We start from the raw sequence: 56,012 nt of genomic DNA on the forward strand, positions 1-56,012 counted from the left end.
TGGCTATCTCTTCTCTTCTTGCTTACTTCTTATTACCGGTGCTTGTGTCACCGTTGTCTTCGGAAGCTCTCAGCTGGCTCAGCGCAGCCCATCTCGGGTCAATCGTCTCATCCAGCGCGGGATCCAGTGGTTTAGCCAAACGTTCACCAGTCTCAGGATCGAGACCAGCACAATCTGGACGGCATACCGGCTGGAACGGAAGTGCGAGCACTACCGCTTCCCTGACTAGAGGTTCAAGATCCACGTGGTCGTCGTGAACCTCATAATCAAATGCTTCGTCTACAGAATACGCGAAAAGTTCTTGAAATTCGACTTCGAGGTCTTGCTCGATGGGGTCAAGGCATCTTCCGCACTCCCCGACAGCTGTAGTTTCGACCTCTGCAGTGACCAAAATGCCATCTCCGAGGGACTCTAAACGCAGGTCGAGGTGAATGTTTTCGCCCGCAGGAACAGCAATGATTCCTTCGCCCAACTTTTCTGGCGCAGCAATATCAAGCTCACGCTCCCGGTGTTCACCGGGGCGGTGCATGAGGTCGAAGACCTCAATAGTGAAAGGAGTTTTGACGAATTTACTCACGGGATAAGTCTAGGGCTCAAGCCGGGAAGCAACTTTTCCTGTCAGACTTCGCCCAATGCGCTGCACTGGTTTTTCTACCAAAGTTCTCGCAATGAGGGTGAAGAGTATTGACACGATCGTGATGGCCACAGATTCGGTCAAGAAAAACACCACCCATTTGCCGGGAGGATACGGCCCACTTGGTGTTCCCAGCACAATGTTTGTCCACTGAATCAGTGGCTGGTGGAACACATACACACCAAATGAATAAGCACCCATAAAGGCCATGACTTTGGCTTTGCGTGTGCCAGGTGTGACTTCAAACTTGGTCAATTGCAAAATCAGGAACGCAAAGATGGGGGCAGCAAAGTAGGTGATGTTGTAGCGATACGAATCCCAGTGCCACGCATCTTCGATAAAGAACATCGAGACCACGAGCGCAATGGAGAGTGCAAAGAGCCACCAGTTACGAAAACGAGCAAGCTGGGGCAGATACTTTCTCAGCAGCAAGCCAATACCAAATCCAAGGAATGCGCGACCAACTGCTTCAAACCCTCGAATAGGTCCGCTGTATTCGATGAAGGAAGCATCTGAGGTCAAGCCATACCAGAGCATGAAGTAACCGGCAGCGATCGCTGCCAGGATTCCAAGTCCCCACTTAATCGCCGTCAGCGGTGCATACACAACGTTGGCAATCCACTCAGCAGACAGCGACCACAGCGGAACGTTGATAGCAATGGCGGCCGCGAGAAGCACCTGAAGCAGCAAGAACGCGATCAGCAAAATATGTGTGCGCTCATCGGCAGGCAGACCCACCAAGCTGCCATAGGGAGGGTTGAACTGGTCGCGACTGACCAATACGTCTCGTTCCCAATTCAAGGCAATCAATGCGGTAATCAGTGAAGTTACGGCAAGCGGCCAGAAACGGAATACACGCTTGAGAATAAATACTCCTGATGCGCGGCCTAACTGTTTTCCTCTGTGGGGCATGCTGGGCCAGAGCACAAAGCCGCTAAGCACGAAGAAAAAATCGACAAACAGGTAGAACGAAGCCAGCTGCTGGAAATCTTGTGTAGCACTTACGGTGACGTGAAATGCCAGCACACCCAAGGCGGCAACACCGCGCATCCCATCAAGGACAAGGAAGCGAGGCTGGGCTGTTGTGGTCACGAAAGTGAATCCTCTCAGGAGGGAGTGAGCGGAGAGAACCAGAATGACACATAAACTAGACAGGTAACACACGCGGGAGTGGTGAAATTGGTATACACGCCAGATTTAGGTTCTGGTGCCGAGAGGCGTGAGGGTTCAAGTCCCTTCTCCCGTACAAATACTTCGTAAGTCAATGAAGTTCGTAAGTCAATGAAGAAAGAGCACACATGCTTCACGCTTCCGCTTTAGACGGACAGATGGCTGACCTGTTCTCTCAAGTTGGTGTGGTTGTTTTTTACCTCGTGGTGTGGGGACTTGTTTTCGCGGGGACCGGTCTGTTCGTCGGTGCATTTATCCCCTTCATTACCGGTGACTCTCTCTTGTTTGCCTCTGGCTTGGTCACGGCAGCTACTCCCGAACTGAGTATCTGGATCTTGGGCCTTGGTGTGGGTATCGCTGCATTCGTTGGCGATCAAGTCGGCTTTGTGCTGGGTAGACACTTGGGCAGACCCTATTTGGATCGCAAGAGTGGACCGCGCATGAAGCGCATCATTGCGCGCGTGGATAAGTTTTATCAGTCCTACGGCTGGTGGTCAGTCGTCATTGCCCGATTCATTCCGTGGGCTCGTGTTTTCGTTCCCTGGGTTGCCGGCATCGGCAAGATGAACTACTTCAAGTTCCTCACCAGCAACTTCGTAGGTGCTGTTGCTTGGGGTATTGGTCTGACCTTGGTTGGCTACTACGCAGCGAGTATTCCCGGGGTAAAGGCAGCCGCCTATGTCATTGCTGGTTTCTTCATTACCGCGTCCATCATCTTCAGCATTCGGACCTGGGTTATTGAACGTCGCGATCGCGCGCAAAACACTGAGAACTAGCTGAAAGCACCCTCCATGCCCTGCCGGTAGGCTGGACGCATTATGCATACCGCGTTGATTCCTTGGCTTGACCCTGCAAACCTGATCGACGGGTTTGGTCCCTACGCCCTTCTCGGCGTTGCTTTCATCGTCTTCGCAGAGACTGGCCTCCTGGTTGGTTTCTTACTTCCAGGCGACACCCTGCTCATCTCTGCGGGTGTGCTCACCGTCACCGACACGTTCGGTGCCAACATCTTTGTAGTCTGTGCCGCCATTACTGCTGGTGCATTTTTCGGTGGTGAAGTCGGGTATCTCATTGGCCATAAATTTGGCCCGAGTGTGTTTGAGAAAAATGAGAGTGGCTTCTTCAGTAAGAAAAACGTAGAACGCACCAACGGCTTCTTCATTCGATACGGCGGTCTGGCCGTCATCATTGCGCGTTTCGTTCCTGTTGTGCGCACCTTCGCTCCTGTTGCCGCCGGTGTTGGCCACATGAACTACAAGAAATACACCCTCTATAACTTGATTGGCGCCATCATCTGGGGCTCCGGGTTGACCGCAATTGGTTATGGCGTGGGACACATTCCCGTCGTTGCTGACTTCGTTCAGAAATACATCGACATTGTGCTCTTGGGCGTTGTCGTGATCGTGCTGATCCCCAGCATCTATCACTACATCCAGGCCGTCATGAAGGCTCGTCGCGCCAAGAAGGAAGCTGCTTTCAAGCACACTCCCGAAGGTCATGTGGTTACGCATGAGGAAGCAGAGAAGCTTGTTCTCAAGCAAGATGACTTCCTACAAAAGCCTCACGGCAAGCACGACGCTGCCTCGAACTAGTCATGTCTGACACACACGTTCTTCGCCTCACGGCCTTTAGTGACGACCCTGAGGGAGGAAATCCGGCAGGGGTTGTTCTTAATGCTTCAGGCTTGAGCGATGCAGAGATGCTCTCCATCGCGCACGAAGTGGGCTATAGCGAAACGGCATTCCTCACTCCTCACACCGATGTTGAGAACAGCTACCAGATTCGTTACTTCACCCCCGAAGCTGAAGTAGCTTTCTGCGGTCATGCCACCATCGCTTCCGGTGTGGTTTTGGGCCGTGAATACGGTGACGGCGTCTATGAACTGAGCACCAATGCAGGTCCCGTGGAAGTGGATGTCACCGTTGCTGGCCAGGATGTGGTGGCAACGCTCACCTCTCCCCCAGCATCTGTTCAACCACTCGAGCATGATCTTCTCTATGACCTGCTCGATGCTCTGGATTGGGACGAGTCTGTTCTCGACACCCGTTTCACTCCCGCCGTGGGATTTGTGGGCAATGCCCACCCCATCGTGGTCCTGGACAGCCGAGAGACTCTCGCCTCGATGGACTATGACTTTGATGTCTTAGGCGATCTGATGAAAGAGCATGGCTGGACCACAATCCAGTTGGTGTATCCAGATGAGGGAGACCCCCACGGTCGCAGATGGCACTCACGCAACCCAGCACCTTCGGTCGGAATATATGAAGACCCTGCCACTGGTTCTGCCGCGGCAGCCTTAGGTGCCTATTTTCGTGACACCGGCATCTATGGCACGGGAGATCACGTCACCATTTTTCAAGGTGATGACATGGGGCGTCCCAGCTCAATCCTGCTCACTATTGGTGGTTCCAGAATGAAGATTTCTGGCACCGCAACAGATCTGAACTAGCTAAACGCTTCTACAGGAACATCCTTGTCATCGTTCACGATGGCAGCAACGATGCGCGCAGCAACAGCATCAGGATCCAGCCCCTGAGGCATTGCTGGTGCAACGCCAGCGATAGCGCGGGTGGCTAAACCTGTCTCAGTGTGAGGAGGTCTAGTGTCCACGACTCGAATGCCTTCACGGCGCAGTTCACGTTGCGCGGCAAACACAAACGCCTTGAGTCCCGCCTTGGAAGCACCGTAGGCAGCCATGCCTGCTGTGGGCATATCCGAAATCACTCCGGAGATGGTCAGCACGAATGGTTCACTGCCGGCGGCCTTCGCTGCGCCCAGTGCAGGAATGGCTTCTGTGATGAGCTCAATGGGGCTGGTTTGGTTGATTGCCTGCAGTTGCTGAAGAGTCTGGGCTTCAAGTTCAGAAACAGGACCAAAAGCAACAACGCCATGTGCTGCCACGATGCCATCTAATTGCCCCGCGGAAGTCACGGTGTGAATCAGTGACGTGGCAGCACCTGGCAAAGACAGATCAAGTGTGAACAACTCTGCAGGAATACCTAGTGCTTGGAGTGCATCAGCATTTCTCCCCGTGAGAACCAGGGAAGAACCTGCGTTGTGAAGTTGACGGGCAATGCGAGACCCCAGTGCACCGGTAGCACCGGTGACCAGGATTCTTTTACCAGCAACATCTGTCATGAACTCAACCTTTCTGCCAGGGCACGAAGCGCTCGAGCACGATGGCTCAGTGCATTCTTTTCTGCCGGGTCCAAGATAGCCGCAGTGACCTCATAACCTTCAGGAATGAAAATGGGGTCATAACCAAAGCCGTTGACGCCATGAACTTCCTTCGCCAGAGTTCCTGGCCAGTTGCCCACCACAACAAACTCTTCACTTGTCTCAGGGTTCACCACGGCAATATGGCAGGTGAAGTGTGCCCCACGATCCCCGTCTCGAACATCACTGAGTTGGTCCAGTAAGAGTTGGACATTTGCAGCATTGTCCTTCTTCGCTCCTGCCCAGCGGGCAGAGAAAATGCCAGGAGCACCGCCAAGAACTTCAACACACAAACCAGAATCATCCGAGAGCGAAGGTAGTCCCGTGTGAGCGGCAGCTGCCCGCGCTTTGATCAGCGCGTTCTCTGCAAAGCTCACACCGTCTTCAACAGGTTCTGGCCCGTCGTAACCAATGACGGTAATTCCTGGTATGAGCTCGCCCAAGATTGCATTGAATTCCTCAATCTTGTGCTGATTGTGGGTGGCGAGCACGAAGGTGTTCATAATTTAGGCAAGAGCCTGAAGTTGGAAGTTGGTGAGGTCTTCAGCACCGGCAACGGCCAAGTCCAGAAGCGAGTTCAACTCATTGCGGTCGAAAGGTGCGCCTTCAGCAGTTCCCTGAACTTCAACAAAGAGTCCGCGACCGGTGACCACGACATTCATGTCGGTCTCCGCGCGGACATCTTCGACATAGGCGAGGTCAAGCATGGGTGTGCCATCAATAATGCCCACCGATACGGCAGCAACACTGTCGATGAGGGGTTCTGCATTCTTGGCGATGTGTCCGTTTTCCTTGCCCCACGCGATTGCTTCGGCGAGCGCGACATAGGCGCCAGTGATTGCTGCGGTTCGAGTGCCACCATCTGCCTGCAATACATCGCAGTCAATCACGATGGTGTTTTCACCGAGTGCCTTGGTGTTGACCACAGCACGCAGTGAGCGGCCAATCAGTCGCGAAATTTCGTGGGTGCGGCCACCAATCTTTCCCTTAACCGCTTCACGATCCATGCGAGAGTTGGTGGAGCGAGGAATCATGGCGTATTCGGCGGTGACCCAGCCTTTACCCTTGCCCGTCATCCATCGGGGAACACCTGGGGTGAAGGATGCAGTGCACAACACTTTGGTCTTGCCGAAAGAGATCAGCGCAGAACCTTCTGCTTGTTCACTCCAGCCGCGCTCAATAGTGATTTCACGAAGCTGGTTGACGTCGCGCCCGTCTGCACGGGTGATGTTCTCAGACATAGGTTCCTTTAGTTGTGGGGAAGATTAATAGCGCCGGTGGGGGTGTAATCCACGGTGAAGACATGAGGTCCTAGAAAAAGCGAGGATAAACGCAGGAACTCTGCTGTGTTATCTCCGGTTGCTTCATAACGATAGGTGGGAGGAGTGGGGTCTATTCGGTCCAGCTCACGGTTTACCAGCTCGCGATATACATCTTTCGCCGTCTCGTTATCACTGGAAACCAGTCGCACGTGATCGCCCATGACATAGGAGATAGCTCCACGAAGGAAGGGGTAGTGCGTGCAGCCGAGCACCAAGGTGTCTACTTCAGCCTTGATGAGCGGCTGGAGGTATTCGCGAGCAACGTGGAGCACGTCTGCTCCACTGGTTTGACCAGCTTCAACGAATTCCACGAAGCGTGGGGCTGCCTGGGTGAAGAGTTCTAGCTGCGGAGCTGCAGCAAAGGCATCGTTATAGGCGCGGGAGTTGATAGTTGCGGTAGTCCCAATCACACCGATGCGGTTGTTGCGTGTGGCAGCTAGCGCTCCGCGCACTGCCGGCTGAATGACTTCCACCACGGGAACGTCATAGCGTTCGCGAGCATCGCGCAGCATGGCAGCACTGGCGGTGTTGCACGCAATAACGAGCATCTTGACGCCTTGATCCACCAGTTGGTCCATGACGTTGAGGGAGTAGGTGCGCACATCAGCGATGCTCTTAGTTCCATAAGGCGAGTGTGCGGTGTCACCGATGTAGGTGATGGATTCGTGTGGAAGTGAATCTCGAATAGCGCGGGCGACAGTCAGGCCTCCCACCCCGGAGTCGAAGACTCCGATTGGGGCGTTGCGGTTGAACTGGCCGCTAGTCATTCGCCATCTTTTCGTAGATCTCTTTACAGGTCTGGCAAATGGGGAACTTCTCCGGGTCGCGTCCGGGCGTCCACTTCTTGCCACACAGTGCCTTCACTGGCTTGCCAGAAAGTGCCGACTTGAGGATGTCATCCTTTTTCACGTAGTGAGAGAAACGATCGTGGTCGCCGTCTTCTAATTGCTCATTACGTAGCAGTTCTTCGAGCTCACGGTCGAGCGTTGCCGTGCCGCCACCGGTCTCCAGTGGAGTGCCATCAGGGAATGTCGGGCTCATATGCCAATTCTATGAGGCGGAAGCCGCCTGAGAGAACCCTGTGTAAACAGTCACGAAAGGGCAACAAACACCGCAAATGTCTAGATTTTTCAGGTAAACGCGGAGTAAACTGAACATGACATAACGGGGTGTCGTTTCTATCGACATTTTCTGATGCCCGTTTTGCTTCTTCCCTGGTGCATCGAAGACACCACTCAAGGAGATTTACTATGACTACGCAGGTTGTCATTCTTGCTGCCGGCATGGGTAGCCGTCTGGGCCGCTCGCTACCTAAGCCACTGACTGAACTCAGCGACGGCCGCACCATTATGCAGCAGCAGATGGAGAACATTCGCTTTGCTTTCGGTGCAGACGTGCACATCACCGTTGTTGTCGGCTACAAGCTCGAGCACATCATCGAAGCATTCCCCGATGTGAACTTTGTCTACAACGAACAGTACGACACCACCAACACCTCCAAGTCGTTGATGCGTGCACTGCGTGCGTCCAGCACCGGTGGGGTTCTGTGGATGAACGGTGACGTGGTCTTTGACCCAGCAGCACTCGTGCGTGCTTCTGAATGGATCGTTCGCGACCAGTCCTTCGTCTCGGTCAACACTTCTTCTGTCTCTGACGAAGAGGTCAAGTACACCACCACTGCCGAGGGATACATCAAGGAACTCTCCAAGACCGTCAAGGGTGGTCTGGGTGAGGCTGTAGGTATCAACTACATCTCCGCCAAGGACAAGGCAGTGCTGTTGCGTCAGCTCACCAAGGTGAACGATCAGGACTACTTCGAGCGTGGTCTTGAGCTGGCCATCGAACAGGACGGTGTCCTGGTTGAGCCCGTCGACATCTCAGACCTCTACGCAGTCGAAATTGACTTCGCCGAGGACCTTGAGCGCGCCAACCTCTTCGTCTAAGCCCAATACAGCTTTCTAGTCGTAGGCTCTATTTCGTGAGCGCAGTTATTGAACAGTCGCCGTATCAACGGTCTTCTTTTGCGCGCTATCGTCACGCCCTGTGGCTACTCACCAGACGTGACCTCAAGGTTCGCTACTCCACCAGCGCACTGGGCTATCTGTGGTCCATTCTCGATCCACTCATTATGAGCGGGATTTATTGGTTTATTTTCACGCAGGTGTTCCACCGCGCAGCGGGCACAGAACCCTATATCGTCTTCCTGCTTGCTGGTTTGCTGCCGTGGATGTGGTTCAACAGCGCGGTCTCTGATTCCACTCGCGCATTCCTCAAGTCAGCAAAGCTGGTTCGCTCCACCGCAATTCCTCGCAGTATCTGGGTGGCAAGCATCACCCTAGGCAAGGGCATTGAGTTTTTACTTTCCCTGCCCGTACTAGCTATCTTTGCCATCCTTGCTGGTGCCCAGCTCAGCTGGGAAGTGATCTACTTCCCACTCGCTATTGCCCTCCAGGCCATTCTCACCTTTGGCATCGGCTTGATTGTTGCCCCACTTGTGGTGTTCTTCCGTGATCTTGAACGCGTGATCAAGCTATTCCTGCGTTTCTTGTTCTATGCCTCGCCTATCATTTATGCCTTCAGTGATCTGCCTGCTGCCATCCAGCCGTGGGCAGCCTTCAACCCACTGGCTGGCATCTTTGATCTCTATCGCGCTGCCTTCTTCCCTGAGGAACTGAACTGGGCTGTGGTGGGCGTTTCCGCCGCCATGTCAGTAGTGATTTTGATTGCAGGACTCTGGGTATTTACACGTGCTGAACGATCTGTATTGAAGGAGATCTAATGACTTCTTCAGCTGTTATTTCTGTCAGCGATGCGGGCATCCGTTTCCGCCGCAACCACAAGGGACGCCGTTCCTTCAAAGACTTGTTCTCCAGTAAGTCCCGCCGTTCAAAGCCCAACGAATTCTGGGCCTTGCAGCATGTGAGCTTCGAGGTTCACCCCGGTGAAGCTATTGGCGTGGTGGGACGCAACGGTCAGGGTAAATCAACCCTGCTCAAGCTCGTTGCGAACGTACTCATCCCCGATGAGGGTCGCGTCAGCGTCAACGCAGGTGTTGCTCCCCTGATTGAAATCACCGGTGGCTTTGTTGACGACCTCACCGTTCGTGACAATGTGTATCTCACGGCAGGTCTGCACGGCATGACCCGGGAACAAGTTGCTGCCAAATTCGACGACATCATTGAATTCGCCGAAATCGAAGACTTCCTCGACACCCCCTACAAGCACCTCTCCAGTGGCATGAAGGTTCGTCTTGCCTTCTCGGTGGTGACCAGCCTGGAAGAACCAGTCTTGCTGGTGGATGAAGTGCTGGCCGTGGGAGATAAGTCTTTCCGCAACAAGTGCTACCGCCGCATTGAAGAAATGCTAGGCGAAGGCCGCACGCTCTTCTTCGTTTCTCACAGCGAAGGCGACCTCAAGCGTTTTTGCACGAGAGGTCTCTATCTCGACAAGGGCTCCCTCAAGCTCGATGGACCCATCGAAGCCGTGTTGGATGCCTATAACGAAGATTACCCAGGCCTCTAGGCCTGGGTAATTCCTCTGGTTACTTCTGTTCTTGCGTTAGCTAAACGCGTTGAGCCCGGTTAGAGCCCGGCCCACCACCAGCTGGTGAATCTCGTCAGTGCCCTCATAGGTGCGCACTGATTCCAGGTTGGCCATGTGACGCATCACAGGGAACTCTCCGGTTATACCGTCACCGCCCAAGATGGTGCGTGCTTCACGAGCAATCTTGAGTGCTTCACGAACACTGTTGAGCTTGCCCACACTAATTTGGGCCAGGTTGAGTGTTCCCGCATCCTTTTGACGCCCGATGTGAAGGGCGAGCAAAACACCCTTCTCGTATTCGAGCGTCATGTCCGCAAGCTTGGCTTGAGTGAGCTGGAAAGCACCGATGGGCTGCCCGAATACTTCACGCTGCTTGGAGCGAGTAATCGCTGCGTCCAAGCAGGCACGAGCTGCTCCCATGGCGCCCCAGATGATGCCATAGCGTGCCTCGTTGAGGCAGCCGAATGGACCAGAGAGCCCCTTGGCGTTGGGCAAGATGGCATCTGCTGGCAGGCGAACATCCTGGAGGTCAATCTCACACTGGATGGAGGCACGCATGGAGAGTTTGCCATCGATTGCGGTTGCAGTGAATCCAGGTGTGTCGGTGGGAACGATGAAGCCGCGCACGCCTTCATCGGTCATCGCCCAGATGATAGCGATGTCTGCCAGTGTGGCAAGGCCGATCCAACGCTTGGCACCGTTGATTACCCACTGGTCACCGTCTCGAACTGCCGTGGTCTTCATGTTTGCAGGGTCTGAACCACCGTGTGGTTCGGTCAGACCGAAGCAGCCAAGTTTTTCACCCTTGGCCATCTGAGGCAGCCAGTGGTTCTTCTGTTCTTCGGTTCCGTATTTATAAATCGCTGACATGGCAAGTGAGCCCATGACCGAGACGAAGGTGCGCCAACCGCTGTCGACGGCTTCCATTTCAAGGCAGACCAGGCCGTAGCTCACAGCAGATGCGCCCGCGCAACCGTAGCCCTTGAGGTGCATGCCTAGGAAACCCTGCTCAGCAATGAGGGGAATGAGCTCCTTGCGGAAGTACTTCTTATCGAAGTCATCCTCAATCACTGGGCGAATGTGGGTCTGGGCAAAGGTGCGTGCCTTCATCGCCCACTCGACTTCTTCCGGCTTCAACAGGGCGTGGAAGTCAAAGACTTCGTCCATGACAGAAACATCAGGGAATGCGTTCGTGCTCATTGTTTTCCTTACCTTCAGTCACTGACCCGAAGCAACTTGATTGTCACTTCTCGAGCCAGCTGACGTCTTCACTATGCTCCCCCAATGAGGGTGGAGCAAGCCTGTAACTGGCACCACGGCCAGGAATATGGATGGGATTGACCACTTGCTTGAAGGCATGGTCACCTTCTGCGGTGGGAATCTCCACCACCGCATCCATCTCAAGTGAGTCTGCAAAATCAAAAGCTTCTGGCACGGTGTTCACCAGACCACTGGGCACACCCTCCGCACTCAACACTGCAACCCAGTGGGCAGCAGGCCGTGTTGTGAGAACTGCTTCCAGCTCAACCCCAAGCTGCTCTCGATGTGTTGCACGGCTGGGGTTATCACAAAAGCGCGGGTCTGTAGCAAGGTGTTCGATACCTAGTAGTCGCACGAGTGTGTGGAACTGTTTGTCATTACCCACGGCAATGAGCAGAGGTCGATCAGACGCTTCATAGAGTTCATAGGGAGAAATACTGGGGTGAGCATTACCGAGTCTCACCGGGGTCACTCCGGCATTCAGTGCTGCCGAGGCCTGGTTCGTCATGGCGGCAAGAAGGGTTGTCATCAGGTCAACGTGAATCAGTTGACCTTTCCACTGACCGGGCTGCGTCGAGGCAAGAGCATCCTCACGCGCCTTGAGAGCGAGCAAGATTCCTTGCACTGCATTCATGCCCGTCATGATGTCAATGAGAGCAACGCCCACCTTGGTGGGACCACCATCTTGTGGACCGGTCACACTCATCAGACCGCCCAGTGCCTGCACGAGCAGGTCATAACCGGCCAATGAAGCACCCTTGCCGGAGCCAAACCCGGTAATCGAGCAGTAGATGATGCCGGGATTGATTTTCTGCGCTTCCTCAAAGTTGAAACCCAGTTTGGTCATGACACCTGGACGGAAGTTCTCAATCACCACATCAGCGGTCGCAAGAAGTTCTCGCGCCTTCTGGTTACCTTCCTCAGTGCGCAGGTCAAGAATGACCGAGCGCTTGTTTCTGTTCACGCTGGAGTAGTAGGTGGAGACGCCCTGGGCATCTACCGGTGGACGCCATCCTCGGGTGTCATCACCATCTGCGCTTTCGATCTTGATCACATCAGCGCCAAAGTCAGCCAAGGTCATCGTGGCATAGGGGCCGGCAAGGACTCGGGAGAAATCGAGTACGCGTATACCTGAGAGGATGCCACCATCGGCGTGAGCAGCTACTGCCATATCGCCATCCTACGCTGGCTAACAGAGTCGTTCGGGCAAGAAAGACCTCAGTGGAAAACACTCATGCTCCCCAGAGAGGGCTACTACTGGAGCACACCTTCAAACAGTGCCAGCACGTCCTGCGCACAACCCCAGGAGAGGGTGTAACCAGCACCGCCATGGCCGTAGTTGTGAATGACCACACCGCCATTCATCTGCTCAGTTTCAAGGCGCACTTCATCACGCGCAGGCCGCAGTCCCACCTTCACATCCAGCACGTTCACGTCAGTAAAAGCAGGAGATAACGCAGCAACCTTGCGCAAGATTTCTGCGGTGTCTTCCTCATCAACCTCAGTGTTCCAATTATTGGCTTGGGTTGTTCCGCCCAACACAACATCATCAATACGGGGAGCGATGAGAGAAAGACCAGATGCAGTTTCTGACACCACGATGTCTGAGAAGGAGTTCAGCGCTGCCCTGACAACCTGCCCCCTCACGGGATACACCCGCGCATCTCCACACAGCTGGCGAGAGCCAAGTCCGGTGCAATTAATCACCACGGGGTTAGCCACGCAAGCTTCTGAGAATTCACTGACTTCTCTGATGGTGATCACACCGCCGAGTTCAGTGAAGACATCCACCAACCAGCGCATATAGACCTCACTGTCCATCAGCACCACGTCTGTTTGGTATCCATCCACATAGCCTGGCGGCAGCTCATCAGGTAGCGCATGACGATATGCATCAACCGCATCTGCCCACCAGGGTTCTCCCACCGGTTCTTCAAAAAGTTCGATGAAGCTGCGCATCATGCAGCCACTTCGTGGATCAGATAGTGCGAATTCTTTGAGATAGTCGTGCGTGTTTTTGCTCCAGGTAATCGCCTTGTCCCGTGGATTACACAGATAGGGATACCACAGCGCAGCCGCCACATCACTGGTGGTGTGAGGAGGGACATCCTTCGCCCAGATCTCCACCGAGTAGCCCTGCTTGAGCAACACAATGCCAACCGAGAGCCCCGAAACCCCTGCGCCCAAGATGAGTGCATCGAACGATGTCTTCATCTGGCCTCCACAGGTTTTATTCGGTAATTCATTATGGCCATGTGTGGAAGAAGTTACTCTCTGCGCGAAAGCAGGGTTTGTGAATATCTTCTGCTCAGTTTTTTGTCATAGTGTTGGACTCGTTCGGATTACGAAAGGTCTTCACATGGAAATTCGCATTGGCATGATCAACACTTCACGCGAGATTGGCCTGGAGACTTCACAATCCGCTGAGCAGGTTGAAGCGCTTGTCACCCAGGCACTCACCGGAAGCTCCCCTGTGCTCAAGCTCACCGACGACAAGGGCAAGGTTTACCTGGTTGCAACCGGAAACATTGCCTTCGTTGAGGTTGGTTCTGACCAGAACCGCCGCATCGGCTTTGTTGGCTAAGCCAACACCACTACTTTTCTAGGCAGTAAGGCCTAGTTCATCCATGCGGCGCGAGTGCGCAGCAATGAGATCGGTGAATACCGGCTCAATACGCAGTTCGTCATCTGCCTTGTTATCGGACATGAGCAAGGCTGAGCGGGCAACGAGCTGAGTGTCACCCACCAGACGACGTCCCCACACAGCTAGACGTGACGACAGGGTTGGGTCTTGGTCAATACCTTGCTTGAGCAGTGCCACAATCACTTCAGCTGAGCGGTCAGTCTCCAGCAAGATTTCAACGCGTCCCGCTAGTGCCTTGGGCAGACCTGGAACCAAACGGACGAAGAAGTCATCGAGGAAACCTGCGGTGAGATAAACACCCAGCAGCATTTCATACCAGTCACGACCACTGGTGAGCTGTTCAAACTTGTCAATGGCAGGGGCGAAAGGCTCCATCGCCTCGGCAGGATCAACCTTCTTCTTACGAAGTTCGGCAACTAAGCCGTGGTGCTTGGCCAGAACTTCTCCGGCAGCAGCACTGAGACCTTCCTTGGCTTCAAGCGAAGGAGCAGCGGTCACCGCGCGAGTCAACGACTCGAAGACAGCGAGTTCGAAGTAGGCAACCTGGCCTAGGTAGGGCACAACATCAGGGGTCATATCCCCCAGGTCAACCTTGTCTTCGCGTTCAACCTTCTCTTGGCGAGGCTTGAGGGTAGGCGCAACGACGTTGCGCTTACGCATGCCAAACCAAGAAAAGACCACGGAACAAGCTTATGCCTTCTCGGGCATATGAGTAAGGCGAGATAGGCTTGTGATGTCGCTACCGGCAACGGATCGGTAGCCCTACGCCTGACGTGACGGATAAAAAGGCGTAGAACCTTTTATACGACAGGCATTTTGTGACTTTTGCAGATTTAAACATCGACGCTGACATTGTTGAGGCGTTGGCTTCCAAGGGAATTACTGAACCATTCCCTATTCAAGAACAGACCATCCCTCTCGCCCTTGGCGGCCAGGACATCATTGGTCAGGCCAAGACTGGTACTGGTAAAACCTTTGGTTTTGGTTTGCCTATCATCCAGCGCCTAGGAACCAACCCTGACCCCGGTGTGAAGGTGCTGGTTGTTGTTCCCACACGTGAACTGTGTGTTCAGGTTGCCGAAGATATGGAATTGGCCACCTCCAACCGTGAAACCAAGGTTGTGTCCATTTACGGCGGCAAGTCCTATGAGGGTCAGGTTGAACAGCTTAAGGCTGGTGCCCAGATTGTGGTGGGAACCCCGGGTCGTTTGCTCGACCTCGCAAACCAGCGTTTGCTGTCGCTGTCCGAAATCGAAGAAATCGTTCTCGATGAGGCAGACAAGATGCTCGATTTGGGCTTCTTGGCTGATATCGAGAAGATCTTCTCGCAGACACCACCCAAGCGTCACACCATGCTGTTCTCAGCAACCATGCCTGGTCCTATCGTGGCACTGGCCAGACGCTTCATGAACAACCCCATTCACATTCGTGCCACCGATCCTGATGAGGGTCTCACTCAAGCCAACATCAAGCACGTGATTTACCGCGCCCACAACATGGACAAGGACGAGGTCATTGCTCGTATTTTGCAGGCAGAGGGTCGCGGAAAGACTGTCATCTTTACCCGTACCAAGCGTGCCGCTTCACGCCTTGTTGAAGAGCTCACCGACCGCGGCTTCCCTGCCGTTGCCGTCCACGGTGATCTCAACCAGGAACAGCGCGAACGCGGCATGGCCCAGTTCAAGTCGGGCAAGAAAGAAATCCTCATTGCAACCGACGTTGCTGCCAGAGGCATTGACGTTGATGACGTGACCCACGTCATCAACCACACCATTCCTGATGAGGACCAGACCTACTTGCACCGTGCAGGTCGTACGGGTCGTGCCGGCAAGACCGGTACCGCGGTCACCTTCGTGGACTGGGAAGACCTGCACAAATGGGCCTTGATCAACAAGGCACTTGAATTCGGTCAGCCCGAACCTGTAGAAACCTACTCTTCGTCCCCACACCTCTACACCGACCTCAACATCCCTGCAGATGCCAAGGGTCGACTGAAGTCCACTCCTCCCACCAAGACCGAGAATGGCCACACGGGTCGCCAGCGTGAAGGTCAGAAGAGCGCAAGTTCAGGCGATCGTAATCGTCGCCGAGTGAACAATCCATCTAAGCACGTCAGCCCCGAAGGCACCCACGGTGTTGCCGGTGGCGCTCACGATGGTCGCGGAGAAGAACACCACGACGGGAACAACCCGTCACGCACCCGCACACGTAACCGTCGCCGCGGCCCAGGTCTTAGCGGAGCACAAGTAAAGTAACTCCATGAACATTGGTGCGGCTGAGATAGAGGTGTTGGTGCGGGTCATTCCTCTTGCCATCGGTGCTTCTTTCACTCCGTCACTTCTGGGGTTACAGCTGCTCTCCACTAGTTCGCCCAAGTGGATCCGTCGCAGTATTGCCGTTGCCAGCGGTTCAGGAATAGCTTTTCTGCTGGCCTGTATTCTGCTGACCGCAGGTTTTGCATCCCTTCCCCACCCCGCACCACACTCTCCCGACATCATCGGCGGCTTCATCTGGAGCCTGGCAGCTGTTGTCTTGGCAGGTGTCACCGTGTGGTTATTTCTGCCTCACCCAGATCTAGCTAAGAAGGCAGAGCAGGGGCTCACTAAGCGCATTACCCGCGCAAATACGGTCACCTTCTTTGCTTTCGCCTTTGCGCTGAGTATCAAAGACATCACCAGCTTTGCCATGTTGGTTCCTGCAATCCATGACGTCACTGCTGCACAGATTCCGTGGTGGCTACAACTGCCCACCATCGTGTTGATTTATGTCATTGCAATGGTGCCTGTGTTGTTGCCACCACTGTGGCGTGCAATTCGCGGAGAAAAAGGTAACGTTCAGCTCACTCGCTTGTTCCGATACACAATGGATCACCAATTCAAGATCCTGGGTGTGATCTCAGCACTGTTCGCAATCTATTGCTTCATCATTGCCATCGGCCCCAAAGAGTTCGCCCTGGTGAACTGGTAGTAGTTACGACAAACAGAACAACCCTTAGTTCTTCCCCGAGCAATTACACTCACATACATGGACCCCGCAGGTTTTTTCACACTCGCTGTAGAAATCTTTGATGTACTCGGCGTCGTCGTTATTTGCGTTGGCACGCTGATTGCTGCCGTGTTTGCACTGCGCAAGCTGTTCTCAGGCGAATCTCATGCAGCTCTACAGGTCTTCCGAGACATGATGGGCGGAGCGATTTTGCTCGGCCTTGAAGTATTCGTTGCTGGTGACCTCATTAAGACCATCACGCAAACCCCCACAATTGATTCGGTGATCGTCCTCGGCCTCATCGTTCTCGTTCGAACCATCTTGAGCTTCACCATTCAAATCGAAATCGAGGGAACCCTGCCCTGGCGGCGCGCACTGCTCACCAGTGGTGCCTCCGTTGCTGCACGTGCTGCCCGTGAGTCCACAGGAAAGTAGAAAAATGTTTGCTGCACAGTTCATTTTCAAGCCCGGCACCTACGACGATGAGTTCTATCAGCTAGATGACGCCATCGAAGAATTCGTACAGGCCATGCCAGGATTTTTGGGCGTGGAAAAGTGGGTCAGTGCCGATGGCACGACAAAGAACTCCATCTATTACTTCGCCGATAAACAAACCCTCACTGAGTTCTCTCGCTTCCCCCAGCATCTCACCGCCAAAGCAGGTGTTCAGCGCTGGTATGACGCATATGAAGTCGTCATTTCAGAAGTAGTTGCCAGCTATGGCGATGGAAAGATTCCCAGCATTGCCTCCAGCGTCAAAGGCAAGGGAACGTTTTATTCCACGAACTAGGCAGGGTAGGTCGGTGCTGAGCCGGTGCCCTGCTCAATAATCTTGGCGAGCATCTCTGGCTCTGTCGTGTTTTCACCGGGCTGATTCGGCTTGCCCGTTCCGTGATAGTCACTTGAACCGGTCATGATCAATCCGCGCTCAATACACAGCTCGCGCAGAATAGTTTTGCCCGGTTCCATGTTTTCGCGGTGTTCAATTTCATAACCGCCCAAGCCTGCATCAATGAGTCGATCGATGTATTCCATCGGGGCGACTCGTCCCCTCGTAGTGGGGTGGGCCATCACAGGAACTCCCCCAGCAGCGCGGATCAACTTCACCGCAGAGACGGGATCCAATGCGTATTGGGAGACGTAGTAGGGGCCATTCTTGGAAAGAATTCCATCAAATGCTTCCCCGCGTTCACTAATAATCCCCTGAGCAACAAGGGCGTCAGCTAGATGCGGACGGCCCAGAGATTTCCCTGAAGCGGCAACCTGTTCCATCACGTGGTCCCAGGTGATGTCGTAATCTGCGCTGACGTTTTCTGTCATTTGGCGCAGGCGGTTCTCTCGATCATTTTGTAATTTGTCGAGTTCTTCGGCCAGTGGAGCAAAGTCTGGATCAACGAGATAGGCCAGGATATGGATGCTGCCGTGTTCAATACGAGAACTAAACTCCATGCCGGGAATAAATGTCATTCCTAATCGCTGGCATTCCTCACGGGCTTCATCCCAGCCATCGGCGGTGTCGTGATCGGTCAACGCCATCGTGCGAATACCCGCAGCGTGTGCTTCACGCACCACCTCAGCAGGTGAACCAGTGCCATCAGAGACGTTGCTGTGGAGATGAAGGTCAATGGGACCTTGGGCTCGTAAGAATGCTTCCACCCTTTCACTCTATGCCTGTCTGGGGATTACGCAGACCTTTCCCCAGCTGAAGGTGCGAGACTAGAAACATGAACTCCGAAGCTGCAAAGAACGAGACAATCCAGGGCACAGCTAATCGCTCCACCACCCCCGGCTCTGACACGTTCAAGCACTACATCTCAAGCCAGTGGGCTGATCGCCCCGAGGAGATTCCTGCACCGTGCGAGCAGGCAGCATATGCTGCAGCTCGCCGCGCCAAGCTCAGTGAGATGTATCCGGGTAAGCGAATTGTGATTCCTGCTGGCAGCATGAAGCGCCGCAGTAATGACACCTTCTATGCCTTCCGTGCTGACTCTGCATTTAGTTGGCTAACCGGGTGGGGTTCTGACTCAGAACCAGACTCTGTTCTGGTGATGGAACCCACCGCAACTGGCCATGACGCCACCCTGTTTTTCCGCGAGCGCGCAGGGCGCGACTCTGATGAGTTTTATGCCAACAGCGACATTGGTGAGTTCTGGATTGGTCCACGGCCTTCCCTGGCACAAGTTGCCGGTGACCTTGGCATTGCCACCAAGCACCTGGATGAACTTCCTGCCAAGGATAAAGAAGTCACTGAACTTCCTGAAGAACTAGCTCGTGATCTCTCTGAAATGCGCCTGGTCAAAGACGAGTATGAAATCTCCGAAATGCGTGAAGCGGTTGCTTCCAGTATTCGAGGCTTTGCCGACATCGCCCGCGTGCTTCCAGCCATTGCTGGCAACAAGCGTGGTGAGCGCATGGTGGAGGGTGCTTTTGCTTCGCGTGCTCGCCTCGAAGGCAATGGTGTGGGTTATGGCACTATCGCTGCCAGCGGAGCCCACGCATGCATCCTGCACTGGGTGACCAACGATGGTGTGGTCAACAACGGGGACCTGATTCTCATCGACGCCGGTGTTGAGCGCGACAGCTACTACACCGCCGATGTCACCCGAACCCTGCCGGTTGATGGCACGTTCACCCCGATTCAGCGCAAGGTCTATGAAGCTGTGCGCGAGGCAGCAGACGCTGCGTTCGCGATTGTGAAGCCCGGCATCACCTTCCGCGATGTTCACAACACTGCAATGGGTGTCATTGCCAAGAAGACTGCCGAGTGGGGACTCATTCCTGTCACCGCCGAAGAGGCCCTCCTTCCCGAGAATGGTCACCACCGTCGATATATGGTTCATGGCACCAGCCACCACTTAGGTATTGACGTGCATGACTGTTCTGAAGCTCGTCGTGAAATGTATATGGACGGGATTGTCAAAGAAGGCATGATCTTCACCATCGAACCTGGTCTCTATTTCCAGCCAGATGACCTGACCGTGCCTGAGGAATACCGAGGTATTGGCGTGCGCATTGAGGATGACATCCTGGTCACCGCTACCGGTGCCGAGAACCTCACTATTGCTCTTCCGCGCACCGCGGATGATGTTGAAGCATGGCTTGCACCTCACGTTGCTGCCGCCAAGGCACACAAAGCAGCACTGGTGAAAGCGGAAGCTCTCGCGAAGAAGAAGCGCAAATAAACCTTTAGTCAGGGTTCACTAACGCTGCCGTGCGTGAGAGTACGTCCCTGCACACCACGATGGCGGGACTTTTCGCACTCGCCCGACGTGCAGCGGTAAATACTGTTCGGCGAGGATTGCCCGGTAGTTCAATGAGTTCAACCGTCACAGGTCTTCCCACCCACGCCAAGCCGGTCAGTAACGCCACGGCATTGCCAGACTCGACTAAACGAATGTGAGCTTGGATATCCGCAGTTTCAAATTGAACATCAGGTTCAAACCCTGCTTGGCGGCATGCTTGCTCTGCCCAGTGTCGTGAAGCCGTTCCCCTGGGCTCCATCACCCAGGGCAAACCGGCAGTATCAGCAAGGTTCTTGATGTTGTTCTCACGAACGAGCTTGGCCGAGACACCCAACCGAATGGGGTCGGTGGTCAGATCTACGCGGTCAAGTTCAGGATGCCGCGGTGCGGCATGGCCAGGATATTGCTCAGCAATAACCAGGTCGAAATCTCTCGTCCAGGTGGCATGCAGTGCTGCTTCAGGTTCTTGTTGCGTGACCTCGAGGCGCATCTCGGGATATTCCGAGCGAACAAGTGTCAAAGCATCTGGCAATAGCGCGAGCGCTGCCGACTGGAATACCGCTAAGCGCACCAAACCGGCAGGACGTTCGAGCGAGGTGGTGACCTCAGCTTCTGCTTGTTCAAGAACTTCCAGCACCGTGGAGGTGTGTGTAACCAGAATCTCTGCCTGAGGTGTCAATGTGACACGACGACCGCTCTTTCGAAGTAGGGGGACTCCTACTTCTTTTTCCAACAGCGCAAGCTGCTGGGAAACTGCAGAAGGGCTGTAGTTCAGGGCTTCTGCAACCTCGGCCAGGGTGCCACGAAGCTTCACTTCACGCAGAAGTCTTAGGCGACGCAGATCAAGCATGAGGGTCCTTGAGGTCAGGAGTAATTAGTTAAGTAATTCTAATGAGTATTAGTAACTTTTGTGCGCTTTATCTTAAGTCTTAGGGACGCCAGACTAGAGCCATGACCGCAGATGCTCTCTCCCCCCAACTTGCTACTGACTCCATCGCCCTCGTGCGCAAATGGTTGACCGAAGCACAAGACTTCCCTGTTGATTCCAGCGCAGTGATGCTGGCGGGAGTGTTGAAGGATCCCAATGGTCTTGCCTTCACCGTGGGGTTCGTTGATGGCGTTGTGCGCCCCGAAGACTTGCGCGTTGCCGCCCGCAACCTCAAAGAGCTTGCCCCCAAGGTTCCCGCGTTCTTGCCTTGGTATATGCGCGCTGCCGTTCGACTCGGTGGAGCATTCGCACCTGTTCTTCCTGGAGTCGTTATTCCCATTGCGCGCAAGGTGTTGCGCAACATGGTGGGACACCTCATCGTCGATGCCACCGATGCCAAGCTGGGTGGCGCTATTGCCAAGCTTCGTAAGCCAGGGGTTCGCCTCAACGTGAACCTGCTCGGTGAAGCAGTACTCGGCGAGCGCGAAGCAGCTCGCCGCCTGGAAGGCACTCGTGCACTGCTGGCCCGTGACGATGTGGACTACGTCTCGATCAAGGTCTCTTCCACCGTTGCACCTCACTCTGCGTGGGCATTCGAGCAGGATGTTGAGCACGTGGTTGAGCGTCTGCTCCCCCTGTTCCACCTCGCTGCCGAGAGCCCCACTCCCAAGTTCATCAACTTGGACATGGAAGAGTTCAAGGATCTCGACATCACCATTGCGGTGTTTACCCGCATCTTGGACCGTCCAGAACTGTTGAACCTTGAAGCCGGCATCGTGCTCCAGGCCTACCTCCCTGATGCTCTTGCTGCCATGATGCAGCTGCAGGAATGGTCTGCAGCTCGTCGTGCTCGCGGCGGCGCAGGCATCAAGGTTCGCGTGGTCAAGGGGGCGAACCTACCCATGGAGCGCGTGGAAGCTGCACTGCACGACTGGCCTCTGGCGACCTGGCACACCAAGCAGGACAGTGACACAAACTACAAGCGCGTCATCAACTACGCCCTGCACCCTGACCGCATTGGCAACGTCCGTATTGGTGTTGCCGGTCACAACCTCTTTGACGTTGCCTATGCCTGGCTTCTTGCAGGCATGCGCGGCGTTCAGTCCGGTATTGAATTCGAGATGCTGCTAGGTATGGCTCAAGGTCAAGCAGAAGCAGTCAAGAAGGACGTTGGCGGACTCCTGCTCTACACACCTGTAGTTCACCCAGCTGAGTTCGATGTGGCTATTGCCTACCTGATCCGCCGCCTCGAAGAAGGTGCTTCGCAAGACAACTTCATGTCTGCCGTATTTGAGTTGGCAGCCAACGAAGCCCTGTTCGAACGCGAACAGACCCGTTTCTTGAACTCTCTGGCCGAGCTTGATGACAGTGTTCCTGCTTCACACCGCGTGCAAGACCGCACCAAGTCCGCCACACCCATGCCAACTGACCACTTTAAAAACGCGGCAGATACTGACCCTGCCATTGCCGCTAACCGCGCCTGGGGTGATGCGATCATCTCTCGCATTGCCACCTCACAGCTGGGTAATGACATCGTTGCGGCCAACACCGTCAACACCGAAGCAGAACTCGAGGCAGTCTTCGCTACCGCAACGGGCTCAGGTGCAAGCTGGCGTCAGAAGTCCGCTGTAGAGCGTGCCGAGATACTCCACCGCGCAGGTGAAGTTCTCGAAGCACGTCGTGCTGAACTGATGGAGGTTGCCGCGAGCGAAACCGGCAAGACACTCGACCAGTCAGACCCTGAAGTTACCGAAGCAATCGACTTCGCTCACTACTACGCAGAACAGGCAAAGAAGCTCGAGCGTATCTCTGGTGCTGAGTTTGTTCCTGCAGGCCTGACTGTGGTTACTCCACCCTGGAACTTCCCTGTGGCAATTCCTGCAGGGTCCACCCTTGCTGCTCTGGCAGCTGGTTCTCCCGTAATTATCAAGCCCGCTGCCCAAGCACGTCGCTGTGGTGCAGTGATGGTTGAAGCTCTCTGGGAGGCAGGTGTTCCCCGCGATGCTCTCCAGTTGGTCAACATGGGTGACCACGCACTGGGAAGCAAGCTCATCTCTGACCCCCGCGTTGACCGCGTGATCCTCACCGGTGGGTATGAAACTGCAGAACTCTTCCGTTCCCTGCGACACGATCTGCCACTACTTGCAGAAACCAGCGGTAAGAACGCCATCATCGTGACCCCCAGTGCAGACCTCGACCTCGCTGCAAAGGACGTGATCTACTCAGCCTTTGGTCACGCCGGCCAGAAGTGTTCCGCTGCTTCACTGGTGATTCTGGTGGGTTCTGTGGCAACCTCTCAGCGTTTCCGCAACCAGCTCATTGACGGTGTTTCCAGCCTCAAAGTTGGCTACCCTCAGGATGCCACCACCCAGATGGGTCCCATCATTGAGCCTGCCAAGGGCAAGCTGCTCTCTGCACTAACCTCTGTGGGCAAGGGCGAGAAGTGGTTGGTTGAGCCCAAGCAGCTCGATGACTCCGGCAAGCTGTGGTCACCTGGTGTGCGCGACGGAGTCAAGGCAGGCAGTGAATACCACCTGACCGAATACTTCGGTCCAGTCCTCGGCATCATGACCGCGCGCACCCTCGACGAAGCCATCACCATGGTCAATGCCATCGACTACGGCCTCACTTCGGGCATCCACTCCCTGGATGCTGACGAAGTGGGCCAGTGGCTCGAGACCATCCAGGCCGGAAACCTGTATGTCAACCGTGGCACCACCGGTGCCATCGTTCAGCGCCAGCCCTTCGGCGGATGGAAGAAATCTGCTGTGGGCGCAGGAACCAAGGCAGGTGGCCCCAACTACCTCTTTGGTCTCGGCTCATGGAACATTGCTGCTACGGCAGATATTGGCCAGGCACCCGTCTCTACTCACGTCAACACCTTGATTGACGCTATTGAGCGTTCAGAAACACTCAATGGTGGCGAACTGGCCTGGATTCGCCAGGCAGCCAGCCTGGACCAGTTCTCCTGGTCCACCGAGTTTGGTCAGGCACTGGATGTTTCCCAGCTGGGTGTGGAGCGTAATGTCTTCCGTTACCGCCCCGTCCCCACTCGCATTCGCTTGATGGAGAACGGCAACCCGGTTGAACTCTTCCGTGTTGTCCTTGCCGCGATGCGTGCTGAATCAGACTTCACCATCTCGGTTCCAGCCAACTTCGGTGAGCGTTACCTCTGGGCACTACAGGCAACCGGTATTCGCGTAGATCAGCGCTCTGATGGCGCTTGGCTGACCAGCCTGAACGAGCAAGACCTCACCAATGCACGCATTCGCCTCATTGGCGGCACGGCTGCACAGGTCACCGCTGCGACCAACGGTCGCCCCGATGTTGCTGTCTATGCAGGTCCTGTTCTTCTGGCAGGACGCGTGGAAATGCTTCCCTTCCTGCGCGAGCAGGCAGTGAGCATCACTGCACACCGTTTTGGAACACCCAATCACCTCAGTGATGCACTGATCTAAGACAGATATTCACACATTGTTTGCGCTCCCTCGAGGGGGCGCAAACAATGCTTAACGGGTAGGTTAGAGACGTGACAGGAACACGAGTATTTGTTGCGCGCCTAACAGGCAGCGGAGTATTTGATCCAGCCGGTGACCGCCTGGGTCGTATTCGTGATGTCCTCGTGGTCTATCGCAAGGACAATGCTCCTCGTGTTGTGGGACTTCTGGCCGAACTTCCCGGCAAGCGTCGTGTGTTTATTTCCATCGGACGCGTCTCCAGCATTGGTAGCGGCCAGGTCATCACCACGGGCCCGATTTCGGACCGTAAGTTCGAACAGCGCGGTGGCGAAGTTCGCCTCCTTGCAGAATTTTTAGGCCGTAAGGTCACCTTCAACGACGGTTCCGGCGAAGCCGAAATCGAAGACGCGTCGATTGAAGAGACCGGTCCCGGCGAGTGGGCAATCAGCCAGCTGTTTGTGCGCCGTCCACGTCAAAGCGGAGCACCCTTCGCTAAGGGACCCACTGCTCTTGTTCCCTGGTCCTTGATCACGGAAAAGACCGAAGCCGGCGAACCTCAGTCCGCTGAAGCCCTCATTGCTTCCTACTCAGAACTGCGCCCTGCAGACTTGGCAACCACCTTGCTGGATCTACCCCAAGAGCGCATGCTCGAGGTTGCCGAAGAGCTGCCCGATGACCGTCTGGCTGACGTTCTCGAGGAGATGGACGAGAGCGACCAGATTGAGATCATGGCGCAGCTCGACGACGAGCGTGCTGCAGACGTTCTGGACGAGATGGAGCCCGATGACGCGGCCGACCTCATCGCCCAGCTACCTGAAGAACGTGGTGAACACCTTCTTGACTTGATGGAGCCCGAAGAGGCAGACGACGTTCGTCTGCTGCTGAGCTTCGGAGCAGACACCGCTGGTGGTCTGATGACCCCCGAGCCCATCATTTTGTCGGCAGAATCAACCGTGGCCGAAGGCTTGGCCATGATTCGTCGCAATGAGACCGCACCTGCCTTAGCAGCGGCGGTCTGCATCACACTGCCTCCCTACGAATCTCCCACCGGGCGCTTCTTAGGCATGGTTCACTTCCAGCGCATGCTGCGCTATCCACCACACGAGCGCTTGGGTGCCCTGATTGATCCAGGTCTCGAGCCCATCTCGGTGGACACTCCAGCAGCTGAAGTGTCACGTATTTTGGCCAGCTACAACCTGGTTTCTGTCCCCGTCATCGACGATGCACACCGACTCGTCGGTGTGGTCACCGTGGATGACGTGCTCGACTATCTCCTCCCCGATGACTGGCGCAGCCATGACGATGAGGACACCCCTGCTTCGGCAGCGATGAGTAAACGCGCGCCCAAGAAGCGCACCGCAACAAAAACTTCTGCAGTAAAGCCCGCAAGCCGAGGAAGGAGGGGCTGACATGGCACGTTCGAACCGTCACGATGAAAGCTTCGACTCCCCCAAAGGCTTCAGCGCACTGAACCCTCGTCCCTCGCGTTCGCGGGACCGTTTTGGCCGTTTCACCGAAACCATCGCACGTGCAATGGGTACTCCTTGGTTCCTGCTGGGCCTGACTATCTTTGCTGCCGTGTGGATGTTGTTCAACACCTTTGCTCCCGAGCAGTGGCGTTTTGACTCCTATGCCATCGGCTTCACGGCGCTGACCTTGATCCTGTCATTGCAGGCATCTTATGCAGCACCGATGATTCTGCTTGCACAAAACCGTCAAGATGACCGTGACCGCGTTCAGTTTGAGCAGGATCGCCAGCGTGCTGAGCGCAACCTTGCTGACACCGAATACCTTGCACGTGAGGTTGTTGCACTGCGTTTGGCCATGAAAGACATGGCCACTAAGGACTTCATTAAGGCAGAACTTCGTGCCCTGCTTGAAGAACTTGAAAAAGACGAAGCACCAGCTAAGCCCGTGGTCAAGAATCCTGCGGCAAAGGCACCAGCAAAGAAGCCTGCAACGCGTCCAGCCACTCGTTCCGCCAAGTAACACGTGAGCACTCTGACAGAACACGTGCGCGCAGCTGCGGGGTCAGTCATTGACCCCGAGCTTCGCCGCAGCTTGGCAGATCTCGGCATGATTGGTGCTGTTTCTGTCGAGGGTAGTTCTGCAACTGTTGAAGTTCGACTCACCATTGCTGGCTGCCCCGCTGCCCAGAAGATCGAAAGCGATGTTCGGGCAGCAGCAGCCGGCGTGAGTGGCATCGAAGACGTAACAGTGGATGTTCAGGTGATGACACCTGAACAACGTGCAGAATTGCTTTCCACGCTCCGCCCTGGCGGTCCCAAGCAAAACCCTTTCGGGCCAGGCACACTCACGCGCGTCATCGCTGTCACCAGCGGCAAGGGCGGCGTGGGCAAATCAACTATGACGGCAAACCTTGCTGCGGCCCTGGCCACACAAGGATTCCATGTGGGCATCTTGGATGCCGATGTGTATGGCTTCTCCATCCCGGCGCTGATGGGACTGGCCCCAGGAGGGGTGGCAGTCAAGCCCACCCGTCTTGATGACATGATTGTGCCTCCAGTAGGTCACGATGTGAAAGTCATCAGCATTGGCATGTTCGTTGAGAATGCTAATGCTGCCGTTGCCTGGCGCGGCCCCATGCTTCAGCGCACCATTACCCAGTTCCTCACCGATGTCTACTTTGGTGACCTAGATTTCTTGTTATTAGACCTTCCTCCCGGCACCGGAGACGTGGCCATCACCGTGGGACAACAGCTTCCAAATGCAGAAGTGCTCGTCGTCACCACAGGACAAACAGCCGCCAGCGAGGTAGCCGTTCGTGGCGGTGTTGTTGCACGCCAGACTGGTCAGCGCATCCTGGGCGTTGTGGAGAATATGGGACCACTAGTTCTCCCAGATGGCTCAGCACTTGCCCTCTTTGGTGAAGGTGGCGCTGAGAGCGTTGCCAACGAACTGAGCATTGGTCAAGACAAGCCCGTTGAGGTTCTGGCCAAGATTCCTTTGAGCCTGGGCTTACGCGAAGGCGGCGACGAGGGAACGCCTATTGTCCTCTCACACCCGGCTGATCCTGCAGCACAGGCTATTACAGAGCTGGCCCGCGTGATTGCTCACAGCGGGCCCAGCCGTGCAGGAATAAACCTGGGTATTACTCCGGCTTAGTTGCCGATGTAACTCATCACGTGCTTGATGCGGGTGTAGTCATCAAAGCCGTATCCAGAGAGGTCTTTGCCGTATCCGGAGTGCTTGAAACCACCGTGAGGCATCTCAGCAACGATAGGAATGTGAGTGTTGATCCACACACAACCAAAGTCGAGCTTCTTTGCCATGCGCATGGCACGGCCGTGGTTCTGAGTCCACACTGACGAAGCCAGGGCGTAGTTCACGTCGTTTGCCCAGGTAAGTGCCTGCGCTTCATCAGTGAACTTCTGCACAGTCATTACTGGGCCGAAGATCTCGTTCTGGATTACTTCATCTGTTTGCTTGAGACCAGAGATGATGGTTGCTTCGTGGAAGTAACCAGTGCTTCCTTGACGCTGGCCACCGAGTTCAATCACAGCGTTATCTGGCAGACGCTCAATAAAGCCTTGAACCTGTGCCAGCTGGTTCACATTGTTGACGGGGCCAAACATGGTGTTGGCGTCCAGTGGTGAACCAGTAATGGCATTGGCGCGTGCGTATTTCACGAGCTCTGCCATGAATTCGTCATAGATACCTTCCTGCACGAGCAAACGGGTTGCTGCGGTGCAGTCTTGACCTGCGTTGAAGTAACCAGCACCCACGATGCCTTCAACTGCTGAAGGAATGTCTGCGTCATCAAATACGATGACCGGAGCCTTGCCACCGAGTTCGAGGTGGACGCGCTTGAGGTCAGTGGCAGCGCTCTTGGCCACCTCCATACCGGCACGAACCGAACCGGTAATGGAAATCATTTGTGGAGTCTTGTTTTCCACCATGGCCTTGCCGGTGTCACGATTACCCATCACGGCGTTAAACACACCTGCAGGAAGGAACTCAGAAGCCATCTCGGCCAACAGCATGGTGGAGGCAGGAGTGGTGTCTGAAGGCTTGAGCACAATGGTGTTTCCGGCAGCAATAGCTGGGGCGAACTTCCACACCGCCATGTTGAGGGGGTAGTTCCAGGGGGTGACCTGTCCGATCACACCGATGGGCTCGCGGCGAATCATGGAGGTGTGGTCGGCCATGTATTCGCCTGCCGATTTACCTTCCAGGTGTCGTGCTGCGGTGGCAAAGAAACGAATCTGGTCCACCGAGGGCATGATTTCATATTCCACGAGAGTCTCGAGTGGCTTACCGGTGTCCTTGGATTCAACCTCGGCAAATTCACGTGCACGAGCTTCCATGGCATCAGCGATGCGGAACAGCGCCAAGGAGCGCTCACTGGGTGTGGTTTCTCCCCAGGCCTCGAACGCGGTTGCCGCTGCGCCATAGGCGTCGGCAACGTCCTTTTCGCTGGAAACTGGGCTGGTGGCATAGACCTCTTCGGTGGCGGGGTCGATGATGTCCAGGCGCTCATCCGAGGTGGATTCCACAAACTGACCGTTGACGAAGTTCTTCAATGCGTGAGTACTCATGAATTCAGCATATGACGAAAACCGATAGTAAATGAAGGGGAATTCTGAGGAATTCGTAGTTTTATCCACAAATTTCTGCGGTTTCACTTGCTTCGGCTGTTTTTTCCTGCCAGAATCAAGCGCATGAACTCTAAGACACGTGCCGCTCAGCTGGATGAGGTTTCCAAAGCCATCATCGAACAGCTGCAAGAAGACGGCCGCCGCTCCTATGCCGAAATTGGCAAGGCAGTGGGCTTGTCTGAAGCAGCAGTGCGCCAGCGCGTGCAGAAGCTGACCGAAGCTGGTGTCATGCAGGTGGTCGCTGTGACCGACCCAATGCAACTGGGGTTCTACCGCCAAGCAATGATCGGTTTGCGCTGCTCGGGTGACACCCGCGCCATTGCCGACAAGCTGGCCGCATTAGAAGCCGTCGACTACGTGGTGCTCACTGCCGGGTCGTTCGACATCATGGCTGAAGTTGTCTGTGAGTCCGACGAAGATCTCATCAATCTTCTCAACGAACAGATCCGAAAGCTTGAGGGAGTGGTTTCAACCGAAACCTTCGTCTATCTCAAGCTCCACAAACAGTTATATAACTGGGGAACGCGATAAATCATGCCGTTATTTACCTCTCGGAAGAACAAGAGCGCAGCTCACGCTGCAACCACACCTGCTGCAGCACCTGCAGCTGCGACCGGGGCAGAGAAGCCCTACTTTGCACCCGTCTATGACAACAAGGACCTTCAAAAGAAGGCAAATGACCACCTCTGGATGCACTTCACCCGCCAATCGGTCATGCACGAGAATGGTGTACCCATCATCGTCAAGGGTGACGGTCACATGATTACCGACATCCAGGGCAAGAGCTACATCGACGGCCTTTCCGGTTTGTTCGTAGTTCAGGCAGGTCACGGACGTAAGCGTTTGGCTGAGGCAGCAAAGAAGCAGGCCGAAGAACTCGCATTCTTCCCCATCTGGTCTTACGCACACCCTTCCGCCATTGAACTGGCTGACCGCCTTGCAGACTATGCACCAGGCGACCTCAACAAGGTGTTCTTCTCCACCGGTGGTGGTGAAGCAGTTGAAACTGCTTTCAAGCTTGCTAAGCAGTACTGGAAGAAGATGGGTAAGCCCACCAAGCACAAGGTGATCTCCCGCTCCATCGCGTATCACGGAACCCCTCAGGGTGCTCTGTCCATCACCGGTATCCCCGCGATGAAGGAAATGTTTGAGCCTCTGGTTCCCTCCACCTTCCGTGTTCCTAACACCAACTTCTACCGTGCTGAACAGCACCAGGATGACCTCTATGCATTCGGTCAGTGGGCAGCAAACCGCATCGAAGAAATGATCGAGTTCGAAGGCCCAGACACTGTTGCAGCTGTCTTCCTCGAGCCAGTTCAGAACTCTGGTGGCGCGTTCGCACCACCTCCCGGATACATGCAGCGCGTGCGCGAAATCTGCGACAAGTACGACGTGCTCATGGTTTCCGATGAGGTTATCTGTGCATTCGGTCGTATCGGTGAAATGTTTGCCTGCAACGCTTACGGCTACGTTCCCGACATGATCACCTGCGCCAAGGGTATGACCAGTGGTTACTCCCCTATTGGTGCAACCATCATCTCTGACAAGATCTACGAGCCCTTCTCCAAGGGAACCAGCTACTTCCCTCACGGTTACACCTTCGCCGGTCACCCCGTGTCTGCAGCAGTCGCCCTGGAAAACCTCAACATCTTCGAAGAAGAGAAGCTCAACGAGAACGTGCGTACCAACTCGCCACTGTTCCGTGCAGAGCTGGAGAAGTTGCTGGACATCCCCATCGTCGGTGACGTGCGTGGTGACGGTTACTTCTTCGCAATCGAACTCGTCAAGGACAAGGCCACCAAGGAGACCTTCAACGACGACGAGTCCGAGCGCCTGCTTCGTGGCTTCCTCTCCAAGGCTCTCTATGACGCAGGTCTGTTCTGCCGTGCAGATGACCGTGGAGACCCTGTAGTTCAGCTTGCTCCACCGCTGACTATTGGACCCAAGGAGTTCGTCGAGATGCGTGAAATTCTTGAGGGTGTCCTCAAGGAAGGTGCACGCATCGTCTAACACTCTGGCTCAGTAGGGTTTCGTCCCCACTACTAGATGTCAGTATCCCAATGGGGCTGCTACCGCTTGCGGTGGCAGCCCCATTATCTTTAGAGCTATGACTTCCACTTTTGCCACCATCGATTCACCCATTGGTCGGATTGAACTCACCAGTGACGGTGAGGCCATCACGTTCTTGAGTATTGAAGGTGTTGAAGGTTCTCCGCACGGTCGCTTGCAGCATGGTGGCCGCCCGGGTGAGCCAGACACCGTGATCAAGCAGGCAACCACCGAACTGGGTGAATACTTTGCCGGTAAACGTAAAGACTTTGACGTTCCCGTGAAGCTTGTTGGCACACCATTCCAGCAAGCCATCTGGCATGAGCTGCTTGCCATTCCCTATGGCGGTCACGCCTCCTATGGCGATCTTGCTACCCGTGCAGGAAACCCCAAGGCAGCGAGGGCTGTGGGAGGAGCAGTGGGTGCAAACCCCGTGCCCATCATTGTTCCTTGCCACCGCATTCTTGCTGGCAATAACAAACTCACCGGCTACTCCGGTGGTTCGGGCGTGCCCACCAAGATTCAGCTCTTGGACATTGAAGGCATCGAATACAAGTAATGGCATACCCAAACCTTGTGATCGGTGATGACGGCCTAGCCCGGTGTGGCTGGGTCGGCTCAGATGTCGAATACATGCGTTATCACGATGAAGAGTGGGGTGTTCCCCAACCTGGAGATCAGTTCATGTTTGAAAAGATCGCCCTCGAAGGATTCCAAGCGGGACTGAGCTGGATTACGATCCTTCGACGCAGACCAGGATTTCGTGATGCCTTTCACAACTTTGATATCGCCAAAGTTGCCAACTACACCGACGCAGATGTTGATCGCCTGATGAATGACGAGCGAATCATTCGCAACAAAGCCAAGATCAACTCCGTGATCAAGAATGCTCGCATTACTCAGGAACTCATTGCGGACAACCCTGGTGCACTCTATGACCTGGTCTGGTCACATCAACCTGATGTTCAGAACCCCACACGAAAAGTGATGACAGATATACCTGCGGTGACAGCAGAATCAGAAGCCTTAAGTAAGACACTGCGCAAGCTGGGATTTAGTTTCGTTGGCCCCACCACGATGTATGCGTTGATGCAATCAGAGGGTCTCGTTGACGACCACCTGGTTGGGTGCCATAAAGCTCAGTAGTCCTCCACAACTGGGAAATCCCAGTCATGTGCGAGAGATTCACAACTCGTTGCCTTTTGCACCCCTTCCTCTCCTACCTTGAGTGACAAATAGTCACTCTGGTAATAGGGAATTGAATTGTCTGCTTGGAAAGTAGAAATTTACGGCCAATCTTATGCGCGGTTTTACAGGTCATTGTCGAAATACCAACAACTCGTTGTCGACTCAGCAATAAGGAACGTACTAAGCGTTGAAGGTATTGGGATTTGCTCGGGAGAATGGGGCAAACCTCTCGGCGGAGGATTGTATGAATTTAGAATTCGAAAATCACTCCATGCAATTGAGTCACACACCGGCCCGGAAACGAGCACTAAGTATTCGCCAGAATCACAGGTTCAGGTATTAATTCGGATCTTTTGCACATTCCACGGCGACAAAATCGTTGTGCTCCATCACGGTTATGACAAGAAAAGAGATTCTTCGGAGAAAAAGCAGCAACAAGAGATTCGCACTGCAAGAAAACTGCACCAAGAATGGAAGCAAGGGTTGAAATAAAAAGTGTTTAATCACATAATTTCTAGTATGGGAAAGAAACAGCAAACCATTCCTTACGAAAACTTCATGAAGGAAATTCGTGAGTCATGGACCGAGGAAGACTGGAAGATTTACGACGCAGTGTCGGCGGACTTCCAGAAAGAAATGCGCGATCGCGCAGAACTCGGAGCTGCTCTTCAGTCAGCGCGAAAAGCTCGCTCACTTACCCAGCCCAAACTCTCACTGTTGGCTGATGTTCAACAGGCCGAGATTAGCCGCATTGAACGGGGTGTGGGTAACCCAACTGCTACAACGTTGTTTCGTCTCACTGATGCGCTCGGCCTCAAACTCGCCCTGATTCCAGTCGAGAAAAAGAACTAACCCAGAACGAGGTTCACGTAGATTCCAGATCGAAAGGTGTTCCGGCGTTCACGTCTCGTACAACAGCCTTCTTCACCACGGGGGCAGCCACCGGAGCTGCCTTTACTGCTGGTTCATCATCAAGCAGTGCTTCACGAATAATCCGACGTGGGTCGTATTGGCGAGGGTCGAGTTTCTTCCACTCTTCCTCGTCGAAATCATCGCCAAGTTCTTCCTTAATGCGATCCTTCGCACCTGCACTCATTTCTTTGAGCTTGCGCACGAACTGACCGAACTTTGCCGAATAGGCAGGCAAGCGTTCAGGACCAATAACGAAGACAGCAATCACCCCAATGATGAGTAACTTCTCGAAGGTCAAACCAAACACACTACGAGACTACCGCCCCTAAACACAGGGTTAGCTCTACGCTTATTTTCAAAGGAGAACCTCGTGACACACAACGAACTGACGTGGAAGTTCCTCAACGAATTTGATGTTGAGTCGAGCACCCAGGTAAAAGCCCGCGCTTTATCGCTAGAGCACGGTGTAAACGTGATTTCTCCTGCGGTGGGCGCCCAGCTCGCATTAGTTGCCGCAGCAACCAATGCAACCAACATCATAGAGATTGGAACAGGTCTGGGTCTTTCCGGTCTGTGGCTCCTCTCCGGTGCTCCCGAGGCTACATTGACCTCGATTGATTCTGAATTTGAATACCACGAGCAGGCTCGTGAACTTTTCACTGAGGCCGGCTATCCTGCCAGCCGCGTGCGCTTGATTACGGGCAAGGCTCTCGATGTTCTTCCACGCATGAACGAGAACAGCTACGACATCGTGCTCGTTGATGGCGACCCTGCCCAGGTTGCACAAAACGTCGAGCACGCACTACGTCTAGTTCGGGTTGGTGGCACCGTATTGCTTCCCCACATTTTGCAAGATGGTGACATTGCGAACCCTGCAAAGCGTGCAGGTATTGTCGCTGGCTTCCGCACCGTGCTCACCGAAGCTACCGAGTCAGAGAACATCGTTGTTGCCCTCTCTCCTGCTGGCGACGGGCTGCTGCAGTTCACCAAGATTTCCTAAGAAACGACATAAGAAAACCCCCGCTGATTCAGCGGGGGTTTTCTTATTCGGATTACCCGAAGAAGTTATGTCTTAGGCAGGAACAACCTTCGCCAACACGTCGTGAAGCTCCTTCGCTTCAGCATCGTTGACGGAGACGACCAGACGGCCACCACCCTCGAGAGGAACGCGCACAATAATCAGGCGACCTTCCTTGACAGCCTCCATGGGACCGTCGCCGGTCCGTGGCTTCATTGCAGCCATTTAGGCCACCCCTTTCACTTACTTTGTGTACTTCTATTATCCCGTATTGTTTGGTGCCCAATAACCACTTCAACAGCCCAAACAGCTACGGAATCCGTTGTTCCGGACGGTTATTAGGGCGGACTCCAGTCGTAACCATCTATTCGCCAGCAGATCAGTAACCAGCCCCACTGAAAAACGATAAAGAGCAACACCATGAAGCCTCGATACAGCTTTGACCGTGGTGCTGCCACTGCCCCCAACGCGGGAAAAAGTGGGGCAAGTAGGCGGAAGGTGCTGGACTGGGGAAAGAACACTGCCAGGACATAAAGGGCATAGCTGGCTAGCCAGAAACGCACATCCACACCCAACCTTTTCACTGCAGGGATGAAGAGGAAGACGGCAAAGCCCAGCACCAGGGCACCCAGCAGCACATAACCGGCGACTTCCGGATACCCAAAGCTTGTTGTCCACCACTGGGCAGCATGGATCCAGGGGGTGAAAGGGATCAGTTCTTGGTAGCCAATATAGGCAGAGCGCCAGGCCAGCTCAGTATCTAAATACGCGTTGGGGATGCCGGTGGCCCAGCCAGCAATAAACATCCAGGCAAACCCTGCCCCGGCAGCAATGACTGCCACCGCGGCAAGTAGGACACGTTCACGAGTGGGGAATCGTGTTCTCTTGCGTTTTACAAAGCGATATATCCAGTGCAGACCAATTGCCAACGCCACAGCCAATGCCCCTGGCCTGGTCAGCGAAAGCACAAGCACGACGGGGATAACCCATCCATAGAGCCTGAGTTGCATCAGCAGAATCACCAGAGCAATCAGGAAAAGCTGCATGGACTCGGCATAAGCCAGCTGGAACAGGGGGGAGACGGGGGACAGAGCGAACAAGACGATGGCAAACAGTGCCTGCTGCGCGGGCACATGCTTGATCAGGATCTTGTAAAACACAAGAGATGCACCCAGTGCACACAGCACCGAGATCAACACACCCGAGATGCTCCATGGCAATCCCGTGATGAGCATCAGTGCACGGACAATAACCGGATAGGCGGGTAAGAATGCCCAGGCATTCTCAGCAACGTGACCATCCTCGGTGTAGGGAATGTCGTGCGGATAGCCTGTCTCGGCAATGATGTTGTACCAGCGACCATCCCACATCGTGGAGAAATCCCAGAGTGAGGGTTGGGCGCCAGTCCAGGCATTTTCTGCCTGCTGGCTGGCCAACACCAGCAGCATGACAGTTGACACTGCACGCCCCAGCAGAAATACCAGGGTGACCTGGAGCCACCACGGCAGTCGAGTCTTTGTCATCCCCCGATAACCAGTTACTTGCTCAGCCAGCTACGCAGTGCACGTTCACACTCAAGAATCTGCACGGCGAGTACACGCTCATCATCGGTGTGTGCCAGGGAAGGATCGCCAGGACCAAAGTTCACAGCCGGAATACCGAGTGCAGAAAAGCGTGCCACATCAGTCCAGCCATACTTAGGTTGTGGCTCGGCTCCCACCGCTGCAACAAAATCTTGCGCCATCGAAGCGGTCAAACCTGGCCGTGCACCTTCAGAGCTATCGGTCACAACAACCTCAAACCCGGTAAACACATGTTCCACGTGAGCAAGGGCCTCGGCGGCGCTCTTATCGGGTGCGAAACGATAGTTGACGGTCAGTACTGCGGCATCAGGAATGACATTGCCAGCGACCCCGCCAGAAATTCCCACAGCGCTGAGTCCCTCACGGTAGTCGAGGCCATCAACGGTAACGGTGGCAGGGACATAGGCTGCTAATGCATCCAGGGCAGGTGCAAGCTTGTGAATGGCGTTTTCGCCTTTCCACGCGCGTGCTGAGTGCGCTCGCACACCGTGTGTGCGCACCTCCACGCGCAAAGTGCCATTACAGCCACCTTCCACGGTAGAGTTACTGGGTTCGCCCAGGATGGCAAAGTCACCGTGCAGAAGTTCTGGAGATTGGCGCGCTAGCCGACCCAACCCGTTGAGCTCAGAAGCTACTTCTTCGTTGTCGTACCAGATCCAGGTGATGTCATAGGTGGGCTCGGTCAGCTCTGCAGCGAGTTTGACTGCTACAGCCACACCTGCCTTCATGTCGACGGTTCCGCGACCCCAGAGCCATTCAGCTCCCTCTTCTTCGCTATAGCGAACGGGGAGATTGTTATTCACGGGAACGGTGTCCAGGTGGCCGGCAATCACGACGCGTTGCGAGCGTCCCAGGTTCGTCTTCGCCACCACGGCATTGCCATTTCGGAAGAGTTCGAGATGTGGCATTCCTGACAATGCGGCGTGGATGGAATCTGCCAATAAGGCTTCGTTGCCCGAGACAGACTCAATGTTGCAAATGTCGGCAGTGAGCTCCACGCTTGAGCGTGTCAGGTCAAGCGCGATGGGTGAGGACATAGCCCAAGTTTATCGCCGGTAATCTAGAGGCATGGTTTCTACGCAGACGAACACGCACGCTTGGGGTTACGGCCTGGCCACAATTGCCAGCGATGGCACCGTTCTCGACACCTGGTATCCAGCCCCTGAGCTCGGGCAGATTCCTGCAGGTCGTGACAAGTGGATTGTTCCTGCCGAGATTGAAGACCTGGTTGGTGAAGATGCCCGCCGCAACGTCTCCCTCGAAGCTGTGACCATTGAGATCACTCTTTCAGAACCAGCGCAGGGCGCATCTGACGCTTACCTGCGCCTCCACCTGCTGTCTCACCTTCTTGTTCAGCCCAACACCATCAACCTCGACGGCATCTTTGGACAGCTTCCCAACGTGGTCTGGACTAATGCAGGCCCCGTTCACCCAGATGACTTCACAACACTTCGCCCACGCCTGATGCGTGCAGGAATTCAGGCTCAGGGAATCGATCGATTCCCACGCCTGACCGACTATGTCACTCCTGAGCGCGTGCGAATTGCTGATGCTTCTCGTGTGCGCCTGGGAGCGCACCTTGCCCCTGGAACTGTGGTGATGCACGAGGGCTTTGTGAACTTCAATGCAGGAACCCTGGGCACCTCGATGGTGGAGGGTCGTATTTCTCAAGGCGTTGTTGTCGGAGATGGTTCAGACATCGGTGGCGGTGCCTCGATTATGGGAACCCTCTCAGGTGGTGGCACCGAAAAGGTCAGCATTGGTCAGCGCTCCCTGTTGGGGGCAAACTCAGGAATCGGCATCTCTATCGGAGATGACTGTGTTGTTGAAGCAGGGCTGTATGTCACTGCGGGCACCAAAGTGAATGTCATTGATGGCGAGAACACCTCCGTGCTCAAGGCCAAGGAACTCTCCGGCGTGAACAACCTGTTGTTCCGCAGGAACTCTCTCACCGGTGCTGTTGAGGTCACCTCGCGCACGGGTGTGGGCATCGTGCTGAACTCAGCACTGCACTAAAGAATTATCCTCATTAGCCTCAGGCCGAATGATGGTGACGCCAGGCTCGGTGCCTGTGCTCATCTGAGCAAGTGCCTTGGGCACTTCATCTAGGGAAATTCTGTGCGTAATGAATGTGCCTGGATCTAGAACGCCTGTGGCAATAGCTGCCAGCATTTCCGGATAGGCAGCGGCGGCCATGCCATGAGAACCAAGCACCTGCAGTTCCTTCGCAATGACGACATGCATGGGCACCGTTGCCTTATCCCCGATCTTGGCCGGCAGCAACAAACCAATCTGCACGTGACGACCCTGAACACGCAAACTCTCCACCGCTGACTTGGCCGTGGGAATACTGCCTAGTGCGTCCACAGAAACATCCACGCCCTCAGGAATCACGGCCTTGATTGCAGCGACAACATCGCCGTCTGCAGCGTTGAACACATGCGTTGCACCCACCTCAGAAGCAAGGGCCAAAGCCTCAGCGTTCACATCAACAGCAACTACTCTCGCTCCTGATGCGGCGGCAATCATGATGGCAGCTAAACCAATTCCGCCGCAGCCAAAGACAGCCACGGTTTCTCCTGGCTGAACATCTGCGACTTGAGTGATGGCACGGTAGCTGGTGGCAAAACGACAGCCTAGGCTGGCTGCCACATCAAAGGAGACTTCATCAGGCAAGACCACAGCGTTGAAGTCTGCGCGAGGAATAGCAACGAACTCGGCATAGGTGCCCGGGCCACTAAATCCTGGTTGCCACTGGTCAGGGCAGACTTGCGCATTGCCACTTTCACACCAGGAGCACTGACCACAACCACAGACAAAGGGGAAGACGACGCGGTCTCCCACCTTGAGCTTTGTAACTCCTGTCCCAACCTTGTGTACTACTCCAGCAAACTCATGACCTGGAACATGCGGGAACACGGTGATGTCGGGGTCATGGCCCTGCCAAGCATGCCAGTCGGAGCGGCATAATCCAGCAGCCTTGACCTGAATAACGACGCCGTCAGCAGGTGCAGTTGGAATGTCGAGCTGCGCCACAACTAGTGCTTCACCAAACTTCTCAAACTGGACAGCTTTCATGTGGTCAGCTTAACAGCTGACCAGAAGAGAACTACCTAAAAGTCTTCGGATCGAATACGGCGCTTGACGAAGTCCAATTCACCTTGTGCATTGCGGGTGAGCGTCATCACGCGCATGAAGTCAGGGTTGATCTCACGAGCGATAAAGAAGGCGGCAAAGCCCATTAGGAGAACAATGATCGACAGCGGAATAGCACCTGCCGTGATCATTCCGGTGAAGGCCAGTTCTGCTGGAACATCTGTTGAGGAAGCTAGCAGCGTTCCATCCGCGTTGATCTTGAAATAGACCTTTTCTTCTAACGCAGTACCGTCAGATCGTGTTGCGCTGAAGGTAATCGAGTGCCAGCCTGCTTCGAGGTTGTCTGGAATCGTGACGGAGGTATTGAAGGAACTTGACACTGTTCGTCCTTGTGCCAAAACCTGTGGAGTACTGCGAAGCACTACTGAGTAGTCGGTTGACAGTGCCAAATCTGTTGCCGTGATAGCAATGTCTTCACCAACAATTTTTTGCCCAGGGGCAACCGGGATAGTGAAGCTCACAGGCGAAACAGCTTGTGCAGGGGAAGAACCATTTGCACCATCAAATGGTTGAATATTGTTCGACATCCAGCGAGGATTCACACTGTTGTTGAAGAGGGTAGCGAAGTAGTTAAGGTTCCCTGCTTGGCTCACAACGAAAACGCCAGCTGCCGTATCAATCGAAATCTCAGCTGAAGTGGGCGAAGAGAACTTAATACTGTTCCAATACTGAGTTACACCGTTGTTTGTATAGGTTGACTTCAAGCAGGTGACACCACTGTTAGCAGTCTGGGCAACACCACCGATACGGATTGCGGTAATTCCACAGGTTGACGAAGCTGGGTTCCAGCTGACTAAGTTGTTCCCATTATTGGTTGTTGCACCTGGCACAGTGTAAAAAACATTGCTGTAGGGGTCACCGAGAAGGTAGTTCACCTGGTCAACCGCAGCTCCACCAGAAAAACCACTGAAAGTCATCGTGAAAGCAGGGACGTTTGCGCCGACAGCAAGTGTGGAGAAAGAAGGTGCATTCCCTCGCGAGAATCCAACCTGCGAAATAGTAAATGGTACCGACTGGTTCTGTTGCTGCTGATTACCAGTGGTCCAGGCAGCGGTTAAGACAGTATCCGCTGAAACTGTGTAGGAATTACCTGGCAACAAGATGGTGGAAGAAACAGGAATATCTACCCAGCCAGCAAACACCTTGCCACTTGGAGGCGTGAAAGTATTCGCCGGAAGTGTGAACGATGTTCCGTTCGTCACAATCGCTTGTTGGGTGCCGGAGCCGCCACTTGGATCAAATGTGATGTTGAACTGAGGAGTGGTCGTGGTGAAGGCGACAGTGGCAGTAGTGAATTCGGATCCGTTGTTGTAGAACCCAAACTTAAAGGTGTAGTTACCTGGTGTTGCAGGAAGAGTAAAGAGACCACCATCGAGTGAAAGAGTCTGTGTGGTGCTGGTCGCCTGGTACTCGTAGAAACCTGCGTCATCACCATCCTTGGTGCAGCCAACTAAAGGGTTCGATAATACGGTTTTACACGCGCTTTGGCTAACGCCATATCCCATGTTGATCTGCCCGGTTGTGACCAGGTTTGTTCCCGCAGCGTCATAGACAGCAACGTGAACACGGTTAAAGGATTGCCCAGAGGGGTTAAGCGTGAAGCTCATAGGTGGGGTGTTGGCGCCGGCATAGAAGGTTGGTGCTGAAACAGAGAAGGATGCGCTTGCTGCAGCAACTGCCATGGCAGGAACAACCGAGAACATGGCGAAAATCGCCAGGACTACAGAGCTCAGGGCAGCACGGAAAGCAAACATCTTCACCCCATAAAGATACCGGAGTATAGGGATTTGGTTTAACTCAGGAACCGCTCAGGTTCGGGGAAAACCCCCTATGAGAAGACCTAGTTGAAACCAGGAAGGTTACGCTGCTGCTCGCCAATGTAGAGCTGCTGTGGGCGACCAATCTTGGTCTGTGGGTCGAGGTTCATTTCACGCCAGTGCGCAATCCAACCAGGCAGACGTCCTAGCGCAAAGAGCACGGTGAACATACGAGTGGGGAATCCCATTGCCTTGTAGATCACGCCGGTATAGAAGTCGACGTTGGGGTAAAGCTTGCGCTCCTTGAAGTAGTCATCCTCAAGAGCAATACCTTCAAGTTCCTTGGCGATGCCCAGCAGTGGGTCATTCACTCCGAGAGCAGCAAGAACTTCATCAGCGGTGTCCTTGACCAGACGTGCGCGAGGATCGTAGTTCTTGTAAACGCGGTGTCCGAAGCCCATCAGGCGAACGCCGTCTTCCTTGTTCTTGACGCGCTCAACATACTTCGCAACAGATTCACCCGAAGCCTGGATTTCACCAAGCATGGTGAGAACAGCCTCGTTTGCACCACCGTGAAGTGGGCCAAAGAGTGCGTTGATACCTGCAGAAACGGAAGCAAACATGTTTGCATCTGTCGAACCCACCAGACGAACGGTGGAAGTTGACGCATTCTGCTCGTGGTCTGCGTGCAGGATAAGCAGGCGCTCAAGTGCGTTGACCACGACAGGGTTTTGAACGTATGGCTCAGCCTTGTTACCGAAGGTCAGGCGCAGGAAGTTCTCAACATAGGACAGTGAGTTATCTGGATAGAGACGAGCCTGACCAATGCTCTTCTTGTGAGCGTAGGCAGCCATCACAGGAAGCTTGGCCAACAGGCGGTAGGTCGAAGTCTCAACCTGCTCTGCATTGTTGGGGTCTAGAGAGTCTTCGTAGTAGGTCGACAGTGCAGAAACACCAGCTGAAAGAACAGGCATGGGGTGTGCACGACGTGGGAAACCGGAGAAGAAGTCCTTGAGATCTTCGTGCAGCAGGGTGTGCATACGAATCTTCTCTTCGAAGTTTTCGCTCTCAACCTGGGTGGGAACTTCACCGTGGATGAGGAGGTAAGCAGTCTGCAGGAAGGAGAGGTTTTCAGCGACCTGGTCGATGGGATAACCGCGATAACGCAGAATTCCCTGCTCACCGTCGATGTAGGTGATTTTCGACTTGGTGGAAGCGGTGTTCACAAAGCCATAGTCCAGCGCGGTCAAGCCAGTCTGCTTGGTCAGCGACGACAAATCGATAGAGGGAACACCCTCAGTTCCATGCAAGACCGGAAGTTCAACGGTCTTACCGCCATAGGTAAGCGAAACGACGTCGCCGGTGGGCACTGAATTAGTGGCTTCAGTCACGAAGACTCCTTGTGGATACTGTCTGGGTGAGCGGGTACCCAGGTGGTCCGTTGTGACGAAATTCCCTGAGTTATCCAAGCCTATTGGCAAAAAGTGTTGTTATTACACACTCATTAAGCGACGAGCAGCTTCAGCAATGCGCTCATCGGTTTCTGTCAGAGACAGTCGCACATGGTTGGGATAGAAATCGCCATAAAAAACACCCGGTCCGGCAATGATACCCAGACCCGCGAGCTTGTCTATGGATGCCCACGCATCCACACCTTCTGTGACCCAGAGGTAAAGTCCCGCTTCACTATGGTCAATGCGGTATCCAGCAGAGTTCAGGGCAGGAATAAGCAGTTCACGGCGAGCGCGGTAGAGCTCTTTCTGGGCAGCGACGTGTGCATCGTCTGCGAGCGCTGCAACCATGGCTGCTTGCACTGGCCCTGGCTGCATCATTCCTGCGTGTTTACGAATATTGGTGAGCTGAGCAATGAGTGCGGCATCTCCGGCGACAAAGGCGGCACGGTAGCCGGCAAGGTTGGACTGTTTACTCAGTGAGTAGGCGGTAAGGATTCCGGTGAGGTCTCCCCCGGTTACCTCGGGATCGAGCAGGGAGGGAATGGGTTCACTTTCCCAGGGACCTGACCAGCCCAGCTCGGCATAGCATTCATCGCCCACGATGTAGGCACCGAGTTCTCGTGCTCGCTTCACTCGTGCAGTGAGCTGTGCCTTATCGAGTACTCGTCCATCTGGGTTCCCTGGGCTGTTGAGCCACACCAGTTTGGTGTTCTCAGGCCACTGGGCAGGATCATCTGACGGGAAAGGCGTGGCCTCAGCCATTCGGGCACCAATGTCATAGGTGGGGTAGGCAGCCGTGGGGTGCACCACGACATCACCAGGACCCAGGCGCAGCATGAAGGGCAACCATGCAACGAATTCTTTGGAGCCAATGGTGGGAAGAACGTTCTCAACACCTAGTCCGGTTACCCCGCGTCGACGGGCAAACCACTCAACGATGGCTTCTCGCAGTGCTGGCGTTCCAATGGTGGTCGGATAGGCATGTGAATCAGTGGCCTTGGCCAACGCTTCGCGGATGACGTCAGGTGTGGGGTCTACCGGTGAACCGATGGAGAGGTCAATGGCACCGCCGGGGTGAGCTTTCGCCTTCGCCACGTAGGGCGCCATGGCATCCCACGGGTATTCAGGCAGCTCAGTGAGCATGAAACTTAGGCCTGGGGTGGAAGTGCAGTAATGACAGCGTGGTCGCCTTTAATGACGCCAACCTTGGCAGCACCGCCGGGGGAACCAATTTCTTGGAAGAACTCAACGTTGGCCTTGTAGTAGTCAGCCCACTGCTCAGGAAGATCATCTTCGTAGTAGATGGCTTCAACAGGGCAGACCGGTTCACATGCGCCACAGTCAACACACTCGTCGGGGTGGATGTAGAGCATGCGGTCACCCTCGTAGATGCAGTCCACGGGGCATTCATCGATACAGGCACGGTCCTTCACGTCGACACATGGCAGGGCGATGACGTAGGTCACGTGGGTACTCCTTCAACGAACGGGTGTTACGAGTTCAAGTTTACGCGTTTACTGTTGTGCTCTTGTCCGCGCCACGGTGTCGCTGCGGCAAGCGTGGCCAGGCAACCACAATGGTGGCAATCAGGGTGGGCACCACTGCCCAGATGGTGCCCCACAGGTTATTGGGCACAAGCACCGATCCCCCGGTGCTTTGCTGGCTCAAGAGAAAAACCATTCCCACGATGCCCAGTGCTGCACTGAGCACAACGAGTCGATCCTCAACAACGATGCGCAGACCCACCAAGAATCCGATCAGCACGATGACACTAAGGATTAATCCCCACGGGATATCAATGTTCGCCACCGTGATCACACTCTGGTGAACAACCGTGGTGATGGATCCAACCAATAAGCCCATGCCCAGTGCTCCAGCACACAGCAACAGTCGAGTGGAGACAGGGTGCTTCACGGCAGTTTCAGGCATGTTGTTAAGTGTATCTAGCTATAAATCGTTCGCATCCGTATGATTATTTCCATGCAATGGCAATATCGCGTTGACGAGGTTAGGTAATCCTTACTAAGGTTAACCTTACTTAGGTAAACCTAACTGCTTTCCCTCCCCACAGATTGTTCAGTTCATGCTCGCAAACCTCTTGATCGGCCTCCGCGAAGGACTCGAAGCTGCACTGATCATTGGCATCCTGGCTGCATATCTGATCAAGATTGATCGCCGCGATGCACTTCCCAAGATGTGGCTGGGTGTGGGGATTGCCGCATTGATCTCCGCCATCGTGGGCATCATGCTCGGCACAGGTGTTGCGCAACTAGAAGGACCACCCGAGGAAATCCTTGCCGGAACCCTGTCCTTCCTGGCCGTTGCTCTGGTCACCTGGATGGTGTTCTGGATGGCCAAGACCGCCCGCAACCTCAAAGGCCACCTCGAATCTGACATTGATAAGAATCTTGCCGGAAACGGCTGGGGACTGATGTTCGTGGCATTCCTCGCCGTGGGCCGTGAAGGAATCGAAACTGCACTGTTTATCTGGGCCGCTGCAACCGCAACCGGTGAAAAGATTCTTCCCACCATCGGCGCCATCGTTGGCCTCGGCGTTGCTGCCCTGTTGGGCTGGCTCATCTTCAAGGGCATGGTTCGTTTGAACCTGAGCAAGTTCTTCACCTGGTCTGGTGCCTTCTTGATCATCGTTGCTGCCGGTGTGCTCAGCTATGGCATCCACGAATGGCAGGAAGCAGGCCTGCTTCCAGGAGATGCCGACAAGGCATTCAACGTCTCTGGGGCGATTCCACCAGATAGCTGGTATGGCGTTCTGCTTCGCGGCACCATCGGCTTCACGCCCGAGATGTCGTGGCTTCAGGTCATCGGCTGGATCGGATTCGCAGCGATCATGCTGACCCTGTTCTTGCGCCAAATGAAAGCGAAAACCCCCGCCAAGTAAGGCGAGGGTTTTCTTCTGAGTTCTGTAGTCAGACTTTGAGTATTACTCGTTCTGCTTCTTGAGGCGGCTGGTGTTACGAGCACGTGCCTGAGCATCGAGCTCCACCTTGCGAATGCGCACAGTCTCAGGAGTAACCTCAACACACTCATCTTCACGAGCAAACTCGAGGCACTCTTCCAGAGAAAGAATGCGTGACGGAGTCATGGATTCGAAGCTGTCTGCGGTCGATGAACGCATGTTGGTGAGCTTCTTTTCCTTGGTGATGTTCACATCCATGTCATCGGCACGAGAGTTCTCACCGATCACCATGCCTTCGTAAACCTCTTCAGTGGGCTGAACGAAGAAGCTCATGCGTTCCTGCAGACCAATGATGGCAAACGGGGTAACAACACCTGCGCGGTCAGCAACAATCGAACCGTTCACACGGGTCACAATCTGACCAGCCCACTCTTCGTAGCCGTGAGCAATCGCGTTAGCAATACCAGTACCACGAGTTGCGGTGAGGAATTCGGTGCGGAAACCAATCAGACCACGCGAAGGAACAATGAATTCCATGCGAACCCAGCCGGTGCCGTGGTTGACCATGGACTCCATGCGGCCCTTACGTGCTGCGAGAAGCTGCGTAACAGCACCAAGGTATTCCTCAGGAACATCGATGGTGAGGTGTTCGTATGGCTCGTGAGTCTTGCCATCAACCTTCTTGGTCACTACCTGTGGCTTACCCACGGTGAGCTCGAAGCCCTCGCGGCGCATGTTTTCAACCAGAATGGCCAGAGCGAGCTCACCACGACCTTGAACTTCCCAGGTGTCTGGGCGTCCAATGTCAACAACCTTGAGCGACACGTTACCGATGAGCTCACGGTCCAGGCGGTCCTTCACCATACGAGCAGTGAGCTTGTGACCCTTGACCTTGCCCACCAGAGGCGAGGTGTTGGTTCCAATGGTCATCGAGATTGCAGGGTCATCCACAGTAATTGCAGGCAGTGGACGAACGTCATCGGGATCAGCCAAAGTTTCGCCGATGGTGATGTCTTCAATACCTGCCACCGCAACGATGTCACCGGGAGCTGCACTCTCAGCAGGGAAACGCTCGAGAGCCTTGGTCTTGAGCAGTTCGGTAATACGAACGTTGGCCACGGTGCCGTCGTGCTTGACCCAAGCAACGGTCTGACCCTTACGGATGGTTCCGTTGAACACACGAATCAGAGCCAGACGACCCAAGAATGGGGAAGCATCCAAGTTGGTGACGTGTGCCTGAAGAGGCGCTTCGTCATCGTAGGAAGGCGCAGGAATGTGCTGCAGGATTGCTTCGAACAGTGGCTCGAGGTCATCGTTATCGGGCAGCGTGCCATCAGCAGGCTTGTTGTGGCTGGCAGCACCGGCACGGCCGGATGCGTAGACAACAGGAACATCCAGGATGGAGTCCAAGTCAAGATCGGGCACGTCATCTGCCATGTCAGAAGCAAGACCAAGAAGTAGGTCCTGGCTCTCGCCCACAACCTCGTCAATACGAGCATCGGGACGGTCGGTCTTGTTGACCAGAAGAATGACGGGAAGCTTTGCTTCCAGTGCCTTACGCAGCACGAAACGAGTCTGAGGAAGAGGACCTTCCGATGCGTCAACGAGCAGAACGACGCCATCAACCATGGACAAACCACGCTCAACCTCGCCACCGAAGTCAGCGTGACCTGGGGTGTCAATCACGTTGATGGTGATGGGGCCGTTGGTGGCGTGCTTACCCTCATAGGACACTGCAGTGTTCTTGGCGAGGATGGTGATGCCCTTTTCGCGCTCGAGGTCGTTCGAGTCCATCATGCGGTCATCAGCAGAGAAGTGTGCGTCGAAAGAGTTGGTCTGCTTGAGCATTGCATCAACCAGGGTGGTCTTTCCGTGGTCAACGTGGGCAACGATTGCAACGTTGCGCAGGTCTGAGCGGAGGGCGTGCGCCATGAGAAATCCTCTCGATGACCCATACCTGGTCATCGTTGGTGAAAAGTGACTGCCCGACAAAATAAAACCAGCGGCACCACAGGTGTGCAATGCCGGGTAAATCGAGCACTACCAGCATACCGCAGGGGGTTCTGTTTCCCCGCCCGGACGGTGTTTATAACTTCAACTAGCTCTTGTTGCCCAACTTGATGTTCGCACCAGGAATCGCTTCCAGAAGCTTCTTGGTGTATTCCTCACGGGGGTTATCAAACACTTCTTGAGTTGAGGCAGCCTCCACGATCTCACCCTTGCTCATCACGCAGACATTGTCCGCAATGACGCGAACGACAGCGAGGTCGTGGGTAATGAAGAGATAGGTCAGGCCAAGTTCTTGCTGCAGTTCGTGCAGCAGAGCAAGAATTTGCGCCTGCACCAACACATCAAGGGCAGAAACAGCCTCATCGAGGATCACAATGTCGGGCTTGAGTGCCAGAGCACGAGCAATAGCCACGCGCTGACGCTGACCACCGGAGAGCTCATTGGGATAGCGGGTTGCAATAGTTCTGGGCAGAGAGACCTGATCAAGCAGTTCCATCACGCGATCACGTCGCTGGGCTCTGCTGCCCACCTTATGGGTCACCAGTGGCTCAGCAATGGTGTTGAAAATGTTGACCAGAGGATCCAAGGAGCCGAAAGGATCTTGGAACACGGGTTGCATCCGACGACGCAGGCCAAAAAGATCCTTGGCGGAGAGGTCTGCTACACGCAGGCCATCAATCACGATGTCACCAGAGGTGGGTTTTTCCAGACCCAACAACATCTTGGCCACAGTGGACTTACCCGAACCCGACTCCCCCACCAACGCCATGGTGGTGCCTCGAGCAATAGAGAACGACACATTCTTCACAGCGGAGAATGAACTCTTCTTTAGGCCTGACCCACCACGGATGGTGTAGTCCTTACACAGGTTAGTGACCTGAATAACGGTCTCTTTGGCTGCAACGGCAGCAGTGCGCTGCGCTGCAACGGCAGAGAGATCAAACTCAGCTACTGAAGAGTCTTTCTTGACCGAGCTCAGTCTGCGTGAAGCCAGGCTTGGCGCCGCTGCTACGAGTCGTTGAGTGTAGGGGTGGAGGGGGTTCTCCAGAATTTCGCGGCTGGGACCAGCCTCGACAATCTTTCCTCGATACATCACAACCAGTTGCTCAGCGCGTTCAGCTGCAAGGCCTAGGTCGTGGGTAATCAAAATCACCGCGGTGTTCTTTTCCTTGGTGAGCTCATCCAGGTGATCAAGGATGGTGCGCTGAACAGTCACGTCCAAAGCTGAGGTGGGCTCGTCAGCGATGAGCAGCTGTGGATTGGCAGAAAGACCAATACCGATGAGCACGCGCTGGCGCATACCACCAGAGAATTGGTGCGGGAACTGCTTCAGGCGCTTCTCTGCATCTGCTAGACCTGCTTGTTTGAGTACCTCAATGGCCTTGGCGCGGATCTCTTTCTTGCCTGAGGCAACACCGTTGGCCTTGATGGTTTCTTCGACCTGGAATCCCACGCTCCAGACAGGGTTCAAGTTCGACATGGGGTCTTGTGGCACAAAACCAATCTGACGGCCACGAACCTTCTCGAGCTCAGATTCGCTGAGCGCAGTGAGCTCTTGGCCGTTGAACTTAATGGAGCCCTCGGTGATCTTTCCTGTGCCAGGCAGCAGGTTGATAATCGCGTGAGCAGTAGTGGATTTACCCGAACCAGACTCCCCCACAATTGCGAGGGTTTGCCCTGGCATCAGGGTGAGATCAACACCATTGACTGCTGTGACGTCACCATTTTGGGTGGAGAATCCAACCTTGAGGCCACGGATCTCCAGAAGTGGTTCCACTGTATTCTTCTCGCTCATCGCAGTGCCCTCGCCTTGGGGTCGAGTGCATCTCGGACAACTTCACCCATCATGATGAAGGCCAAGACAGTGATGGACAGGGCCAACGATGGCCAAATCAGGGTTTGTGGTGCGGTGCGCAAATCACCTTGTGCTTGGGAAATGTCATTTCCCCAGGACATAAACGTGGGTGGAAGCCCCACACCTAAGAAGGACAGGGTTGCCTCCGCAACGATCGCTGCTGCCAGAGAGATGGTGGTGACAGCAATCACGGGCGCAATCGAGTTGGGAAGAACGTGACGCCACAGAATGCGGAACCGGCTCACCCCGATTGCAGTCGAGGCCATTACGAAGTCCGAGTTCTTCACACGCAAAATCTCAGCACGCAACACACGGGCTGTGGAAGGCCACGCGAAGATGCCAATCGCCAGCGAGATGACGATCACGTCACGGTTCTTAGAGAACACAGACATGATGACCACGGCAGCAAGGATGTAGGGGATAGAGAAGAAGATATCTCCGGCACGGGAAAGCAGGGAGTCGAGCCAGCCACCATAGAACCCGGCAAATGCTCCAAACAAAATACCCAGCACCGCAGTCATGACGGTCACCACGATGCCCACAGACAGGGAGGTAGAGGTGCCATGAATAATTCGGCTGTAAACATCACAGCCCTGCTTAGTAAAGCCCAGAGGGTGTCCTGCGGTGGGACCTGCATTGCTGTTGGCAAGCAGACAGTTGGTATCTGGTGAGACGTTGGTAAACCACCCAGGGAATAAAGCAACCAGAGTCACCAAAATGATGAGAACACCCGAAATGTAAAACATGGGGCGCTTGCGCATATCGCGCCAAGCATCAATCCAGAGGTTGCTGGGCTTTTCGGCAACCGAGACAGAGTCGACGGCTGCAATTGGCGTCTCGTCTAATGGGGCGACGTAGTGCGTGTCCTTATTTGCCATAACGAATCCTTGGATCCAGTGCTGCATAGAGCAAATCTGTGAGGAGGTTGACGACCAGATAGATCAACACCATGACGGTCACGAAAGACACCACAGTGGGGCCCTCGCCACGAATAATGGCTTGATACAGGGTGCGCCCCACACCGGGAACGTTGAAGATGCCCTCAGTCACGGTTGCACCCACCAGCAGAACACCAAAGTCCACGGCAAGGAAGGTGACAACCGGAATCAGAGAGTTACGCAGGATGTGCACACCGACTACACGGCGACGGCTGAGGCCTTTGCCAAAGGCGGTGCGGACAAAGTCCATACCCTCAGTCTCAATGACGGAGTTGCGAGTCAAACGAATGATGTAAGCGATGCTGACGGTGGCCAAGACTGCCGCAGGAAGAATCAGTTCACTCCAGTCAGCTGCTGCCGAAACGGTGGGGCGTGCCCAACCCAGATTCAGCGCAAAGACGAGTTGCATCACGAAGGCAACAACGAAGATAGGCAGCGAGATCAAGATCAGGCTGGCGACCAACGCAGAAGAGTCAAAGAGTTTGCCCTTGCGAAGACCGGAGAACAGGCCGACTCCGATACCCACCACCATTTCAAAGAACAGGGCGATGGATGCCAACCGCAAGGTGACCGGGAATGTGGCGGCAAGAATGTCAGCTACAGGCTGACCAGAGAACGATGTTCCAAAGTCCCCTTGGAAGATGCCACCGATGTAAATCAAGTATTGAACAATGAAAGGTTGATCGAGGTGGTAGCGCTCACGCAGTTGCTGAGCTACGGCCTCGTTGACGCCATGATCGCCGAACAGGGCCACGATGGGATCCCCGGGCATGGCAAAGACCATGAAATAAATCAGCAGCGTTGTGCCGAAGAAAACTGGAATCGCCTGCAGGATGCGGCGGAGGATGTAACCAATCATTATGAACAGCTTAGGAGTGTGGGGTGGTGGCGCTTGCGCCACCACCCCAGCTCTCTTCTATAGAGTCAGGCTCTACTTCTTAGTGATCTGGTAGTACAGAGGAACAGAGTTCCATCCGAAGACCACGTTCTTGACGAGGGTTGAGTAACCACCGTTGACGTTGCTGTACCACAGAGGTACTGCAGGGAGATCCTGAAGCAGGATGACCTGTGCGTCTTGGAAGTACTTGTTTGCCTCTTCAAGCGAACCAGCTTCGTTACCCTTTGCGAAGAGTGCGTCTACTTGTTCGTTGGAGTAGTCACCATCGTTTGCGCCAGCGTCAGTCTGGTACAGAGGCTCGAGGAAGTTCGCGAGCGCTGGGTAGTCAGCCTGCCATCCGGTGCGGAAAGCGGTGGTGATGGTGCGGTCGGTGACTGCAGTGCGCAGTTCAGCGAAGGTGGGGTATGGAGCGCCAGAAGCGTCAATACCGAGGGTGTTCTTGATGCTGTTGGTCACAGCGTCAACCCATGCCTGGTGGCCACCATCGCCGTTGTAAGCAATCTGGAAGGTTCCAGACCAAGGCGAGATCTTGTCTGCCTGTGCCCAGAGTTCCTGTGCCTTCTTAGCGTTGAAGTCAAGAACATCGGAACCCTTGAGATCCTTCGACCATCCGTCAATTACGGGTGAGGTGAAGTCACGTGCAGGGGTACGAGTGTTGTCGAAGATCACCGAGGTGATTTCGTCACGGTTGATAGCCATCGAGATGGCCTGACGACGCAGCTGGCCTTCTTGACCAGAGAAGTGCGCGAGGCTCTCTGGAATGGTGAAGGACTGGAAGATTGCTGCAGGCTGGTTGACCGCACGATCACCGAGGTCGGTGGTGTAGGTCTTCATTGCGCTGTCAGGAATACCATCCAGAACATCGAGGTTGTCGCTTAGCAGGTCTGCATATGCTGCATCCTGGGTTGCGTAGAACACGATGTCCAGTCCGCCGTTCATTGGCTTACGGCCACCCTTGTAGTCAGGGTTTGCAACAAGGTTGATGTCAACGTTGTGCTTCCATGCACCCTTTTCAGCAACCATGTAGGGACCGTTACCAATGGGGTTCTCCCCGAATGCTTCCATGTCGTCATATGCGACTGAAGGCAGTGGGAAGAATGCCGAGTATCCCAAACGCAGTGGGAAGTCAGACTGTGGGCTGGAGAGGGTGACAGTGAAGGTCAGGTCATCAACAATCTGAAGACCGGTCAGGTCAGTGTCTTCCTCGTAGCTGAAGCCTTCGATTGCATCGAAGAAGTAGCTGTTGAGCTGAGCGTTAGAGAACAGTGCGCCATACTTCCATGCGTCAACGAATGACTTGGAGGTGACCTTTTCACCGTTGGTGAAGGTCCATCCATCGTTGAGGGTAATGGTGTAGGTCTGGTTGTCCTTGGTCTCAATCGACTTGGCAACTTCGTTAACCGGAGCACCCTTCGCGTCGTAATAGACCAGACCAGCGAAGATCGAGTCAACGATCTTTCCACCACCGGTTTCGTTGGTGTTGGTCGGGATCAACGGGTTCTGTGGTTCAGAACCGTTTGTGGAGATGATGTTGGAGTTTCCACCACTTGCTCCGCCTGCTGAACAGCCGGTTAATACCAAGGCTGTTGCGGCTACGAGTGCTACTGCACCCACGCCAATTTTCGATAAACGCACTGTTCCTCCTGGTGAGATGTTGAAGCTCGTCGAGACGTGACGAGCCTGTGCTGTGATTTCAAACTACGCCTTTCGGCATATTTCGACACAAGAAGGGGACGATTCGTTACAAAGTCGTCACATATGCAGCGCATTTCGTTGTGAGAACCCTATAAAACCGATGATGTATTGCATCCTGTGCACAATTCACGCATCTGACGTTTCGCAGAACTAGGCTTATCCGCGTGAGCGAATGGACCAGTAAACAACTCCGGGCACGCACCTGGCTAGAGATTGCCATTGTGCTGGGTCTTTCTCTGGGATCCTCAGCTGTCTACTCCATCGTTTCGCTGATTCGGAAGTTGTCTCAGTCCGAGGCGTTGAACACCCAGAAGGCCGTGATTAACCAGCCACTTGCGGACCAACCAGTGTTTGATTTGATCTATCAACTGCTGGGCATCTTTTTCGGACTCGTGCCCGTGGTGCTGGTTTTCTGGCTACTAGCCAAACCTGGCCTCAGTACATTTAGCCAACTGGGATTCAACTTCAAGGAACCCGGCAAAGACCTCCTGCGTGGGTTTGGCCTGGCAGCAATTATTGGTATTCCTGGGCTTGGGCTCTATTTAGTTGGCAATGCCTTAGGTATCACCACCACGATTGTGCCCACAGCATTAGACACCTACTGGTGGACCATTCCCGTACTTGTCTTGGCTGCCCTCCGTGCGGCACTGGTGGAAGAACTGATCGTGGTGGGCTATCTCTTCACCAAGCTGAGAGAGTTTGGCTGGAAAACTTGGCACATCATCCTCACCTCAGCCGCTTTGCGCGGAAGCTATCACCTCTACCAAGGGTTCGGCCCCTTCGTGGGGAACTTCGTCATGGGTGTGGTCTTTGGTCTGGCCTATCAGCGATGGGGTCGAACCATGCCGCTGGTCATTGCGCACTGGATCTTGGATATTGTCTCGTTCACCGGTTTTGCCCTCGTCAAAGCGCTAGCTCCGGGCTTTCTGCCAGGAACATAAGGCTTGTCGCCATAAGCTTGTGAGCATGTTCAAACGCTTTGCCCTTCTTCTTGTTCTGACTCTCACCGCAAGCTTTGCCCTGAGTGCATGTAGTGCAACAGATAACAAGCATCTCTCTGGTCAGGCAGCTCAAGATGCCCTTCATGCAGTAGTAGAAAACTCGGTGAAGAAGCTCAAGGCAGAAGGTGGCTCAGAAACTCTCGCTGTCGGCCAAACCCAATACGTTGTTATTTACGATCCCTCAGCTGCCGAAGGCAAGCAGGTAGTTACAGCAAACCTGACCAACAACAGTGCTGCAACCTTCGACAAAATCTCTTCAGTTTCGCTTCTTGCCTTAGCTGATCTCATCGCGACGGACACAGTCAAGAAGGCCGATGTTTCCCTGACTAAGAATGTCTTCACCGTCCAAGGAAAAGACTTCCTTTTTGAAATTTTTGTAACCGACGATTTGGTATATAAATCCAACATCTGGAGCTCACAATCTGGCAGCCAAGATGCCCAAATTGTTGTGATTACCTATGGCATCAACGCCGACACCCAGAAGCTGTTTGACTCAGCTGTTGAGCCTGCTCCAGCCCAGTAAAGACAGACTTTTTGTCCAATTCGCCTCTGTTTTTAGAGGATAGAATTAAGCATGCCAAAAACCTCTCACCCCACTCGTGACCGTCTCATTGAGACGATGGTTGAGTTGTTGGATGGTTCTGACCCAGAACACATCACCGCTGATCAAGTACTGACAGCTTCTGGGGTGTCTAAGGGTTCTTTGTATCACCACTTTGAAGACTTCGAAGATCTGCTTGAAGCTGCTCTCATTGCTCGATTTAGTGTGAACGTGGATGCCACCATAGAGGCACTGGCAAAGATTCTTGTCACGGTGAACTCCCGCGAAGATCTCATTGCAGCGCTGCGAGAAATTAACGGGTATAACCAAGCACAATCACGCTCGAGCTATCGCCTAGAACGCGCCCGTGCAGCAGGGCTTACCTATAGCAGCCCACGATTCCACGACGCTCTCGGTGCTGAACAAAAGCGCCTCACGGAAGCCTTTGTTGACCTTTTCAAAGAAGCACAAAATAAGCAGTGGATGTCTACCTCAGTAGATGCTCATGCAGCAGCGGTCTTTGTCCAGGCCTACACCGTTGGCCGCGTTGTCGATGACATTGCACCAGACAAGGTTGACCCAGATGCCTGGATCGACCTCATCATGACTGTGATCGAGAAAGCGATTCTGGCCTAACCAGCCAACACATCTGCGGTGGAGCGGACCGTGGCGAATTCTCCATGCAGGTTCGCTGCTGTCATGCGCGCAACTTCTTCCGCTGGGATGACATTGCCTTCCAGATCCTTCTTGTCGAAGGTGTGGGTTGCATCCAGCACAAAGGTGACGTCATAGCCGAGGTTGCCACCCATTCGAGCAGTGGTTTCACAGCAGAAGTTCGTCATGATGCCACACACCGTAATCGCGTTGATGTCTTCATTTTTCAACCAGGCATCTAGATCTGGTGTGCCATAGAAAGCCGAGTTGACGGTCTTTGTCACGAAGAGATCGTGCGGGCCATCGATGCCAGGTTTGAGGTCATTTCCGGACTGGCCAGGAGCAAGAGGTGAGCCCTGCTTCTTTGAATCGTGCCTCACCAACACCACGGGCTGACCTGTTGAACGCCAGTGTTCAAGAAGTGAAATCACATTGGTTTCGCAGTTGGGGTTATTGCGCGGTCCGTTTCGTGGATCGTCAAAACCGTTTTGAACATCTATAACTACAAGTGCGTTCTTCGTCATGGCTTCAGGCTACTCTTGCGCCGGCAAAGACAGAACCCCCGCACAGGCGGGGGTTCACGTCGTTTTTAGTTTTCAAATGCCTCAGGCGGTGGGCATGAGCACACCAGGTTGCGGTCACCATAGGCGTTATCAATGCGACGCACTGGAGCCCAGTACTTGCTGCGCACGCGCATGGTGCGGGTTGCTGCGTCGAGGCCTTCAGCGAATGGATATACAGCCTTCTCGCGAGAGTAGGGGTGGTTCCACTCGCCAGCAATAGACGCGGCAGTGTGAGGTGCGTTGTGCAGTGGGTTGTCATCTGCAGGCCACTGCCCAGCAAGAACAGCATCTGCTTCTGTCTTGATGGTGATCATGGCGTTGATGAAACGCTCTATCTCATTTAGGTCTTCAGATTCGGTGGGCTCAATCATGAGCGTTCCCGCAACTGGGAAGCTCATGGTGGGGGCGTGGAAACCGAAGTCAACCAAACGCTTGGCCACGTCATCCACGCTCACACCGGTTTCTGCCGTGAGTGGACGCAGGTCCAGAATGCACTCGTGTGCAACGAGACCATTGTCACCGGTGTAGAGGGTGGGGTAGAAAGGTGCGAGCTTGGTGGAGATGTAGTTCGCAGCCAACACTGCAGAAGCTGTTGCCTGGCGAATACCCTGTTCACCCATCATGCGAACATAAGCCCACGAGATGGGAAGAATGCTGGGTGAACCGTAGGGGGCTGCGGAGATTTGTGCACCATCGTGTGTCACGGTGGAGACCTTCTCCCCCTCGACCAAGACGTGGTGTGGGTTCTGGATAGCAAAGTGACCAGGCAGGTAAGGAGCAAGGTGCGCCTTTGCTGCTACTG

Annotated in this window: 60 protein-coding genes and 1 tRNA gene (2 of these 61 cut by a window edge); 29 read left to right on the forward strand and 32 right to left on the reverse strand. The window is 54.5% G+C overall.

Features of this window, described 5'->3' with window-relative positions:
- The 3 genes in view from rpmF to M2120_RS03285 are tightly spaced (at most 21 nt apart) and all read right to left on the reverse strand, a layout consistent with a single transcriptional unit that may run on beyond the window.
- Position 1, reverse strand: partial view of a 50S ribosomal protein L32 gene (gene rpmF, locus M2120_RS03275; RefSeq protein WP_280797288.1) — a 1-nt sliver only. 206 nt of this gene lie to the left of the window's left edge; just 1 of its 207 coding nucleotides falls inside the window; its start codon straddles the left edge of the window (only 1 of its three bases is visible, at position 1); the stop codon falls past the left edge of the window.
- Positions 2–22: 21 nt separating this feature from the next.
- Positions 23–577: a YceD family protein gene (locus M2120_RS03280; protein WP_280797289.1), complete on the reverse strand. Its 555-nt coding sequence runs from the start codon at positions 575–577 to the stop codon at positions 23–25.
- A 9-nt stretch (positions 578–586) separates the two neighbouring features.
- Complete coding sequence (locus M2120_RS03285; protein WP_280797290.1) at positions 587–1,726, reverse strand: acyltransferase family protein; 1,140 nt, start codon at positions 1,724–1,726, stop codon at positions 587–589.
- 72 nt (positions 1,727–1,798) lie between these two features.
- Here M2120_RS03285 and M2120_RS03290 point away from each other — a divergent pair.
- The 4 genes from M2120_RS03290 (at position 1,799) to M2120_RS03305 (ending at position 4,253) form a co-directional block, all read left to right on the forward strand.
- A tRNA-Leu gene (locus tag M2120_RS03290) sits at positions 1,799–1,880 on the forward strand.
- 52 nt (positions 1,881–1,932) lie between these two features.
- Positions 1,933–2,580, forward strand: a complete 648-nt coding sequence (locus M2120_RS03295; RefSeq protein ID WP_280797291.1) for a DedA family protein — start codon at positions 1,933–1,935, stop codon at positions 2,578–2,580.
- A 42-nt stretch (positions 2,581–2,622) separates the two neighbouring features.
- Positions 2,623–3,396, forward strand: coding sequence for a DedA family protein (locus M2120_RS03300; protein WP_280797292.1), 774 nt, complete (start codon positions 2,623–2,625; stop codon positions 3,394–3,396).
- A 2-nt stretch (positions 3,397–3,398) separates the two neighbouring features.
- Positions 3,399–4,253 carry a PhzF family phenazine biosynthesis protein gene (locus tag M2120_RS03305; protein ID WP_280797293.1) on the forward strand — a complete coding sequence of 285 codons (855 nt, stop codon included), beginning with the start codon at positions 3,399–3,401 and terminating at the stop codon, positions 4,251–4,253.
- Here the strand turns inward: M2120_RS03305 and M2120_RS03310 are convergent.
- The 5 genes from M2120_RS03310 to M2120_RS03330 are packed head-to-tail and all read right to left on the reverse strand — an operon-like array spanning position 4,250 to position 7,383.
- Positions 4,250–4,942: an SDR family NAD(P)-dependent oxidoreductase gene (locus M2120_RS03310; protein WP_280797294.1), complete on the reverse strand. Its 693-nt coding sequence runs from the start codon at positions 4,940–4,942 to the stop codon at positions 4,250–4,252. The two genes, M2120_RS03305 and M2120_RS03310, sit on opposite strands and share 4 nt — an antisense overlap.
- Entirely contained in the window at positions 4,939–5,523 is a 585-nt protein-coding gene (gene rdgB, locus M2120_RS03315) for an RdgB/HAM1 family non-canonical purine NTP pyrophosphatase (protein ID WP_280797295.1), read from the reverse strand. Before rdgB ends, M2120_RS03310 begins: the two co-directional genes overlap by 4 nt.
- Positions 5,524–5,526: 3 nt before the next feature.
- Positions 5,527–6,261 carry a ribonuclease PH gene (rph, locus tag M2120_RS03320; RefSeq protein WP_280797296.1) on the reverse strand — a complete coding sequence of 245 codons (735 nt, stop codon included), beginning with the start codon at positions 6,259–6,261 and terminating at the stop codon, positions 5,527–5,529.
- Between the two features lie 8 nt (positions 6,262–6,269).
- The gene (murI, locus tag M2120_RS03325; protein ID WP_280797297.1) at positions 6,270–7,109 is read right to left on the reverse strand and encodes a glutamate racemase; all 840 of its coding nucleotides are present in this window, start codon (positions 7,107–7,109) and stop codon (positions 6,270–6,272) included.
- A complete protein-coding gene (locus tag M2120_RS03330) occupies positions 7,102–7,383 on the reverse strand; it encodes a DUF3039 domain-containing protein (RefSeq protein WP_280797298.1) in 282 nt (93 codons plus the stop codon). The genes murI and M2120_RS03330 overlap by 8 nt, the downstream gene beginning before the upstream one ends.
- A 209-nt stretch (positions 7,384–7,592) precedes the next feature.
- On the opposite strand from M2120_RS03330, the gene M2120_RS03335 reads away from it, so the two are divergent.
- The 3 genes from M2120_RS03335 to M2120_RS03345 are packed head-to-tail and all read left to right on the forward strand — an operon-like array spanning position 7,593 to position 9,864.
- Positions 7,593–8,285, forward strand: coding sequence for a phosphocholine cytidylyltransferase family protein (locus M2120_RS03335; protein WP_280797299.1), 693 nt, complete (start codon positions 7,593–7,595; stop codon positions 8,283–8,285).
- 35 nt (positions 8,286–8,320) lie between these two features.
- Entirely contained in the window at positions 8,321–9,121 is an 801-nt protein-coding gene (locus M2120_RS03340; RefSeq protein WP_280797300.1) for an ABC transporter permease, read from the forward strand.
- Complete coding sequence (locus M2120_RS03345; RefSeq protein WP_280797301.1) at positions 9,121–9,864, forward strand: ABC transporter ATP-binding protein; 744 nt, start codon at positions 9,121–9,123, stop codon at positions 9,862–9,864. The genes M2120_RS03340 and M2120_RS03345 overlap by 1 nt, the downstream gene beginning before the upstream one ends.
- Positions 9,865–9,900: 36 nt before the next feature.
- On the opposite strand, the gene M2120_RS03350 is transcribed toward M2120_RS03345, so the two are convergent.
- The 3 genes from M2120_RS03350 to M2120_RS03360 all read right to left on the reverse strand — a co-directional run bounded on the left by M2120_RS03350 (position 9,901) and on the right by M2120_RS03360 (position 13,359).
- A complete protein-coding gene (locus M2120_RS03350) occupies positions 9,901–11,085 on the reverse strand; it encodes an acyl-CoA dehydrogenase family protein (RefSeq protein ID WP_280797302.1) in 1,185 nt (394 codons plus the stop codon).
- Positions 11,086–11,128: 43 nt separating this feature from the next.
- Positions 11,129–12,316: a CaiB/BaiF CoA transferase family protein gene (locus M2120_RS03355; protein WP_280797303.1), complete on the reverse strand. Its 1,188-nt coding sequence runs from the start codon at positions 12,314–12,316 to the stop codon at positions 11,129–11,131.
- Between the two features lie 83 nt (positions 12,317–12,399).
- Positions 12,400–13,359 carry an FAD-dependent oxidoreductase gene (locus M2120_RS03360; protein WP_280797304.1) on the reverse strand — a complete coding sequence of 320 codons (960 nt, stop codon included), beginning with the start codon at positions 13,357–13,359 and terminating at the stop codon, positions 12,400–12,402.
- 145 nt (positions 13,360–13,504) lie between these two features.
- On the opposite strand from M2120_RS03360, the gene M2120_RS03365 reads away from it, so the two are divergent.
- Positions 13,505–13,729, forward strand: coding sequence for a DUF3107 domain-containing protein (locus tag M2120_RS03365; RefSeq protein WP_280797305.1), 225 nt, complete (start codon positions 13,505–13,507; stop codon positions 13,727–13,729).
- Positions 13,730–13,747: 18 nt separating this feature from the next.
- Here M2120_RS03365 and M2120_RS03370 read toward each other — a convergent pair whose 3' ends face one another.
- The gene (locus tag M2120_RS03370) at positions 13,748–14,449 is read right to left on the reverse strand and encodes a ferritin-like fold-containing protein (RefSeq protein ID WP_280797306.1); all 702 of its coding nucleotides are present in this window, start codon (positions 14,447–14,449) and stop codon (positions 13,748–13,750) included.
- Between the two features lie 158 nt (positions 14,450–14,607).
- On the opposite strand from M2120_RS03370, the gene M2120_RS03375 reads away from it, so the two are divergent.
- Genes M2120_RS03375 through M2120_RS03390 form a run of 4 tightly spaced genes read left to right on the forward strand, consistent with a single transcriptional unit; the run spans position 14,608 to position 17,564 of the window.
- Positions 14,608–16,044: a DEAD/DEAH box helicase gene (locus M2120_RS03375; protein ID WP_280797307.1), complete on the forward strand. Its 1,437-nt coding sequence runs from the start codon at positions 14,608–14,610 to the stop codon at positions 16,042–16,044.
- A gap of 4 nt (positions 16,045–16,048) precedes the next feature.
- Complete coding sequence (locus tag M2120_RS03380) at positions 16,049–16,756, forward strand: GAP family protein (RefSeq protein WP_280797308.1); 708 nt, start codon at positions 16,049–16,051, stop codon at positions 16,754–16,756.
- 57 nt (positions 16,757–16,813) lie between these two features.
- A complete protein-coding gene (locus M2120_RS03385; RefSeq protein WP_280797309.1) occupies positions 16,814–17,209 on the forward strand; it encodes a DUF1622 domain-containing protein in 396 nt (131 codons plus the stop codon).
- Positions 17,210–17,213: 4 nt separating this feature from the next.
- Complete coding sequence (locus tag M2120_RS03390; protein WP_280797310.1) at positions 17,214–17,564, forward strand: antibiotic biosynthesis monooxygenase family protein; 351 nt, start codon at positions 17,214–17,216, stop codon at positions 17,562–17,564.
- Here M2120_RS03390 and M2120_RS03395 read toward each other — a convergent pair.
- A complete protein-coding gene (locus M2120_RS03395) occupies positions 17,561–18,430 on the reverse strand; it encodes a PHP domain-containing protein (protein WP_280797311.1) in 870 nt (289 codons plus the stop codon). The genes M2120_RS03390 and M2120_RS03395 overlap by 4 nt on opposite strands.
- Positions 18,431–18,498: 68 nt before the next feature.
- Here M2120_RS03395 and M2120_RS03400 point away from each other — a divergent pair, with 68 nt between their 5' ends.
- Complete coding sequence (locus tag M2120_RS03400) at positions 18,499–19,956, forward strand: aminopeptidase P family protein (protein ID WP_280797312.1); 1,458 nt, start codon at positions 18,499–18,501, stop codon at positions 19,954–19,956.
- A 4-nt stretch (positions 19,957–19,960) separates the two neighbouring features.
- On the opposite strand, the gene M2120_RS03405 is transcribed toward M2120_RS03400, so the two are convergent.
- The gene (locus tag M2120_RS03405; RefSeq protein ID WP_280797313.1) at positions 19,961–20,866 is read right to left on the reverse strand and encodes a LysR family transcriptional regulator; all 906 of its coding nucleotides are present in this window, start codon (positions 20,864–20,866) and stop codon (positions 19,961–19,963) included.
- A gap of 101 nt (positions 20,867–20,967) precedes the next feature.
- Here M2120_RS03405 and M2120_RS03410 point away from each other — a divergent pair, with 101 nt between their 5' ends.
- From M2120_RS03410 to M2120_RS03425, 4 genes are all read left to right on the forward strand, one after another.
- Positions 20,968–24,402: a bifunctional proline dehydrogenase/L-glutamate gamma-semialdehyde dehydrogenase gene (locus M2120_RS03410; protein ID WP_280797314.1), complete on the forward strand. Its 3,435-nt coding sequence runs from the start codon at positions 20,968–20,970 to the stop codon at positions 24,400–24,402.
- 71 nt (positions 24,403–24,473) lie between these two features.
- A complete protein-coding gene (locus tag M2120_RS03415; RefSeq protein WP_280797315.1) occupies positions 24,474–25,811 on the forward strand; it encodes a magnesium transporter MgtE N-terminal domain-containing protein in 1,338 nt (445 codons plus the stop codon).
- 1 nt (position 25,812) lies between these two features.
- Complete coding sequence (locus tag M2120_RS03420) at positions 25,813–26,391, forward strand: DUF1003 domain-containing protein (protein WP_280797316.1); 579 nt, start codon at positions 25,813–25,815, stop codon at positions 26,389–26,391.
- Between the two features lie 3 nt (positions 26,392–26,394).
- A complete protein-coding gene (locus M2120_RS03425) occupies positions 26,395–27,528 on the forward strand; it encodes a P-loop NTPase (protein ID WP_280797317.1) in 1,134 nt (377 codons plus the stop codon).
- Here M2120_RS03425 and M2120_RS03430 read toward each other — a convergent pair.
- A complete protein-coding gene (locus tag M2120_RS03430) occupies positions 27,525–28,961 on the reverse strand; it encodes a gamma-aminobutyraldehyde dehydrogenase (RefSeq protein ID WP_280797318.1) in 1,437 nt (478 codons plus the stop codon). The two genes, M2120_RS03425 and M2120_RS03430, sit on opposite strands and share 4 nt — an antisense overlap.
- Before the next feature lie 123 nt (positions 28,962–29,084).
- Here M2120_RS03430 and M2120_RS03435 point away from each other — a divergent pair, with 123 nt between their 5' ends.
- The 6 genes from M2120_RS03435 (at position 29,085) to M2120_RS03460 (ending at position 33,110) form a co-directional block, all read left to right on the forward strand.
- The gene (locus M2120_RS03435; RefSeq protein ID WP_280797319.1) at positions 29,085–29,552 is read left to right on the forward strand and encodes an Lrp/AsnC family transcriptional regulator; all 468 of its coding nucleotides are present in this window, start codon (positions 29,085–29,087) and stop codon (positions 29,550–29,552) included.
- Between the two features lie 3 nt (positions 29,553–29,555).
- Positions 29,556–31,031, forward strand: coding sequence for an aspartate aminotransferase family protein (locus M2120_RS03440; protein WP_280797320.1), 1,476 nt, complete (start codon positions 29,556–29,558; stop codon positions 31,029–31,031).
- Positions 31,032–31,128: 97 nt separating this feature from the next.
- Complete coding sequence (locus tag M2120_RS03445) at positions 31,129–31,629, forward strand: methylated-DNA--[protein]-cysteine S-methyltransferase (protein ID WP_280797321.1); 501 nt, start codon at positions 31,129–31,131, stop codon at positions 31,627–31,629.
- A complete protein-coding gene (locus M2120_RS03450; RefSeq protein WP_280797322.1) occupies positions 31,629–32,216 on the forward strand; it encodes a DNA-3-methyladenine glycosylase I in 588 nt (195 codons plus the stop codon). The genes M2120_RS03445 and M2120_RS03450 overlap by 1 nt, the downstream gene beginning before the upstream one ends.
- A gap of 117 nt (positions 32,217–32,333) precedes the next feature.
- On the forward strand, positions 32,334–32,750 hold the full coding sequence (locus M2120_RS03455) for a hypothetical protein (RefSeq protein ID WP_280797323.1): 417 nt from the start codon (positions 32,334–32,336) through the stop codon (positions 32,748–32,750).
- A 27-nt stretch (positions 32,751–32,777) separates the two neighbouring features.
- Complete coding sequence (locus M2120_RS03460) at positions 32,778–33,110, forward strand: helix-turn-helix domain-containing protein (protein WP_280797324.1); 333 nt, start codon at positions 32,778–32,780, stop codon at positions 33,108–33,110.
- Positions 33,111–33,123: 13 nt separating this feature from the next.
- Here the strand turns inward: M2120_RS03460 and M2120_RS03465 are convergent, their stop codons facing one another.
- Entirely contained in the window at positions 33,124–33,477 is a 354-nt protein-coding gene (locus M2120_RS03465; RefSeq protein ID WP_280797325.1) for a twin-arginine translocase TatA/TatE family subunit, read from the reverse strand.
- Positions 33,478–33,540: 63 nt separating this feature from the next.
- Here M2120_RS03465 and M2120_RS03470 point away from each other — a divergent pair, with 63 nt between their 5' ends.
- On the forward strand, positions 33,541–34,170 hold the full coding sequence (locus M2120_RS03470; RefSeq protein WP_280797326.1) for an O-methyltransferase: 630 nt from the start codon (positions 33,541–33,543) through the stop codon (positions 34,168–34,170).
- A gap of 72 nt (positions 34,171–34,242) precedes the next feature.
- Here the strand turns inward: M2120_RS03470 and M2120_RS03475 are convergent, their stop codons facing one another.
- From M2120_RS03475 to dapE, 3 genes are all read right to left on the reverse strand, one after another.
- Complete coding sequence (locus tag M2120_RS03475; RefSeq protein WP_110233974.1) at positions 34,243–34,413, reverse strand: DUF3117 domain-containing protein; 171 nt, start codon at positions 34,411–34,413, stop codon at positions 34,243–34,245.
- 113 nt (positions 34,414–34,526) lie between these two features.
- Entirely contained in the window at positions 34,527–35,711 is a 1,185-nt protein-coding gene (locus M2120_RS03480) for a hypothetical protein (RefSeq protein WP_280797327.1), read from the reverse strand.
- Positions 35,712–35,725: 14 nt separating this feature from the next.
- Complete coding sequence (dapE, locus tag M2120_RS03485; RefSeq protein WP_280797328.1) at positions 35,726–36,808, reverse strand: succinyl-diaminopimelate desuccinylase; 1,083 nt, start codon at positions 36,806–36,808, stop codon at positions 35,726–35,728.
- 31 nt (positions 36,809–36,839) lie between these two features.
- Here dapE and dapD point away from each other — a divergent pair, with 31 nt between their 5' ends.
- A complete protein-coding gene (dapD, locus tag M2120_RS03490; RefSeq protein ID WP_280797329.1) occupies positions 36,840–37,787 on the forward strand; it encodes a 2,3,4,5-tetrahydropyridine-2,6-dicarboxylate N-succinyltransferase in 948 nt (315 codons plus the stop codon).
- Here dapD and M2120_RS03495 read toward each other — a convergent pair.
- The 6 genes from M2120_RS03495 to M2120_RS03520 all read right to left on the reverse strand — a co-directional run bounded on the left by M2120_RS03495 (position 37,773) and on the right by M2120_RS03520 (position 44,067).
- Positions 37,773–38,849, reverse strand: coding sequence for a zinc-dependent alcohol dehydrogenase family protein (locus M2120_RS03495; RefSeq protein WP_280797330.1), 1,077 nt, complete (start codon positions 38,847–38,849; stop codon positions 37,773–37,775). The two genes, dapD and M2120_RS03495, sit on opposite strands and share 15 nt — an antisense overlap.
- Positions 38,850–38,884: 35 nt before the next feature.
- Positions 38,885–40,681, reverse strand: coding sequence for an InlB B-repeat-containing protein (locus tag M2120_RS03500; protein ID WP_280798153.1), 1,797 nt, complete (start codon positions 40,679–40,681; stop codon positions 38,885–38,887).
- A gap of 86 nt (positions 40,682–40,767) precedes the next feature.
- Positions 40,768–42,075 (reverse strand): citrate synthase, encoded by a 1,308-nt coding sequence (locus M2120_RS03505; RefSeq protein WP_280797331.1) that lies wholly within the window; start codon positions 42,073–42,075, stop codon positions 40,768–40,770.
- Between the two features lie 102 nt (positions 42,076–42,177).
- On the reverse strand, positions 42,178–43,281 hold the full coding sequence (gene dapC, locus M2120_RS03510) for a succinyldiaminopimelate transaminase (protein ID WP_280797332.1): 1,104 nt from the start codon (positions 43,279–43,281) through the stop codon (positions 42,178–42,180).
- A gap of 5 nt (positions 43,282–43,286) precedes the next feature.
- A complete protein-coding gene (gene fdxA, locus M2120_RS03515; protein WP_110233995.1) occupies positions 43,287–43,604 on the reverse strand; it encodes a ferredoxin in 318 nt (105 codons plus the stop codon).
- A gap of 40 nt (positions 43,605–43,644) precedes the next feature.
- The gene (locus M2120_RS03520; RefSeq protein ID WP_280797333.1) at positions 43,645–44,067 is read right to left on the reverse strand and encodes a hypothetical protein; all 423 of its coding nucleotides are present in this window, start codon (positions 44,065–44,067) and stop codon (positions 43,645–43,647) included.
- A 154-nt stretch (positions 44,068–44,221) separates the two neighbouring features.
- On the opposite strand from M2120_RS03520, the gene efeU reads away from it, so the two are divergent.
- Positions 44,222–45,037 (forward strand): iron uptake transporter permease EfeU, encoded by an 816-nt coding sequence (efeU, locus tag M2120_RS03525; protein WP_280797334.1) that lies wholly within the window; start codon positions 44,222–44,224, stop codon positions 45,035–45,037.
- A gap of 42 nt (positions 45,038–45,079) precedes the next feature.
- On the opposite strand, the gene typA is transcribed toward efeU, so the two are convergent.
- From typA to M2120_RS03550, 5 genes are all read right to left on the reverse strand, one after another.
- Positions 45,080–46,987, reverse strand: coding sequence for a translational GTPase TypA (gene typA / locus M2120_RS03530; protein WP_280797335.1), 1,908 nt, complete (start codon positions 46,985–46,987; stop codon positions 45,080–45,082).
- Positions 46,988–47,153: 166 nt separating this feature from the next.
- Entirely contained in the window at positions 47,154–48,860 is a 1,707-nt protein-coding gene (locus M2120_RS03535; protein WP_280797336.1) for an ABC transporter ATP-binding protein, read from the reverse strand.
- A complete protein-coding gene (locus M2120_RS03540; protein WP_280797337.1) occupies positions 48,857–49,798 on the reverse strand; it encodes an ABC transporter permease in 942 nt (313 codons plus the stop codon). The genes M2120_RS03535 and M2120_RS03540 overlap by 4 nt, the downstream gene beginning before the upstream one ends.
- Positions 49,788–50,717 carry an ABC transporter permease gene (locus M2120_RS03545; RefSeq protein ID WP_280797338.1) on the reverse strand — a complete coding sequence of 310 codons (930 nt, stop codon included), beginning with the start codon at positions 50,715–50,717 and terminating at the stop codon, positions 49,788–49,790. The genes M2120_RS03540 and M2120_RS03545 overlap by 11 nt, the downstream gene beginning before the upstream one ends.
- Positions 50,718–50,789: 72 nt before the next feature.
- Positions 50,790–52,391: a peptide ABC transporter substrate-binding protein gene (locus M2120_RS03550; RefSeq protein ID WP_280797339.1), complete on the reverse strand. Its 1,602-nt coding sequence runs from the start codon at positions 52,389–52,391 to the stop codon at positions 50,790–50,792.
- A 224-nt stretch (positions 52,392–52,615) separates the two neighbouring features.
- Here M2120_RS03550 and M2120_RS03555 point away from each other — a divergent pair, with 224 nt between their 5' ends.
- Genes M2120_RS03555 through M2120_RS03565 form a run of 3 tightly spaced genes read left to right on the forward strand, consistent with a single transcriptional unit; the run spans position 52,616 to position 54,629 of the window.
- Positions 52,616–53,392, forward strand: coding sequence for a CPBP family intramembrane glutamic endopeptidase (locus M2120_RS03555; RefSeq protein WP_280797340.1), 777 nt, complete (start codon positions 52,616–52,618; stop codon positions 53,390–53,392).
- 25 nt (positions 53,393–53,417) lie between these two features.
- On the forward strand, positions 53,418–53,975 hold the full coding sequence (locus M2120_RS03560) for a hypothetical protein (RefSeq protein ID WP_280797341.1): 558 nt from the start codon (positions 53,418–53,420) through the stop codon (positions 53,973–53,975).
- Positions 53,976–54,026: 51 nt separating this feature from the next.
- Positions 54,027–54,629 carry a TetR/AcrR family transcriptional regulator gene (locus M2120_RS03565; RefSeq protein ID WP_280797342.1) on the forward strand — a complete coding sequence of 201 codons (603 nt, stop codon included), beginning with the start codon at positions 54,027–54,029 and terminating at the stop codon, positions 54,627–54,629.
- Here the strand turns inward: M2120_RS03565 and M2120_RS03570 are convergent.
- Positions 54,626–55,171, reverse strand: a complete 546-nt coding sequence (locus M2120_RS03570; protein ID WP_280797343.1) for a cysteine hydrolase family protein — start codon at positions 55,169–55,171, stop codon at positions 54,626–54,628. The genes M2120_RS03565 and M2120_RS03570 overlap by 4 nt on opposite strands.
- Positions 55,172–55,236: 65 nt before the next feature.
- Positions 55,237–56,012, reverse strand: partial view of an aminomethyl-transferring glycine dehydrogenase gene (gcvP, locus tag M2120_RS03575; RefSeq protein ID WP_280797344.1) — the 3' portion only. Its footprint extends 2,125 nt past the window's final position; the window shows 776 of its 2,901 coding nt (coding positions 2,126–2,901); its start codon lies off the right edge, out of view — the gene reads right to left on this strand; the stop codon is at positions 55,237–55,239.

This window comes from Aurantimicrobium minutum (assembly GCF_029893825.1).
GTDB lineage: Bacteria > Actinomycetota > Actinomycetes > Actinomycetales > Microbacteriaceae > Aurantimicrobium > Aurantimicrobium minutum_C.

What these genes read in the sequence shown, in the direction of transcription:
- M2120_RS03350 (WP_280797302.1), bottom strand. Translation starts at nt 11,085, where the DNA reads ATGAGCACGAACGCATTCCCTGATGTTTCTGTCATGGACGAAGTCTTT.
- M2120_RS03355 (WP_280797303.1), bottom strand. Translation starts at nt 12,316, where the DNA reads ATGGCAGTAGCTGCTCACGCCGATGGTGGCATCCTCTCAGGTATACGC.
- M2120_RS03385 (WP_280797309.1), top strand. Translation starts at nt 16,814, where the DNA reads ATGGACCCCGCAGGTTTTTTCACACTCGCTGTAGAAATCTTTGATGTA.
- M2120_RS03500 (WP_280798153.1), bottom strand. Translation starts at nt 40,681, where the DNA reads ATGTTTGCTTTCCGTGCTGCCCTGAGCTCTGTAGTCCTGGCGATTTTC.
- M2120_RS03435 (WP_280797319.1), top strand. Translation starts at nt 29,085, where the DNA reads ATGAACTCTAAGACACGTGCCGCTCAGCTGGATGAGGTTTCCAAAGCC.
- M2120_RS03520 (WP_280797333.1), bottom strand. Translation starts at nt 44,067, where the DNA reads ATGCCTGAAACTGCCGTGAAGCACCCTGTCTCCACTCGACTGTTGCTG.
- M2120_RS03475 (WP_110233974.1), bottom strand. Translation starts at nt 34,413, where the DNA reads ATGGCTGCAATGAAGCCACGGACCGGCGACGGTCCCATGGAGGCTGTC.
- M2120_RS03405 (WP_280797313.1), bottom strand. Translation starts at nt 20,866, where the DNA reads ATGCTTGATCTGCGTCGCCTAAGACTTCTGCGTGAAGTGAAGCTTCGT.
- dapD (WP_280797329.1), top strand. Translation starts at nt 36,840, where the DNA reads ATGGTTTCTACGCAGACGAACACGCACGCTTGGGGTTACGGCCTGGCC.
- M2120_RS03460 (WP_280797324.1), top strand. Translation starts at nt 32,778, where the DNA reads ATGGGAAAGAAACAGCAAACCATTCCTTACGAAAACTTCATGAAGGAA.
- M2120_RS03360 (WP_280797304.1), bottom strand. Translation starts at nt 13,359, where the DNA reads ATGAAGACATCGTTCGATGCACTCATCTTGGGCGCAGGGGTTTCGGGG.
- M2120_RS03535 (WP_280797336.1), bottom strand. Translation starts at nt 48,860, where the DNA reads ATGAGCGAGAAGAATACAGTGGAACCACTTCTGGAGATCCGTGGCCTC.
- dapC (WP_280797332.1), bottom strand. Translation starts at nt 43,281, where the DNA reads ATGCTCACTGAGCTGCCTGAATACCCGTGGGATGCCATGGCGCCCTAC.
- M2120_RS03400 (WP_280797312.1), top strand. Translation starts at nt 18,499, where the DNA reads ATGAACTCCGAAGCTGCAAAGAACGAGACAATCCAGGGCACAGCTAAT.
- M2120_RS03565 (WP_280797342.1), top strand. Translation starts at nt 54,027, where the DNA reads ATGCCAAAAACCTCTCACCCCACTCGTGACCGTCTCATTGAGACGATG.
- M2120_RS03390 (WP_280797310.1), top strand. Translation starts at nt 17,214, where the DNA reads ATGTTTGCTGCACAGTTCATTTTCAAGCCCGGCACCTACGACGATGAG.
- M2120_RS03495 (WP_280797330.1), bottom strand. Translation starts at nt 38,849, where the DNA reads ATGAAAGCTGTCCAGTTTGAGAAGTTTGGTGAAGCACTAGTTGTGGCG.
- M2120_RS03480 (WP_280797327.1), bottom strand. Translation starts at nt 35,711, where the DNA reads ATGACAAAGACTCGACTGCCGTGGTGGCTCCAGGTCACCCTGGTATTT.
- murI (WP_280797297.1), bottom strand. Translation starts at nt 7,109, where the DNA reads ATGACTAGCGGCCAGTTCAACCGCAACGCCCCAATCGGAGTCTTCGAC.
- M2120_RS03540 (WP_280797337.1), bottom strand. Translation starts at nt 49,798, where the DNA reads ATGGCAAATAAGGACACGCACTACGTCGCCCCATTAGACGAGACGCCA.
- M2120_RS03445 (WP_280797321.1), top strand. Translation starts at nt 31,129, where the DNA reads ATGACTTCCACTTTTGCCACCATCGATTCACCCATTGGTCGGATTGAA.
- M2120_RS03450 (WP_280797322.1), top strand. Translation starts at nt 31,629, where the DNA reads ATGGCATACCCAAACCTTGTGATCGGTGATGACGGCCTAGCCCGGTGT.
- M2120_RS03365 (WP_280797305.1), top strand. Translation starts at nt 13,505, where the DNA reads ATGGAAATTCGCATTGGCATGATCAACACTTCACGCGAGATTGGCCTG.
- M2120_RS03330 (WP_280797298.1), bottom strand. Translation starts at nt 7,383, where the DNA reads ATGAGCCCGACATTCCCTGATGGCACTCCACTGGAGACCGGTGGCGGC.
- M2120_RS03430 (WP_280797318.1), bottom strand. Translation starts at nt 28,961, where the DNA reads ATGAGTACTCACGCATTGAAGAACTTCGTCAACGGTCAGTTTGTGGAA.
- M2120_RS03570 (WP_280797343.1), bottom strand. Translation starts at nt 55,171, where the DNA reads ATGACGAAGAACGCACTTGTAGTTATAGATGTTCAAAACGGTTTTGAC.
- M2120_RS03305 (WP_280797293.1), top strand. Translation starts at nt 3,399, where the DNA reads ATGTCTGACACACACGTTCTTCGCCTCACGGCCTTTAGTGACGACCCT.
- M2120_RS03370 (WP_280797306.1), bottom strand. Translation starts at nt 14,449, where the DNA reads ATGCGTAAGCGCAACGTCGTTGCGCCTACCCTCAAGCCTCGCCAAGAG.
- M2120_RS03345 (WP_280797301.1), top strand. Translation starts at nt 9,121, where the DNA reads ATGACTTCTTCAGCTGTTATTTCTGTCAGCGATGCGGGCATCCGTTTC.
- M2120_RS03380 (WP_280797308.1), top strand. Translation starts at nt 16,049, where the DNA reads ATGAACATTGGTGCGGCTGAGATAGAGGTGTTGGTGCGGGTCATTCCT.
- typA (WP_280797335.1), bottom strand. Translation starts at nt 46,987, where the DNA reads ATGGCGCACGCCCTCCGCTCAGACCTGCGCAACGTTGCAATCGTTGCC.
- M2120_RS03420 (WP_280797316.1), top strand. Translation starts at nt 25,813, where the DNA reads ATGGCACGTTCGAACCGTCACGATGAAAGCTTCGACTCCCCCAAAGGC.
- M2120_RS03310 (WP_280797294.1), bottom strand. Translation starts at nt 4,942, where the DNA reads ATGACAGATGTTGCTGGTAAAAGAATCCTGGTCACCGGTGCTACCGGT.
- M2120_RS03560 (WP_280797341.1), top strand. Translation starts at nt 53,418, where the DNA reads ATGTTCAAACGCTTTGCCCTTCTTCTTGTTCTGACTCTCACCGCAAGC.
- M2120_RS03335 (WP_280797299.1), top strand. Translation starts at nt 7,593, where the DNA reads ATGACTACGCAGGTTGTCATTCTTGCTGCCGGCATGGGTAGCCGTCTG.
- rdgB (WP_280797295.1), bottom strand. Translation starts at nt 5,523, where the DNA reads ATGAACACCTTCGTGCTCGCCACCCACAATCAGCACAAGATTGAGGAA.
- M2120_RS03300 (WP_280797292.1), top strand. Translation starts at nt 2,623, where the DNA reads ATGCATACCGCGTTGATTCCTTGGCTTGACCCTGCAAACCTGATCGAC.
- M2120_RS03410 (WP_280797314.1), top strand. Translation starts at nt 20,968, where the DNA reads ATGACCGCAGATGCTCTCTCCCCCCAACTTGCTACTGACTCCATCGCC.
- rph (WP_280797296.1), bottom strand. Translation starts at nt 6,261, where the DNA reads ATGTCTGAGAACATCACCCGTGCAGACGGGCGCGACGTCAACCAGCTT.
- M2120_RS03545 (WP_280797338.1), bottom strand. Translation starts at nt 50,717, where the DNA reads ATGATTGGTTACATCCTCCGCCGCATCCTGCAGGCGATTCCAGTTTTC.
- dapE (WP_280797328.1), bottom strand. Translation starts at nt 36,808, where the DNA reads ATGTCCTCACCCATCGCGCTTGACCTGACACGCTCAAGCGTGGAGCTC.
- M2120_RS03440 (WP_280797320.1), top strand. Translation starts at nt 29,556, where the DNA reads ATGCCGTTATTTACCTCTCGGAAGAACAAGAGCGCAGCTCACGCTGCA.
- M2120_RS03295 (WP_280797291.1), top strand. Translation starts at nt 1,933, where the DNA reads ATGCTTCACGCTTCCGCTTTAGACGGACAGATGGCTGACCTGTTCTCT.
- efeU (WP_280797334.1), top strand. Translation starts at nt 44,222, where the DNA reads ATGCTCGCAAACCTCTTGATCGGCCTCCGCGAAGGACTCGAAGCTGCA.